This is a genomic window from Cupriavidus sp. 10L43_2 (genome assembly GCF_056395265.1).
In genome coordinates this window covers 461,534-516,656 of record NZ_JBFTJE010000002.1, presented here as the reverse complement: position 1 = coordinate 516,656, position 55,123 = coordinate 461,534, and the positions used below count along the sequence as shown (strand labels likewise).

General features: G+C 66.8%; 50 protein-coding genes and 1 tRNA gene. 30 read left to right on the top strand and 21 right to left on the bottom strand.

Going from position 1 to position 55,123, the window contains the following annotated elements:
- From AC1DEL_RS04675 to AC1DEL_RS04660, 4 genes are all read left to right on the top strand, one after another.
- The coding region (locus AC1DEL_RS04675) for a dihydrolipoyllysine-residue acetyltransferase (RefSeq protein WP_477159063.1) at window positions 1–1,024 on the top strand (1,024 nt) is incomplete at its 5' end.
- A gap of 72 nt (window positions 1,025–1,096) precedes the next feature.
- Window positions 1,097–1,756, top strand: coding sequence for an MFS transporter (locus AC1DEL_RS04670; protein WP_477125306.1), 660 nt, complete (start codon window positions 1,097–1,099; stop codon window positions 1,754–1,756).
- 39 nt (window positions 1,757–1,795) lie between these two features.
- The gene (lpdA, locus tag AC1DEL_RS04665; protein ID WP_477125305.1) at window positions 1,796–3,592 is read left to right on the top strand and encodes a dihydrolipoyl dehydrogenase; all 1,797 of its coding nucleotides are present in this window, start codon (window positions 1,796–1,798) and stop codon (window positions 3,590–3,592) included.
- A gap of 184 nt (window positions 3,593–3,776) precedes the next feature.
- On the top strand, window positions 3,777–4,589 hold the full coding sequence (locus AC1DEL_RS04660; RefSeq protein ID WP_477125304.1) for an SAM-dependent methyltransferase: 813 nt from the start codon (window positions 3,777–3,779) through the stop codon (window positions 4,587–4,589).
- A gap of 100 nt (window positions 4,590–4,689) precedes the next feature.
- Here the strand turns inward: AC1DEL_RS04660 and phaP1 are convergent, their stop codons facing one another.
- Window positions 4,690–5,268 carry a TIGR01841 family phasin PhaP1 gene (phaP1, locus tag AC1DEL_RS04655; RefSeq protein WP_092292853.1) on the bottom strand — a complete coding sequence of 193 codons (579 nt, stop codon included), beginning with the start codon at window positions 5,266–5,268 and terminating at the stop codon, window positions 4,690–4,692.
- A 443-nt stretch (window positions 5,269–5,711) separates the two neighbouring features.
- Between phaP1 and AC1DEL_RS04650 the strand changes: the two genes are divergently transcribed.
- From AC1DEL_RS04650 to pbpG, 4 genes are all read left to right on the top strand, one after another.
- On the top strand, window positions 5,712–6,647 hold the full coding sequence (locus AC1DEL_RS04650; protein ID WP_441591159.1) for a histone deacetylase family protein: 936 nt from the start codon (window positions 5,712–5,714) through the stop codon (window positions 6,645–6,647).
- 35 nt (window positions 6,648–6,682) lie between these two features.
- A complete protein-coding gene (locus AC1DEL_RS04645; RefSeq protein ID WP_092293313.1) occupies window positions 6,683–7,126 on the top strand; it encodes an acyl-CoA thioesterase in 444 nt (147 codons plus the stop codon).
- Between the two features lie 35 nt (window positions 7,127–7,161).
- The gene (locus AC1DEL_RS04640; RefSeq protein WP_477125303.1) at window positions 7,162–7,917 is read left to right on the top strand and encodes a nitroreductase; all 756 of its coding nucleotides are present in this window, start codon (window positions 7,162–7,164) and stop codon (window positions 7,915–7,917) included.
- Window positions 7,918–8,206: 289 nt separating this feature from the next.
- A complete protein-coding gene (pbpG, locus tag AC1DEL_RS04635; RefSeq protein WP_092292857.1) occupies window positions 8,207–9,397 on the top strand; it encodes a D-alanyl-D-alanine endopeptidase in 1,191 nt (396 codons plus the stop codon).
- Between the two features lie 97 nt (window positions 9,398–9,494).
- Here the strand turns inward: pbpG and AC1DEL_RS04630 are convergent, their stop codons facing one another.
- Window positions 9,495–10,283 carry an IclR family transcriptional regulator gene (locus AC1DEL_RS04630; RefSeq protein WP_092292859.1) on the bottom strand — a complete coding sequence of 263 codons (789 nt, stop codon included), beginning with the start codon at window positions 10,281–10,283 and terminating at the stop codon, window positions 9,495–9,497.
- A gap of 229 nt (window positions 10,284–10,512) precedes the next feature.
- Here AC1DEL_RS04630 and AC1DEL_RS04625 point away from each other — a divergent pair, with 229 nt between their 5' ends.
- The 3 genes from AC1DEL_RS04625 to AC1DEL_RS04615 are packed head-to-tail and all read left to right on the top strand — an operon-like array spanning window position 10,513 to window position 12,947.
- Window positions 10,513–11,238 (top strand): (Fe-S)-binding protein, encoded by a 726-nt coding sequence (locus AC1DEL_RS04625; protein WP_092292861.1) that lies wholly within the window; start codon window positions 10,513–10,515, stop codon window positions 11,236–11,238.
- 24 nt (window positions 11,239–11,262) lie between these two features.
- Window positions 11,263–12,675 (top strand): LutB/LldF family L-lactate oxidation iron-sulfur protein, encoded by a 1,413-nt coding sequence (locus AC1DEL_RS04620; RefSeq protein WP_477125302.1) that lies wholly within the window; start codon window positions 11,263–11,265, stop codon window positions 12,673–12,675.
- Complete coding sequence (locus AC1DEL_RS04615; protein WP_092292865.1) at window positions 12,672–12,947, top strand: hypothetical protein; 276 nt, start codon at window positions 12,672–12,674, stop codon at window positions 12,945–12,947. The genes AC1DEL_RS04620 and AC1DEL_RS04615 overlap by 4 nt, the downstream gene beginning before the upstream one ends.
- 67 nt (window positions 12,948–13,014) lie before the next feature.
- Here AC1DEL_RS04615 and AC1DEL_RS04610 read toward each other — a convergent pair whose 3' ends face one another.
- The 9 genes from AC1DEL_RS04610 to AC1DEL_RS04570 all read right to left on the bottom strand — a co-directional run bounded on the left by AC1DEL_RS04610 (window position 13,015) and on the right by AC1DEL_RS04570 (window position 20,543).
- Entirely contained in the window at window positions 13,015–13,809 is a 795-nt protein-coding gene (locus AC1DEL_RS04610; protein WP_441591157.1) for an ABC transporter ATP-binding protein, read from the bottom strand.
- Between the two features lies 1 nt (window position 13,810).
- Complete coding sequence (locus AC1DEL_RS04605) at window positions 13,811–14,707, bottom strand: ABC transporter permease (RefSeq protein WP_092292869.1); 897 nt, start codon at window positions 14,705–14,707, stop codon at window positions 13,811–13,813.
- 160 nt (window positions 14,708–14,867) lie between these two features.
- Window positions 14,868–15,851 (bottom strand): ABC transporter substrate-binding protein, encoded by a 984-nt coding sequence (locus AC1DEL_RS04600; RefSeq protein WP_092292871.1) that lies wholly within the window; start codon window positions 15,849–15,851, stop codon window positions 14,868–14,870.
- A gap of 189 nt (window positions 15,852–16,040) precedes the next feature.
- Entirely contained in the window at window positions 16,041–17,087 is a 1,047-nt protein-coding gene (locus AC1DEL_RS04595) for a quinone-dependent dihydroorotate dehydrogenase (RefSeq protein ID WP_441591156.1), read from the bottom strand.
- A 68-nt stretch (window positions 17,088–17,155) separates the two neighbouring features.
- The gene (locus tag AC1DEL_RS04590; protein ID WP_477125301.1) at window positions 17,156–17,959 is read right to left on the bottom strand and encodes an arginyltransferase; all 804 of its coding nucleotides are present in this window, start codon (window positions 17,957–17,959) and stop codon (window positions 17,156–17,158) included.
- A gap of 202 nt (window positions 17,960–18,161) precedes the next feature.
- Entirely contained in the window at window positions 18,162–18,674 is a 513-nt protein-coding gene (locus AC1DEL_RS04585; protein ID WP_092292878.1) for a MuF-C-terminal domain-containing protein, read from the bottom strand.
- A 73-nt stretch (window positions 18,675–18,747) separates the two neighbouring features.
- Window positions 18,748–19,485: a leucyl/phenylalanyl-tRNA--protein transferase gene (gene aat / locus AC1DEL_RS04580; RefSeq protein WP_092292880.1), complete on the bottom strand. Its 738-nt coding sequence runs from the start codon at window positions 19,483–19,485 to the stop codon at window positions 18,748–18,750.
- Between the two features lie 25 nt (window positions 19,486–19,510).
- Window positions 19,511–20,146: an NUDIX hydrolase gene (locus tag AC1DEL_RS04575; RefSeq protein ID WP_092292882.1), complete on the bottom strand. Its 636-nt coding sequence runs from the start codon at window positions 20,144–20,146 to the stop codon at window positions 19,511–19,513.
- 109 nt (window positions 20,147–20,255) lie between these two features.
- The gene (locus tag AC1DEL_RS04570; RefSeq protein ID WP_092445153.1) at window positions 20,256–20,543 is read right to left on the bottom strand and encodes a hypothetical protein; all 288 of its coding nucleotides are present in this window, start codon (window positions 20,541–20,543) and stop codon (window positions 20,256–20,258) included.
- Window positions 20,544–20,755: 212 nt separating this feature from the next.
- On the opposite strand from AC1DEL_RS04570, the gene AC1DEL_RS04565 reads away from it, so the two are divergent.
- On the top strand, window positions 20,756–22,387 hold the full coding sequence (locus AC1DEL_RS04565; RefSeq protein WP_477125300.1) for a hypothetical protein: 1,632 nt from the start codon (window positions 20,756–20,758) through the stop codon (window positions 22,385–22,387).
- An 86-nt stretch (window positions 22,388–22,473) separates the two neighbouring features.
- Here AC1DEL_RS04565 and AC1DEL_RS04560 read toward each other — a convergent pair.
- From AC1DEL_RS04560 to AC1DEL_RS04530, 7 genes are all read right to left on the bottom strand, one after another.
- Window positions 22,474–22,550: transfer RNA gene (locus tag AC1DEL_RS04560), tRNA-Met, on the bottom strand.
- A gap of 126 nt (window positions 22,551–22,676) precedes the next feature.
- Window positions 22,677–23,426, bottom strand: a complete 750-nt coding sequence (locus AC1DEL_RS04555) for an RES family NAD+ phosphorylase (RefSeq protein WP_177219879.1) — start codon at window positions 23,424–23,426, stop codon at window positions 22,677–22,679.
- The gene (locus AC1DEL_RS04550) at window positions 23,386–23,775 is read right to left on the bottom strand and encodes an MbcA/ParS/Xre antitoxin family protein (RefSeq protein WP_092292890.1); all 390 of its coding nucleotides are present in this window, start codon (window positions 23,773–23,775) and stop codon (window positions 23,386–23,388) included. The genes AC1DEL_RS04555 and AC1DEL_RS04550 overlap by 41 nt, the downstream gene beginning before the upstream one ends.
- A 78-nt stretch (window positions 23,776–23,853) precedes the next feature.
- Complete coding sequence (boxA, locus tag AC1DEL_RS04545; RefSeq protein ID WP_477125299.1) at window positions 23,854–25,122, bottom strand: benzoyl-CoA 2,3-epoxidase subunit BoxA; 1,269 nt, start codon at window positions 25,120–25,122, stop codon at window positions 23,854–23,856.
- A gap of 29 nt (window positions 25,123–25,151) precedes the next feature.
- Window positions 25,152–26,576 carry a benzoyl-CoA 2,3-epoxidase subunit BoxB gene (boxB, locus tag AC1DEL_RS04540; protein WP_092292894.1) on the bottom strand — a complete coding sequence of 475 codons (1,425 nt, stop codon included), beginning with the start codon at window positions 26,574–26,576 and terminating at the stop codon, window positions 25,152–25,154.
- Window positions 26,577–26,623: 47 nt separating this feature from the next.
- Complete coding sequence (gene boxC, locus AC1DEL_RS04535) at window positions 26,624–28,282, bottom strand: 2,3-epoxybenzoyl-CoA dihydrolase (protein WP_477125298.1); 1,659 nt, start codon at window positions 28,280–28,282, stop codon at window positions 26,624–26,626.
- Between the two features lie 108 nt (window positions 28,283–28,390).
- Window positions 28,391–29,347, bottom strand: a complete 957-nt coding sequence (locus AC1DEL_RS04530; RefSeq protein ID WP_441591151.1) for a helix-turn-helix transcriptional regulator — start codon at window positions 29,345–29,347, stop codon at window positions 28,391–28,393.
- A 245-nt stretch (window positions 29,348–29,592) separates the two neighbouring features.
- On the opposite strand from AC1DEL_RS04530, the gene AC1DEL_RS04525 reads away from it, so the two are divergent.
- The 9 genes from AC1DEL_RS04525 to AC1DEL_RS04485 all read left to right on the top strand — a co-directional run bounded on the left by AC1DEL_RS04525 (window position 29,593) and on the right by AC1DEL_RS04485 (window position 40,687).
- Complete coding sequence (locus tag AC1DEL_RS04525; protein ID WP_477125297.1) at window positions 29,593–31,194, top strand: benzoate-CoA ligase family protein; 1,602 nt, start codon at window positions 29,593–29,595, stop codon at window positions 31,192–31,194.
- Between the two features lie 9 nt (window positions 31,195–31,203).
- The gene (locus tag AC1DEL_RS04520) at window positions 31,204–32,031 is read left to right on the top strand and encodes an alpha/beta fold hydrolase (protein WP_092292902.1); all 828 of its coding nucleotides are present in this window, start codon (window positions 31,204–31,206) and stop codon (window positions 32,029–32,031) included.
- A gap of 24 nt (window positions 32,032–32,055) precedes the next feature.
- Window positions 32,056–33,270 carry an ABC transporter substrate-binding protein gene (locus AC1DEL_RS04515; RefSeq protein ID WP_092292904.1) on the top strand — a complete coding sequence of 405 codons (1,215 nt, stop codon included), beginning with the start codon at window positions 32,056–32,058 and terminating at the stop codon, window positions 33,268–33,270.
- Between the two features lie 42 nt (window positions 33,271–33,312).
- Window positions 33,313–34,179 carry a branched-chain amino acid ABC transporter permease gene (locus AC1DEL_RS04510; protein ID WP_092292907.1) on the top strand — a complete coding sequence of 289 codons (867 nt, stop codon included), beginning with the start codon at window positions 33,313–33,315 and terminating at the stop codon, window positions 34,177–34,179.
- Window positions 34,180–34,195: 16 nt separating this feature from the next.
- Window positions 34,196–35,272 carry a branched-chain amino acid ABC transporter permease gene (locus tag AC1DEL_RS04505; protein WP_454756956.1) on the top strand — a complete coding sequence of 359 codons (1,077 nt, stop codon included), beginning with the start codon at window positions 34,196–34,198 and terminating at the stop codon, window positions 35,270–35,272.
- Window positions 35,269–36,036 carry an ABC transporter ATP-binding protein gene (locus AC1DEL_RS04500; protein WP_477125296.1) on the top strand — a complete coding sequence of 256 codons (768 nt, stop codon included), beginning with the start codon at window positions 35,269–35,271 and terminating at the stop codon, window positions 36,034–36,036. The genes AC1DEL_RS04505 and AC1DEL_RS04500 overlap by 4 nt, the downstream gene beginning before the upstream one ends.
- Entirely contained in the window at window positions 36,033–36,755 is a 723-nt protein-coding gene (locus AC1DEL_RS04495; protein ID WP_441591149.1) for a branched-chain amino acid ABC transporter ATP-binding protein, read from the top strand. Before AC1DEL_RS04500 ends, AC1DEL_RS04495 begins: the two co-directional genes overlap by 4 nt.
- A 347-nt stretch (window positions 36,756–37,102) precedes the next feature.
- Window positions 37,103–39,001: a potassium transporter Kup gene (locus AC1DEL_RS04490; protein ID WP_092292915.1), complete on the top strand. Its 1,899-nt coding sequence runs from the start codon at window positions 37,103–37,105 to the stop codon at window positions 38,999–39,001.
- A 93-nt stretch (window positions 39,002–39,094) separates the two neighbouring features.
- Window positions 39,095–40,687: a hypothetical protein gene (locus tag AC1DEL_RS04485; RefSeq protein WP_441591148.1), complete on the top strand. Its 1,593-nt coding sequence runs from the start codon at window positions 39,095–39,097 to the stop codon at window positions 40,685–40,687.
- Between the two features lie 57 nt (window positions 40,688–40,744).
- On the opposite strand, the gene AC1DEL_RS04480 is transcribed toward AC1DEL_RS04485, so the two are convergent.
- Window positions 40,745–43,123 carry a Tex family protein gene (locus AC1DEL_RS04480; protein WP_092292919.1) on the bottom strand — a complete coding sequence of 793 codons (2,379 nt, stop codon included), beginning with the start codon at window positions 43,121–43,123 and terminating at the stop codon, window positions 40,745–40,747.
- Window positions 43,124–43,368: 245 nt separating this feature from the next.
- Here AC1DEL_RS04480 and AC1DEL_RS04475 point away from each other — a divergent pair, with 245 nt between their 5' ends.
- From AC1DEL_RS04475 to AC1DEL_RS04465, 3 genes are read left to right on the top strand one after another with little or no spacing between them, the layout of a single operon-like run.
- A complete protein-coding gene (locus AC1DEL_RS04475; RefSeq protein WP_092292921.1) occupies window positions 43,369–44,088 on the top strand; it encodes a hypothetical protein in 720 nt (239 codons plus the stop codon).
- Window positions 44,089–44,145: 57 nt separating this feature from the next.
- Window positions 44,146–44,349: a DUF465 domain-containing protein gene (locus tag AC1DEL_RS04470; RefSeq protein ID WP_092292923.1), complete on the top strand. Its 204-nt coding sequence runs from the start codon at window positions 44,146–44,148 to the stop codon at window positions 44,347–44,349.
- A 48-nt stretch (window positions 44,350–44,397) separates the two neighbouring features.
- Window positions 44,398–46,611: an ATP-dependent DNA helicase gene (locus tag AC1DEL_RS04465; protein ID WP_477125295.1), complete on the top strand. Its 2,214-nt coding sequence runs from the start codon at window positions 44,398–44,400 to the stop codon at window positions 46,609–46,611.
- Window positions 46,612–46,665: 54 nt separating this feature from the next.
- Here the strand turns inward: AC1DEL_RS04465 and AC1DEL_RS04460 are convergent, their stop codons facing one another.
- Window positions 46,666–47,496 carry an outer membrane protein assembly factor BamD gene (locus AC1DEL_RS04460; protein ID WP_092292926.1) on the bottom strand — a complete coding sequence of 277 codons (831 nt, stop codon included), beginning with the start codon at window positions 47,494–47,496 and terminating at the stop codon, window positions 46,666–46,668.
- A 17-nt stretch (window positions 47,497–47,513) separates the two neighbouring features.
- On the opposite strand from AC1DEL_RS04460, the gene AC1DEL_RS04455 reads away from it, so the two are divergent.
- On the top strand, window positions 47,514–48,740 hold the full coding sequence (locus AC1DEL_RS04455; RefSeq protein ID WP_477125294.1) for an RluA family pseudouridine synthase: 1,227 nt from the start codon (window positions 47,514–47,516) through the stop codon (window positions 48,738–48,740).
- Complete coding sequence (pgeF, locus tag AC1DEL_RS04450) at window positions 48,730–49,530, top strand: peptidoglycan editing factor PgeF (protein ID WP_477125310.1); 801 nt, start codon at window positions 48,730–48,732, stop codon at window positions 49,528–49,530. The genes AC1DEL_RS04455 and pgeF overlap by 11 nt, the downstream gene beginning before the upstream one ends.
- Here the strand turns inward: pgeF and AC1DEL_RS04445 are convergent.
- A complete protein-coding gene (locus AC1DEL_RS04445) occupies window positions 49,519–49,758 on the bottom strand; it encodes a hypothetical protein (protein WP_441591147.1) in 240 nt (79 codons plus the stop codon). The two genes, pgeF and AC1DEL_RS04445, sit on opposite strands and share 12 nt — an antisense overlap.
- A gap of 378 nt (window positions 49,759–50,136) precedes the next feature.
- Here AC1DEL_RS04445 and phaC point away from each other — a divergent pair, with 378 nt between their 5' ends.
- From phaC to phaR, 4 genes are all read left to right on the top strand, one after another.
- Entirely contained in the window at window positions 50,137–52,026 is a 1,890-nt protein-coding gene (phaC, locus tag AC1DEL_RS04440; RefSeq protein ID WP_477125293.1) for a class I poly(R)-hydroxyalkanoic acid synthase, read from the top strand.
- Between the two features lie 83 nt (window positions 52,027–52,109).
- Window positions 52,110–53,291, top strand: a complete 1,182-nt coding sequence (locus AC1DEL_RS04435; protein WP_092292934.1) for an acetyl-CoA C-acetyltransferase — start codon at window positions 52,110–52,112, stop codon at window positions 53,289–53,291.
- A gap of 138 nt (window positions 53,292–53,429) precedes the next feature.
- On the top strand, window positions 53,430–54,170 hold the full coding sequence (locus tag AC1DEL_RS04430) for a 3-ketoacyl-ACP reductase (RefSeq protein ID WP_092292936.1): 741 nt from the start codon (window positions 53,430–53,432) through the stop codon (window positions 54,168–54,170).
- Window positions 54,171–54,501: 331 nt separating this feature from the next.
- A complete protein-coding gene (phaR, locus tag AC1DEL_RS04425; protein WP_092292938.1) occupies window positions 54,502–55,053 on the top strand; it encodes a polyhydroxyalkanoate synthesis repressor PhaR in 552 nt (183 codons plus the stop codon).
- Window positions 55,054–55,123 lie beyond the last annotated feature (70 nt).

Sequence of the window (55,123 nt, the reverse complement as noted above, 5' to 3'; positions counted from 1 at the left end):
GGCTGCTGCTGCCCCGGCCCCGACGCCCGCCGCGGCTTCGGCGCCGGCTCCCGCCCCGGCCAGCTCGGCACCCGCCCCGGCCGCCCAGGGCGTGACCGGCAAGGCCGCCCACGCCAGCCCGTCCGTGCGCAAGTTCGCGCGTGAACTGGGCGTGGAAGTGTCGCGCGTGCCCGGTACCGGTCCGAAGGGCCGTATCACGCAGGAAGACGTGCAGGGCTTCGTCAAGGGCGTGATGAGCGGCTCGACCGCCGCGCCGGCCGCAGCGGCTGCCGCTGGTGGCTCGGGCGTCGGCCTGGACCTGCTGCCGTGGCCGAAGGTGGACTTCACGCGCTTTGGCGAAGTGGAGAACAAGCCGCTTTCGCGCATCAAGAAGATCTCGGGCGCCAACCTGCATCGCAACTGGGTCATGATCCCGCACGTCACGAACTGCGACGAAGCGGACATCACCGACCTCGAAGCCTTCCGCGTGCAGCTGAACAAGGAAAACGAGAAGTCGGGCGTCAAGGTGACCATGCTGGCCTTCATGATCAAGGCCACCGTGGCGGCGCTGAAGAAGTTCCCGAACTTCAATGCCTCGCTGGACGGCGACAACCTGGTGCTGAAGAAGTACTTCAACATCGGCTTCGCGGCGGACACCCCCAACGGCCTGGTCGTGCCGGTCATCAAGAACGCGGACCGCAAGGGCGTGCTCGAGATCAGCCAGGAAATGGGCGAACTCGCCAAGCTGGCGCGCGACGGCAAGCTGAAGCCGGACCAGATGCAGGGCGGCTGCTTCTCGATCTCGTCGCTGGGCGGCCTGGGCGGCACCTACTTCACGCCGATCATCAACGCGCCGGAAGTGGCCATCATGGGCGTGTGCAAGTCGTACATGAAGCCGGTCTGGGACGGCAAGCAGTTCGCGCCGCGCCTGACGCTGCCGCTGTCGCTGTCGTGGGACCACCGCGTCATCGACGGCGCCGAGGCGGCCCGCTTCAACACGTACTTCGCCCAGCTGCTGGCGGACTTCCGCCGGATTCTGCTGTAAGCACGGCCCACGCGCGCGCCGGCGGCCTCGGTTGCCGGCGCGCGGGCCTGTACGAACTGCAAGGGGCGAACCATGACGACATGCGTAGTCGTAAGGAAGGGCGCCGAGGTAGCCATTGCGGCAGACGCGCTGGTTACGTTCGGCGACACGCGGCTGTCGCGTGCCTACGAGCGCAACCAGAAGGTGTTCCCGGTGGGCGAGAGCTTCGTCGCGCTGGCCGGCACCACCGCGCACTTTCCGGTGATGCGGGCGCTGCTGACCGGCATGGGCGACGAATGCCGCCTGCTGACCCGCGACGATGTGTTCCGGACCTTCCTCAAGGTGCATGAAAAGCTCAAGACCGAGTACTTCATCAACACCAAGGAAGACGAGGACGATCCGTACGAGTCGTCGCAGATCGTCTGCCTGATCGCCAATCCGGGCGGCATCTTCGGCGTCTATTCCTACCGCGAGGTGTTCGCGTTCGACCGCTTCTGGGGCATTGGCTCGGGGCGCAACTATGCGCTCGGGGCGATGCACGCGGTCTACGACCGGCCCGGCATCGGCGCCGGGGAGATCGCGCGGATCGGCGTGGACGCAGGCGTGGAGTTCGACAAGAGTTCGGCAGGTCCCATCGACGTGCATACCGTGCGGCTGCAGGCGCAGCCGGCACCCGCGCCGGTACCGGATGGTTCAAACGGTGCGAACGGCGCGGATGGCGGGGCGGCAACCAACAACGACGGCGCGGCCTGAGCCCCAGGCGGGCAGGGCGCGCATCCCAGGAGGAAAAGCATGAGTGTGATCGAAGTCAAGGTGCCGGATATCGGCGATTTCGACGCGGTGGAAGTGATCGAAGTACTGGTCAAGGCCGGCGATACGGTCGAGGAAGAGCAGTCGCTGATCGTGCTGGAGTCCGACAAGGCCAGCATGGACGTGCCGTCGTCGTCGGCCGGCAAGATCGTGGACTTGAAGGTCAAGGTGGGCGACAAGGTGGCCAAGGGCACGGTGATCTGCACCGTGGAAGCCGGCGCCGCTGCTGCCGCTGCCCCGGCACCTGCCGCCGCTCCCGCACCGGCTGCTGCCCCCGCTGCCGCCGCTGCACCGAAGGCCGCTCCGGCCCCGGCGCCGGCCGCCGCCACGCATGCGGGCAGCGCCGACATCCAGTGCGACATGCTCGTGCTCGGCGCCGGCCCCGGCGGCTACTCGGCCGCGTTCCGCTCGGCGGACCTCGGCATGAACACCGTGCTGGTGGAGCGCTACGGCTCGCTCGGCGGCGTCTGCCTGAACGTGGGCTGCATCCCGTCGAAGGCGCTGCTGCACAACGTGGCCGTGATCGACGAAGCCAAGGCGCTGGCCGCGCACGGCATCCTGTTCGGCGAAGCCAAGATCGACCTGGACGGCCTGCGCCACTACAAGGAAACCGTGGTCGGCAAGCTGACCGGCGGCCTGGCCGGCATGGCCAAGGCCCGCAAGGTGCAGGTGGTGCGCGGCATCGGCACGTTCCTGGATCCGCATCACCTCGAAGTGCAGGAAACCGAAGGTGACGCCAAGGCCCCGACCGGCAAGAAGACGGTGATCCGCTTCGAGAAGGCGATCATTGCCGCCGGCAGCCAGGCTGTGAAGCTGCCGTTCGTGCCGGAGGACCCGCGCATTGTCGATTCGACTGGCGCGCTGGAACTGCCGGACATCCCCAACAAGATGCTGGTGATTGGCGGCGGCATCATCGGGCTGGAAATGGCCACGGTGTACAGCACGCTCGGCGCGCGCATCGACGTGGTGGAAATGCTCGACGGCCTGATGCAGGGCGCGGATCGCGACCTCGTCAAGGTCTGGGACAAGATGAACAAGCATCGCTTCGACAACGTGATGCTGAAGACCAAGACGGTGGGCGTGGAAGCCAAGCCGGATGGCATCTACGTGAAGTTCGAGGGCGAGGCCGCGCCGGCCGAACCGCAGCGCTACGACCTGGTGCTGGTGTCCGTCGGCCGTGTGCCGAACGGCAAGAAGATCGGCGCCGAGAAGGCTGGCGTGACGGTGACGGACCGCGGCTTTATCGAGGTCGATAACCAGCTCCGCACGAACGTGCCGCATATCTTCGCCATCGGCGACATCGTCGGCCAGCCGATGCTCGCCCACAAGGCGGTGCACGAGGCACACGTGGCTGCCGAAGCCGCGCATGGCGAGAAGGCGTACTTCGACGTCAAGCAGATCCCGTCGGTGGCCTACACCGATCCGGAAGTGGCCTGGGCCGGCCTGACCGAGGAGCAGTGCAAGGCGCAGGGCATCAAGTACGGTAAGGGCACGTTCCCGTGGGCCGCCTCGGGCCGCGCCATCGCCAATGGCCGCGACGAGGGCTTCACCAAGCTGATCTTCGACGAGGAAACGCACCGGATCATCGGCGGCGGTATCGTGGGCACCCATGCGGGCGACCTGATCAGCGAAGTGTGCCTGGCCATCGAGATGGGCGCCGACGCCGTGGATATCGGCAAGACGATCCACCCGCACCCGACGCTGGGCGAGTCGATCGGCATGGCTGCCGAGATCTACGAAGGCGTCTGCACGGACGTGCCGCCGCCGCGCAAGCGCTAAGCTTCAGCCGCAACGAGAAAACCCGCCGCGATGGCGGGTTTTCTTTTGGATCGAAATTTAGCAATTAACCGCCAGGAAGGACCGCCGACTGCCTGCCGCAAGCGGGTAGGGCCGGCAGCGGAGGGGTTGTCTATCCGGCATGGCGCTCCCGGGGCCGATCTCCTAGCATCGTTGGGTGAACACGATGCGGAAGACACACCTGCTTGCCGCCGCGCTGTGCCTGGTATTCCTGCCCGGCGCGGCCTGGGCGCAGTTCGACGAACCGGGCGCCAGGCCGACCATGGGCCAGTCGGGCAAGGACGTGATCTGGATTCCGACGCCCCAGCCGCTGGTGAACCAGATGCTCGACATGGCGAAGCTGACGCCCCAGGATCGGCTCGTCGATCTGGGTTCCGGCGATGGCCGCCTGGTCATTACCGCCGCCAAGCGAGGCGCCACCGCGCGTGGCATCGAATTCAACAACGAACTGGTCGAGCTGTCCCGACGCACCGCCCAGGCCGAAGGCGTGGCCAGTCGCGCCACCTTCGAGCGGGCGGACATCTTCAAGTCGGATTTTTCCGATGCCACGGTCGTCACGCTGTTCCTGCTGCCAAGCGTGAACCTGCGTCTCCGTCCCACGTTGCTGGGGATGCGGGCCGGCACGCGCATCGTCTCGAACTCGTTCGATATGGCGGACTGGCGGCCGGACGAGTACGTGCCGAGCGTCGAGGCCTGCCCGGGGCCGTGCGGCGTCTACCTGTGGCTGGTGCCGGCGAGGGTGGCGGGGATATGGGCGATGGGGAACAAGCTGCTGGTGCTGTCGCAGACGTTCCAGAAGCTGGAAGGCGTGATGCGCGAAGTCGAGCGGTCGACGCCGATCTGGGACGGCCGCCTGCGCGGCACGGAGATCGTCTTCACCATCGACGACGAGCGCTACGTCGGCCACGTGGATGGCCGCGAGATGCGGGGCACCATCGAGGGGGGCGAGCCGTGGCGCGCCACGTTCCTCAAACCATAGAGACGAAAAAAAACCCGGCCCCTCGTCAGAGGGGCCGGGTTCTTGCCAACCCGTCGCAGCGGCCGGAGCCGATGCGCGGGGCGGGCGAGGGCGCTACCGCTCAGGCGGTGGCAGCCGGCTTCTTGGCAGCCGTGCGGGCCGTGGCCGAGGCTTGCTGAGCAGCCTTGGTTGCGGCGGTGGCGGCAGCCTGGAAGTTGGTTTCGGCCATTTCCACGGCTTGCTTCGTGGCCTTCTGGACCGACTCGTACGCGTTGTTGGCGGCCGAGATGGCCGACTTCACGATGGCGACGGTCGATTCCGAACCGGCCGGGGCGTTCTTGGCGAAGTTCTCGACGAGCGCTTGCACGTTCTTCGTGCCTTCGGCCAGTTGGGCTTCGGCCACCTTGGTGAACTCGCTCTGCGTTTCCGAGGCGATTTCATACAGGTGACGCGAGTACGCCAGGGTCTTTTCGGCAACCGGCTGCACCAGCGAAGCCTGGATGGCCAGCAGTTCCTGGGCATCCTTGGCGGACAGGGCCTTCTTGGCGTTGTCGACGTTTTCGGCAAAGGTGGCCTTGACCACTTGCAGGTTCAGTTCGACAAGCTTTTCAACGCCTTCGAATGCTTTGGTGGTCAGACCGAACAGGGTTTCCAGATTGGCTTTTTGTGCGGCTGCAACTTGTTCCGGGGTCAGGATCATTGCTGGTCTCCAGTGGTGAACTTCAAGGTCAAGCAAAATAGAAATTAAGCCGCCCGAATGTCAAAGCCATGAACGCGATGTCCTGGCCAGCCCGAGCGATATATTGGTGTGCGGTCGAATCGGACCTCGTAAAAAGCTTTGATGCGCCGCAACAATTCCTATTCTAAGGGCAGAAAAAAGCCTGTCAAGCAGTTTTGCTGCACTGCAAAAGAAATAGCAGACATTGAGCAGACATATGCGTCGTAATGACCACGTATAGGGCGCCAGGCAAGGGTTTATCCCGATGCGGTCACCATGATGCAACGCGGGGAAGGTCTGCTGTTTGATACGTTTTCACGCAATGCGGAACGCGGTGCTACCATCGCAGACTGCCCGGTCGGTAAATGGTCACGCACCGTCACTTCCCGGGAATTTCCCGCCCGATCCTCGCCCGATCCGCCCCGATGCAAGCTTTTTACGCCGATCACTTCGTCCTGCCGCTGCCGCCCGGCCATCGCTTCCCGATGCGCAAGTACAGCATGCTGCGAGACGCCGTGGTGCGTGAGGTGCCGGGCCTGACCCTGCACGAGGCGCCCCGCGCCGACGACGCGGCGCTGGCACTGGCCCATACCGCCGACTACATCGCCGATGTCTCCTCCGGCCGGCTCGATGCCGCCCGTCAGCGCGAGATCGGCTTCCCGTGGTCGCACGAGATGGTGGAGCGATCGCGGCGCTCAGCCGGCGCGACGATGGCCGCCTGCCGCAGCGCGCTGACGGAGGGCATCGCGGTCAACCTCGCCGGCGGTACCCATCATGCCTATGCCGACAAGGGCGGCGGCTTCTGTGTGTTCAACGATGCCGCCATCGCCGCGCGCCAGATGCAGCGCGAAGGGCGCGTAAGCCGCGTGGCGGTGATCGACCTCGACGTGCATCAGGGCAACGGCACGGCGTCGATCCTGCGCGACGACCCGAGCGTGTTCACGCTGTCGCTCCATGGCGAGAAAAACTACCCGTTCCGGAAGGAGGCGAGCGACCTCGACGTCGGCCTGCCGGACGGCTGTGACGACGACACCTACGCGGCTGCGCTGGCTGGCGCGCTGGACACGCTCTACGCGCGCTTCGATCCCGAATTGCTGATTTACCTCGCCGGCGCCGATCCCCATGAGGGCGACCGCCTGGGCCGGCTGCGCCTGACCTTGGCCGGCCTGGCCCGGCGCGACACGCTCGTGTTCGAATCCGCGCTCGCGCGGCGCCTGCCGATGGCCGTGGCAATGGCCGGCGGCTACGGCAACCAGATCGAGGACACCGTGGCCGTGCACACCCAGACCGTGCGGCTGGCCGCGCGCCACCACCAGCGCTACGGCGCCGGGGCGACCGCCGCTGCGGCGGCAGCTTTTTGAGATCGCAACAAATCCCAACAACAACGCCGATGCCGATGAAGCCACAACCGGACACCCGCAGCGCCTACGCGCATTTCCAGCCGATCACCACGCGCTGGATGGACAACGATGTCTATGGCCACGTGAACAACGTTGTTTACTACAGTTATTTCGATACCGTCGTGAACACCTACCTGATCCGCGCGGGCGTGCTGGACATCGAGGCGGGAGAGACCATCGGGCTGGTAATCGAGACGCAATGCAACTATTTCTCGTCGCTGTCGTTCCCGGACACCGTCGTGGCCGGCCTGCGCGTGGCGCGGTTGGGCAACTCGAGCGTGCGCTACGAGGTGGGCCTGTTCTGCAACGACGATGAGGTGGCCGCTGCGCAGGGCCACTTCGTCCACGTCTATGTGGATCGCGCGACACGCCGCCCGGCAGCGCTACCGCCCGCATTGCGCCAGGCGCTGACGCCGCTGGTGCGGCCGAGCGCGGCGTGATCAATAAAACACAATAACCCGGAGACCTTCGAAGCATGTCCAACCATGGCGCTGCCCCCCGCGACACCCTTGAAGTCACCTCCGCCACCGGCGATACGTCCGTGACCGATTCCGCGGCGATCGTCGATCGCGCCATCACCACGCGCCGCTCGATCCGGGCGTTCCTGGATACGCCAGTACCGCGCGAGACCGTCGAGGACATCCTCGCCGTGGCCAGCCGCGCGCCGTCCGGCACCAACACCCAGCCGTGGCGGGTCTACGTGCTCGCGGGCGACGCCAAGGCGCGGCTCTGCGCCGATGTGCTGGCCGCCTATGACGACCCGGAGCGCGACACCAAGTACCGCGAGGAGTATCCGTACTATCCGCGCGAGTGGGTCAACCCGTACCTGGCGCGCCGCCGCAAGGTGGGCTGGGACCTGTACGGCCTGCTGGAGATCAGCCGGGAAGACAAGGCGCGCATGCACGAGCAGCACGCCCGCAACTTCCGTTTCTTCGATGCGCCGGTCGGCCTGATCTTCACGATCGACCGAATCATGGAGCAGGGCAGCTGGCTCGACTACGGCATGTTCCTGCAAAGCATCATGGTGGCTGCGCGCGCCCGCGGGCTAGACACCTGCCCCCAGGCGGCGTTCACGCAATTCCACGGCGTCCTGGCCAGCCAACTGCAGCTGACCGCGAACGAGATGGTGGTGTGCGGCATGTCGCTGGGCTACGCCGATCCGGAGGCGACGGCCAATCAATTGGTCACGGAGCGTGAACCGGTGAGCGGGTTCGCGCGTTTCCTCTCATGACTTCGCGCCGGATTGAGGTTTCCCCTGATGAGGTTTTCACAAAAGCCACCGATATTGATGTTAGGGAAACTGTTTCTTATCTAGGTGCGAAGCGTTGTGCGCAGTTGTCGACAAACAAGTGCAAACGACAATCGCTGGCGCGAGAAATGGCCAATACGGCACATTTCCCGTAATGTGGAATTGTTTGCGAATCGAACTTTAAAGAGCCTTCGTAAGTCTTTAATCTTGCTAACAATTTCTTTATTTCCTAAACTAGCGCCATTCCACCAAATGCCGCGCTGAACAGATCATGTTCCGGTCCCAATCCTTTATTTCCCGACTCTTCAGCATGCCCCTGACCGCCATCGCCACTTCGGCGCTGGTGTCGGTGTCCATGCTGGCCGCGCCGGTGACGTACGCAGCGACGAAGTCGACTGCGACGAAAACCTCGGCCAAAAAGCAGGTAACTGCTTCCAAATCCACTAAAAAGGTCGCAGCCGCGAGCGAGAAACCCTCGTCATCGCGGAAGGTGATCGTGCTGCGCCACGGCAAGAAGACCGTCGTGGCCAGTCGAGCGCAGCCGGTTCGCGCGGCCTTCGTGCCGTCGAAACCGACGCTCGCAGAGTCCATGGGCCTGCGCGATACGGAAGACGCGCTCGCGCTGCGTTCCTCCGTGGCGCTGGTGCTGGACCAGAACACGAACGAAGTCCTGTTCCAGAAAAATCCGACGGCGGTGCTGCCGATCGCCTCGATCACCAAGCTGATGACGGCGCTGGTGGTCATGGACTCGCACCTGCCGATGGACGAAGTGCTGACGGTGAGCGAGGAAGATCGCGACACCGAGAAGCACAGCAGCTCGCGCCTGCGCTTTGGCACGCAGCTGACCCGCCATGAAATGATGCTGCTGGCGCTGATGTCGTCGGAAAACCGTGCCGCTTCGGTGCTGGGCCGCAGCTACCCGGGCGGCCTGCCGGCGTTTGTGGGCGCGATGAACCGCAAGGCGCGCGAACTCGGCATGAACGACAGCCACTTCGTCGATTCGAGCGGCCTGTCGAGCAGCAATGTGTCGAGCGCGATGGACCTGGCCCGCCTGGTCAACGCCGCTTACCGCAACCCGACCATCCGCGAATTCTCGACCCAGACCGAGCATGAAGTGAACGTGCTGGGCCGTCCGCTCCATTACGTGAGCACCAACCGCCTCGTGCGCGGCGGCAACTGGGAGATCGGCCTGCAGAAGACCGGTTTCATCTCGGAAGCCGGCCAGTGCCTGGTGATGCAGGCCCGTGTGAACGATCGCAACGTGGTGATGGTGTTCCTGGACTCCGTGGGCAAGCTGTCGCGCTTTGCCGATGCCACGCGCGTGCGCACGTGGCTTGAGCACCAGCCGTCGGTGCAGGGTCCGCAACGGCCGTTCCCCAACTCCCCAAACCTTACGCAGGGTCCTAGCGCGCCGCACGCGGCGCACGCGATCCTGGCCTCGCAGCAGGCACGCGGCACCTGATTCAGGTAGCCGCCGCCAATTGAAAACGCGCCGCGGGGCAGCCCGTCGGCGCGTTTCTTTTTGGGCGATACGCGCGTGAGGCGCGCTCGTGGCGCGATCAGGCCGACACGGCGTCCGCCACGTAGCCCATGCCGCGCGAGATCTGCAGCGCGGTGTCCCTGAGGTTCTGCAGCCAGCTGTCCTGCAGGCGGTCTGCCGGCGCGGACAGCGACAGCCCGGCCACCAGCCGGCGCGAGTCGTCATAGATGCCGGCCGCGATGCAGCGCACGCCCAGCTCCAGTTCCTCGTTGTCGCGCGCATAGCCGTTGGTGCGCACCCAGCTCAGTTCGCGCTCCAGCTTGGCGATGTCCGTGATCGACGTGCCCGTATGCCCGGCCAGCCCAGTGCGCGTGGCATAGCTGCGCACGCGCCCGGCCTCGTCGGCAGCCAGGAACAGCTTGCCGACCGAGGTCAGGTGCAGCGGGGCGCGGCCGCCGATGGCGCGCACCACCTGCATGCCCGAGCGCTCGCTGTAGGCGCGCTCGATATAAACGATCTCATCGCCCTGACGCACCGACAGGTTCACGGTCTGCCCGGTGACGCGGTGCAGCGCGCGCATCGGTGCGAGTGCGGCATCACGCACAGAGAGCCGCGCCTTTACGAGATTCCCGAGTTCCAGCAAGCGCATGCCGAGCCGATAGCTGCCGGGGTCCGAGCGATCCACGAAACGGCACGCCACCATGTCATTGAGAATGCGGTGCGCCGTGGACGGATGCAGGCCGGTGGCCAGCGACAACTCCTTGAGACTGACGGGATCCGCGTGTTGGGCGAGCGCATCCAGCAACGTCATCATGCGTTCGATGACCTGGATCGAGGTCTTGCCGGGTGCCTTGTCTGCTTCTGCCATAGGAGGAAATGTTGCCGTGCGGCAAATTAAGCGTTTGCCTGATTCTATCTCGCATTGTGAAAATTTCAATAGGTGAAATGCAATTACCGAGATTCCCTTCCAGTGGTGGCGCCGCTTTCGCATGAGCGGCATTGCGCGCGGCGATGAACAAGTTTGCGGCGCGTGCTGCCCGCAGCGGCGCGGTGGGGGCGCATAATTGCGAGGTTTCGGGTCTGGATAAAAGGAAGCGATGCGAATCGGACTGTTCGCCACCTGTCTGGTGGACCTCATGCGCCCGGAGATCGGGTTTTCGGTGCTGAAGCTGCTGGAATCGGCGGGTTATGAGGTCATGGTGCCCGAGGCGCAGACCTGCTGCGGGCAGCCCGCGTACAACTCGGGCGAGCGCGCCGTCTCGCGCGATCTGGCCGAAAAATTCCTGCGTGAGTTCGAGATGTTCGACTACGTGGTGATCCCCTCCGGTTCCTGCGGCGGCATGGTCCGCGCGCACTACCAGGACCTGCTGCGCGACGACCCCGAACTCCACGGCCGTTACGAGCGCCTGCGCGAACGCGTCTACGAACTGACCGATTTCCTGGTCAACGTGGCCAAGATCGAGACCGTCGACTCGGCATTTTCCGGCCACGTCACCTATCACGACTCCTGCTCCGGTCTGCGCGAACTCGGCGTCAAGCAGCAGCCGCGCGCGCTGCTCGGCAAGCTGCCCGGCGTGCAGTTGACCGAGATGAAGGATTGCGAGGCCTGCTGCGGCTTCGGCGGCACGTTCTCGGTGAAATACGGCAATATCTCGACGGCCATCGTCGACGAGAAATGCGCCAACATCCAGGCCAGCGGCGCTGATGCCGTGGTGCTGGGCGACCTTGGCTGCATGCTCAATATCGAAGGCCGGCTGCGCCGGTCCGGCGATACGCGCACCCGCGTGCTGCACATCGCGCAGGTCCTGGCGGGCGACGCCTGATCGATCGAACCTCGGCAAAATACGATGCAAGTCCACAGCATGGAATTCAAGGCGCGGGCCGGGCAGAAGCTCGCCGACCAGCGCCTCCAGCAGAACCTCAAGAAACTGTCGACGAAGTTCGTGACCGCGCGGGCCGATGCGATCCGCGACATCGACTTCGACGCCACGCGCGCCGCGCTCAAGGAGCGCCGCAACCGCGCGCTGGAAAACCTCGACGTCTGGCTCGCCAAGTTTGAAGAAAACGCGACCAGGCGCGGCGCCACGGTGCTGTTCGCCGAGACCACTGCCGACGCAGCCCGTCTGGTGGCCGAAATCGCGCAGAAGCATGGTGTGAAGAAGGTCATCAAGAGCAAGTCGATGGTGACCGAGGAGATGCGCCTGAACCAGGTGCTGGGCGAGATGGGCGTGCAGAGCATCGAGACCGACCTGGGCGAGTACATCCTCCAGATCAACGATGCCGAGCCGCCGTCGCACATCATCGCGCCCGTGATCCACAAGGACAAGGACGAGATTGCCGACCTGTTCGCCAAGGTGCACCACAAGCCGCGCCTGACCGACATCCCGCAGATGACCCGCGAAGCGCGCGAGGTGCTGCGCCCCGAGTTCCTGTCCGCCGACATGGGCGTGACGGGGGGTAACTTCATCATCGCCGAGACGGGCTCGGTGGCCGTGGTGACCAACGAGGGCAACGAGGGCATGTGCACGGTCATGCCGCGCGTGCACGTGGCCGTTACCGGCATCGAGAAGGTGCTGCCGACGCTGGAGGACCTGGCCACGGTGATGCGGCTGCTGCCGCGCTCGGCCACCGGGCAGGCGATCTCCAACTACTTTTCGCTGCTGACGGGCCCGCGCGCCGAGGGCGAGCGCGACGGCCCCGAGCATATGTACTTCGTGATCGTCGATGGCGGCCGGAGTGGCCTGATCGGCGGCGAATTCCAGGAGATGCTGCGCTGCATCCGCTGCGGCGCCTGCATGAACCACTGCCCGGTGTACCAGAAGATCGGCGGCCATGCCTATGGCTGGGTCTACCCGGGACCGATGGGCAGCGTGCTGACGCCAAGTTATGTCGGCCTCGCCAATGCCATCGATCTGCCGCAGGCCGCCACACTTTGCGGCGAGTGCAACAGAGTGTGTCCCGCCTCGATCCCGCTGTCCGACCTGCTGCGCAAGCTGCGCGAGAAGCAGATGGAACGCGGCCTGCGCCCGTGGCAGGAGCGCCTGTCGCTGCAGGTCTGGGGCTATGTGGCGCGCCGCCCGGCGCTCTACGCCTTCGCCACGCGCATGGGCGCGCGTCTGCTGGCGCGGATGGGGGGCCGGAATCGGCTGATTGCCAGCCTGCCGATGGCGGGCAAGGGCTGGACCGACTCGCGTGACATGCCCGCGCCGAGCGGCCGGACCTTCCGCGAGTTGTACAAGGAGAGGAGGGCGCGCGCATGAGTACGCACCAGGACAACCAGCGCGCGCTGAACGCGATGCGCGAGGCTTTGGCCAGCCATGTGGCCGGCACCATGCCGGTGGCGGACCTCGTCGGCGCATGGCGCGCGGCGGCCACGTCGCTGACGCTGCCGCCGGTATTCGGTCAGGCGATGGAGGAGTTGCTGCGCCGCCTGGAGATGTCGGCGGTGTTCGCGCAGGATAGCTGCTCGTTCTCGAGCACGGCCGTCACGGACCAGCTCAAACGCTGGCTGGACAAGGCCGAGGCGTCGTAAGCGTCGTAAGCGTCGTAAACGACAACGGCCGGGGAGCGCCCCCGGCCGTTATTCCATCCCGTTCGACTTAGCTCAGCAGCAGCGCGTCGTCATCCAGCTGCTCGTGCCGGGTCTGCTCGAACATCCGCAGCAGGTCGGGCACGTCGAGGCCCTTGCGTTGGTCGCCCGACACATCGAGCACCACCTGCCCCTGGTGCAGCATCACCGTGCGATCGCCGTAGTCCAGCGCCTGGCGCATCGAGTGCGTCACCATCATCGTCGTCAGCTTGCTTTCCGAGACGATGCGCGCGGTCAGTTCCAGCACGAAGGCGGCGGTTTTCGGGTCCAGCGCGGCCGTGTGCTCGTCGAGCAGCAGGATGCGCGACGGCTGGAGCGACGCCATCAGCAGGCTCACCGCCTGCCGCTGGCCGCCGGACAGCAGGCCGATCCGGTCCGTCAGACGATTCTCCAGCCCGAGGTTCAGCAGCCGCAGCTTGTCGCGGAACAGCTCGCGCGACGCCTTGTTCAGCGCCGGGCGGAAGCTGCGCCGCGAGCCGCGCGCCATGGCCAGCGCCATGTTTTCCTCGATGGTCAGCGCCTCGCAGGTGCCGGCCATCGGGTCCTGGAACACGCGGGCCACCAGATGGGCGCGGTCCCAGGCGGGCTGCCGGGTCACGTCGATGTCGTCGATGGTGATGCGGCCGCTATCCACCATCTGGTCGCCGCTGACGGCGTTCAGGAAGGTGGACTTGCCGGCGCCGTTGGAGCCGATCACGGCCACGAACTGGCCGCTCGGGATCTCCAGGTTCAGGCCGCGCAGCGCGCGGTTCTCGATCGGCGTGCCGGGGTTGAAGGTCAGCTTCAGGTCTTGTGCGCGCAACATCTCAGGCACCTCCGTTCTTGCGGCCAAACAGCTTCTTGCGCGTCGCCGGTAGCACCAGCGCCAGCGTCACCAGCGCCGCCGTCACCAGATTCAGATCCTGCGCCTTGAGGCCAATGAACTCCGTGTTCAGCGCCAGCGCGATGAAGAATCGGTACAGGATGGCGCCCAGCACCACGGCCAGCGTCACATAGACCAGACGCCGCGCCGGCAGGATGGTCTCGCCGATGATCACGGCGGCCAGGCCGATCACGATGGTGCCGATGCCCATCGAGATGTCGGACCCGCCCTGGGTTTGCGCGAACAGCGCGCCGGCCAGCGCCACCAGCCCGTTGGAGAGCGCCATGCCGGCCAGCGTGGCACGGCCCGTAGGCACGCCCTGCGACCGCGCCATGCGCGGATTGGCACCGGTGGCGCGCATCGCCAGGCCCAGTTGCGATGAGAAGAACCAGTCCAGGCCGACCTTCGCCACGATCACCACCACCAGCAGCACCAGCGGGCGCAGCAGGTAGTCGGGCAGCCACTCGGGCTGGAGCACCGTGAACAGGGTCGGCTCGGTAATCAGCGGCACATTCGGGCGACCCATGATGCGCAGGTTGACCGAGTACAGCGCGATCATCATCAGGATACTGGCCAGCAGGTCCATGATCTTGAGCCGTACGTTGAGCCAGCCGGTGATCCAGCCGGCCACCGCGCCGGCCGCGATGGCGGCGAGCGTGGCCAGGAAGGGGTCCTGGCCGGCGGAGATCAGCGTGGCCGCCACGGCGCCGCCGAGCGGAAAGCTGCCATCGACGGTGAGATCGGGGAAGTTGAGGATGCGGAACGAGATCAGCACCCCGAGGGCCACGAGGCTGAAGATCAGGCCGATCTCCAGGGCGCCCATAAGGGAAAAGAGGGACATGGGGAAATCCTGTTGCGGGGGACCGGCCGGGCTGTCGCGCGGCGGGTAGGCGGCGCGTGCGCTGCGGTCCGGAGGCCCCGGCCGGCCGGATAGGCCGGGCCGGGGCCGGAGAGCGTCAGGCCGCGCAACCCCTCGGGGGCGGCGCGGCCCGTTGCGGGTCTTACTTGATGACGGTCTTGGCTTCCTTGACCAGTTCCGGCGCCAGCGTCACGCCTTGCTTGGCGGCGGCGCTGGTGTTCACGAACAGTTCGAGGTTGTCCGAGGTCTGCGAGGCAATCGCGCCGGGCTTCTCGCCCTTCAGGATGCGCACGACGACCTTGCCGGTCTGGTGGCCCAGGTCGCTGTAGTTGATGCCCAGCGCGGCCACGGCGCCACGCTTCACGCTGTCCGTGTCAGCGGCCACCAGCGGAATCTTCGACTCGTTGGCCACCTTCACCAGCGCCTCGTAGGCCGAGACCACGTTGTTGTCGGTGTTCGTATAGATCACATCGACCTTGCCGATCAGGCTCTTGGCAGCCGGGCCGATGTCCACGGTACGCGGCGCGGCGGCTTCCTTGAGCGTCAGGCCCTGCTTGGCCAGCAGTTCCTTCAGTTCCTTGACCACCACCACCGAGTTGGCTTCACCGGGGTTGTAGACCATGCCGACGGTCTTGACCTTGGGCACCACGCGCTGGATCAGGGCCACCTGCTTGTCCAGCGGCAGCTTGTCCGAGACCCCGGTCACGTTGGTGCCAGTAGCGCCCCAGCCCTTGACCAGCTGGGCGGCCACGGGATCCGTCACGCCCGAATACACCACCGGCACCGTCTTGGTGGCGGCCACCACGGCCTGTGCGGACGGCGTGGCGATGGCGACGATCGCGTTCGGCTGGTCGCCGACGAACTTCCGGGCGATCTGCGCGGCCGTGCCGGTGTTGCCCTGCGCGCTCTGGTATTCCCACTTCAGGTTCTTGTCGGCGTCGTAGCCGGCAGCCTTCAGTTCGGCGCGCACGCCGTCGCGAATGGCGTCGAGTGCCGGGTGATCGACAATCGACAGCACTTTCACGGTCTGGGCCTGCACGGCGCCGCCGTACAGCACGGACAGGGCGACCACGCCGCCGAGAATCGTTTGGGTGGATGCCTTGAGGCGCGACTGAAGACGCTGCATGTAATTGTTCTCCCCCGAGGGTTCGGTACTTTGGAAGCCTGCGAGGATACCATTTTCGGGGCTCTCGCGGCTCCCTTTTAGTGCACCGGTCGGCCATATCCTGCTGTTAAACGCCTCGGGGGACAAGGCGTGCCGCAAATTATTGCGCCAGAAAGCCGATTATCGAGAATGTGTTGCGGTGCAGCATCCTCAGCCGGCAACGGGGTGGCGCAACGCGGCGGCACAGTCACGCACCAGAGAGGGGCCGCGATAGATCAGGCCGCTGTAGACCTGGACCAACTGCGCGCCGGCATCGATCTTCGCGCGCGCGTCGGCGCCGCTGAAGATGCCACCCACGCCGACGATCGGCAGGGCATCGCCCACCACGGCGCGCAGGGCGCGCACCACGCGGGTGGAGGATTCGAAGACCGGACGTCCCGAGAGGCCGCCCGCTTCCTCGGCATGGGGCAGGCCCTGGACCGCCTCGCGCGAAATCGTGGTGTTGGTGGCAATCACCCCGTCGATGCCGTGCCGCACGAGCGCATCGCCGATATTGCCGATCTGGTCGTCGTCGAGGTCCGGGGCAATCTTCAGGGCCAACGGCACGTAGCGCTTGTGCTGCTCGGCCAGGCGCTGCTGGGCGGTCTTCAGCGTGGAGAGCAGGCTGTCCAGCTCGCTGGCGCCCTGCAACTGGCGCAGGTTCTTGGTATTCGGCGACGAGATGTTCACCGTCACATAGCTCGCGTGCGGATAGACGCGCTCGAGGCAGTAGAGGTAGTCGTCAGCCGCGCGCTCGATCGGCGTATCGGCGTTCTTGCCGATATTGAGACCCAGCACGCCACCCTCGGCCTTCCAGCGCGACGCCTGGACGTTGGCCACGAAGGCATCCACGCCGCCATTGTTGAAGCCCATGCGGTTGATCAGCGCATCGGCCTGCGGCAGCCGGAACATGCGCGGACGCGGGTTGCCGGGCTGCGCGCGCGGCGTGACCGTGCCCACCTCGATAAAACCGAAGCCGAACGCGGCAAGGCCGTCGATGTACGCGCCATCCTTGTCGAGACCGGCCGCCAGCCCCACGGGGTTCGGGAAGCGCACGCCCATGACGGTGCGCGGATCGGCGGCGATGGTGTTGCCAAGGCAGCCGGCCAGGCCCATGCGCTGCGCGCGCATGAGGTTGTTCAGCGTGAAATGGTGGGCATCCTCCGCATCCATGGAGAACAGGGCGGGGCGAAACAGGGGATAGAGCGCGTTGAGCACGGGGAGGGGGCGCGGCCGGGGCCGGCGCGAAGTCGGTACCAGGGCGGCATTGTAGCGTGCGGCAGGCGCTACTCCTGGGCGGGCCCCGGTTGGGGTGGGGCGGCTGACGTGGTGACGGGCGCGGTGGCCTCGTCGTCGAACGGATGCCACTGGTTGCCCGTGAGCACCTGGAGCGGCCGGAAGCGCGCCTTGTAGGCCATCTTGCGGCTGTCGGCGATCCAGTAACCCAGGTAGAGGTGCGGCAGGCCCAGCTCGCGGGTCTGGTTGATCTGCCAGAGGATGTTGTAGGTGCCGTAGCTCGCGCCGACGGCCATCGGGTCATAGAAGGTGTAGACCGACGACAGGCCGTCATCGAGCACATCGATCATGCTGACCATGCGCAGGCGGCCCGCCTCGGGCGAGCCCGGCGGTTCGCGGAACTCCACCAGCCGCGAGTTCACGCGGCTTTGCAGCAGGAACTGCTCGTACTGGTCCCGGCTGTCCTGATCCATGCCGCCGCCTGCGTGGCGCATCGACTGATAGAGCAAATACAGCGCGTAATGCTCCTCGACGTAGGTCAGCGGCGCCACCAGCGCCTGCAGGTTCTCGTGCTGGCGCCAGGCGCGGCGCTGGCTGCGGTCCGGACCGAACTGGTCCACCAGCACGCGGCACGGCGTGCAGGCGCGGCATTCGTCGCAATAGGGGCGATAGGTGAAGATGCCGCTGCGGCGGAAGCCGGCGCGCACCAGCCGGGAGTAGACATCGGCATTGATCAGGTGCGCGGGCGTGGCCACCTGCGAGCGCGCCATGCGGCCATCGAGATAGCTGCAAGCGTAGGGCGCCGTTGCGTAAAACTGCAACGCGGAGAGCGGAAGTTCCTTCAGCTTGCTCATGGCTCGCTCATGACAAAAAGACGGAGGCGGCGGACACCGCGTGGCAGCATCCTGTCTGGCAGTCTATCAGAGCAAGCCGGGCGGCGTGTGCAACGCGGTGCAGATCCGCTGGCGTTGCAATGATGGGGCGAAGGTCATATACTGGCCAGACCGCTTGAGAGGCGTCCCACTTATGGCAATCAGAGCCGGACAGTCGTGTCTCTCAGGCGGTTTTTCTTTTGTGCGCCACCGTCATGGTGGGCATGTCGCCACGTTCGCTGGCCCCCTCCCAAAGCAGTAGCCCCTTCGCGCGCCACACGCGCTCGAAATCCCTGTCTTCCTTCGCATAGATGCTCGCGAGCTCGTTGCAACGGGCGCGGCCGATTTGCTTGTCCGCATGCAGGATGGCAACGAGCGGGCCCAGATGAATGGTGTCGAAGGACAGCACTACCGCGTTCACATCATGCGGACGGGTGTGTGACCTGAAGATCGCCTTGGGTGCCAGCAGGGTGCCATATATCCCTTCCAGAAATCGCCGCGGCACGTTGTGCCGGAACAGCATTTTCTCGACATTGGCGACCTTCACGGCCAGCGGAAGGTCCGGGAAGCCAAGCTCCAGATAGCGGCGCGGCGTGTTGCCGAGCCGGATGGCGAGCCCCATTACCGTGTTGGCCTTGTCGGTCAGCAGCGTGGCACAGGTGGTCTTGAGAACGAGATCGTAATTGGGGTCTTTCATCCGGCAGGTGAACGGCAAGACACGCGAAGTAGCGAGTGTCTGCCCACCTGCCTTCAGGCGGATTTGCGCTGCGTCAAATAGCTGGCGCCCAGCGCGCCAGTACCGACTTGTCAAACTGCCACGGCGCGATGTCGGGCTGGGCGGTGGCGGCCCGGACGTGGGCGACGAAGTCCGCGCGCGGGATCGGGCTGGCGCCGAGGGAGGCCAGGTGGTCAGTTTCCTGCTGGCAGTCGATCATCGTCACGCCGTGCTGGTCGAGGAAGGCACAGAGTGCGGCCAGGGCGATCTTGGAGGCGTCCGTGCGCTGCGCGAACATCGACTCGCCATAGAACATGCGGCCCAGCGCCACGCCGTAGAGGCCGCCCACGCGCTCGCCCTGGTACCAGCTTTCCACGGAGTGGGCGCGGCCGGCGCGGTGCAGGGCGCCGTAGGCGTTGACGATGTCGTCGGTGATCCACGTGCCGAACTGGCCGTCGCGCGCGGTCATGGCGCAGGTGCGCATCACGGCGATGAAATCGTCGTCAACGCGGATTTCCCAGTCCGGGTCACGCAGGGTACGGCGCAGCGTCTTGCGCAGGGTGGCCGAGACCTTGAGCGCCTGCGGAGCCAGCACCATGCGCGGGTCGGTGCTCCACCAGAGCACCGGCTGTCCTTCGGAATACCAGGGGAAGATGCCTTGCCGGTAGGCCAGCAGCAGCCGCTGCGGCGAGAGTTCGCGACTGGCGGCGAGCAGGCCGGGCGCATCGCTGGCCGGGCCGAGCGCCCGCTCGACAGGCGGAAACGGGTCCTGTGGGTCCAGCCAGGTGATCATGGGGCGGGCAGGGCGTTGCCCGCGTTCAGGGGGTAACGGGCGGTGTGGCGGGCGACGTGGCCGGTGACACCTCGGTCGCTGGCAGCGGCGTGGCACGGCTGGTCAGCGGCCGCATCGGCTTGTCGATGTCCAGGCTGTGCAGCCGGAAGCTGCCATCGGCGATCCGGCCCGCCGCGCGGTCGGCGAAGAAGCAGCGCAGCGTGTGGATGACGGTGGGGAAGGCCAGGTCGTCCCAGGGCACATCGGCTTCATCGACCAGCTTGACCTCGAGGCTTTCCTCGCCCGGGGCGATGTCCAGGTCCTGCAGCGTCGCCAGGTAGAACAGATGCACCTGGTGCACGTGCGGCACGTTGAGAATCGAGAACAGTTCGCCCACTTCCACGCGGGCGCCGGCTTCCTCGAGGGTCTCGCGCGAGGCGGCCTGGGCCGTGGTCTCGGCAATCTCCATGAAGCCGGCCGGCAGCGTCCAGAACCCGTAGCGGGGCTCGATGGCGCGCTTGCAGATCAGGATCTTGTCTTCCCAGACGGGGATCGTGCCCACGACGTTGCGGGGATTGACATAGTGGATGGTGCCGCAGCCGTCGCATACGCTGCGCGGGCGATTGTCGCCTTCGGGTACGCGCAGGACAACCGCATGACCACAGTTCGAGCAGAATTTCATGAGGGGCGTCCGGGAGGAATGGCGCCAAGTGTATCACCGCGCCGCCCGGCCGCTGCGGGCGCGATGTGCGCTCCTGGGGCGCACATCGCGCTGCCTCGGAGGGAGGTGGCTACTTGCGCTGAGTTGCCTTCGCGCCCCCCGTCGCGCCCGGGCTGGCGGTCGGCACCCAGTCCTCGGGGCGGTCTGGCGGCACGATGTCCGCCTTGCCCTTCCTGGGGTCCGGCAGGTTGACCGGCGCGGGCCGGTCGTTGCGGTGGCCCTTGGCGCCGTGTGCCGGCTTCTGGGCCGCCGGCTTGGCCGAGGTTTCGGCGAGGGCCGCGCCGCCCGCCAGCGTGGCACAGGCCGCCGTGCAAGCCGCCGCCCAGATCGCCATCGATTTCGCGCTACGCATGGTCATGTTGGGTTCTCCTTCCGTTGCGTGTGAGAAGCACCCTACGGACCTCGGGCGTCCGCCGCCATGGATTGACCTGGCGATGTGATGCAAGGTGCATCCTCGGCGCCATGAACATGATCGACATCAAGTCTGTGGCGATTACGCCCCCTGCGACCTCGCCTGAACGGACCGCGATGCCTACCATCGGCCGCTCCTTTCCAACGCGGAGCAGAAAGATGAGAACAAGACACGTGGTGCGGTTGAGCGCAACCGCCCTGGCCCTGGCCATGTTCGTGGGGACGAGCATCCCCGCCATGGCCGTGACGGCGGCGAAGGAGAATGCCGCCACCCGCAGCAAGCCCCGGCCCAATCCCTTCCTCGCTGCAGAGGCGTACGCGGTGACTCATTTCGACCCCGCTCAGACCGATGTGATGCCTTACGCGCTCCCGCGCGGCACCTTCCATGTCGATCTGCGCAAGGCCCCACGCGTGCAGGCCGGGCCGATCAGCATCATGACCCTGGCCACGCCGTCGCCGCGCTATATGTGGGCGGCCTCGTCGGGCGGGGTTTCCTATGTGGATGTCAGCGATGGCGGCTGGCGCGAGGTGGCCAGGCTGCCCGATCCAGACGCGAGGCCGCTGCCCGCCGGCCTGCTCGACAAGATCCTCGCCGAACCGCTGGACGATGTCGCGCGCGTGGAGAAGGCGGTCAAGACCGACCTGGCGCTCGACCGCAAACGGATCAGCGCCAATATCTATGTGGTGTCCGGCAAGGATGGCGTGCTGTATGCGACCAATCGCTCCGCGGTCCGCGCCTATGGACTGGTCGATCCGAAGCGCCCGGAAGCGGGCATCAAGCTATTGCGGACGATCGATCTCAAGGATCGCCTGACGGCGGTGGAGAATGCCGGCGGCGTGATGCTGAACATGACATATGACGGCCATCTGGTGGTGGGCGCCGCGCAGTCCATCCGCGTGCTCGACCGCGACTTCAAGCCCGTCGGCGATGCGTTCCAGTTCCCGGAAGGCGAGATCGTCTCCAACGCGATGGCGGTCGACGAGAAGAACGGCATCTATATCGCCTCCGACAAGGTGATGCGCAAGCTTGTGTGGACCGGGAAGACGCTCTCCCGCGATGCCGCGCACGGCGCCTGGGAATCGGCCTATGACTCGGGCCAGACGCCGATGCCCAGCGTGAAGTTCGGCACCGGCACGGGCTCCACGCCGACCCTGATGGGCTTCGGCGACGATGCGGACAAGCTGGTGGTCATCACCGACGGCTCTGACCGCATGAAGCTGGTGGCCTTCTGGCGCGACGAGATCCCGGCCGGCTTCACGCAGCGGCCCGGCACGAAGTCGAACCGCATCGCCGATCAGATTCAGGTCACCTGCGGGCTGCCCGCCAGCACGCCCTACGTCCAGTCCGAGCAATCGGTGGTGGCGCTGGGCTATGGCGCGTTCGTCGTGAACAACATCCGGCCGAAGGGTGTGGCGGATCGACTGGTCGATGTGCTTGCGGGCGGCCCGGCGCTGACGCCGGCGGCGGGCGCGGAGCGCTTCGAGTGGGATACGAAGACCAAGGCGTGGCGCTCGGTGTGGACGCGCAACGATGTGGTGTCCACGAGCATGGTGCCGACCGTGAGCGGTCCGTCGCGGATCGTGTTCGTGAACGGCTATACCAAGGCGGACGGCTGGGAAGTGACTGGCATGGACTGGGAAACCGGCAAGACAGTCCATCGCTCGATCTTCGGTCAGGACAATCTGGGTAACGGCGCCTATGCACTGATCCAGTCCTTGCCGAATGGCGACCTGCTGTTCAACAGCATCGGCGGCCCGACGCGTGTGAAGTACCAAGCGACCGCCAAGTAAGAGCGGCGGCCGGAAAACAAAAAACCCGCCTGATTGGGCGGGTTTTCTTGTTGCAGCGTGTTCTGCTGCGTATTCGTTCCGGCGGTTGGTTGCGGGGGCAGGATTTGAACCTGCGACCTTCGGGTTATGAGCCCGACGAGCTGCCAGACTGCTCCACCCCGCGTCCGTCGAAGAGCTGAGAGTATATGACAACCGTTTGCGCAATGCAACACCTTTGCCTCTCGCTTCTGATGAGTGCCGTGCAACCGGCACCCATCTTTCCGTTAGAGCACGCGAAGGGGTCCGTGGTTCAGGTCGATTTCGGGGTTTCGGTTGTGCGCTGCCACAGCGTCGCTTCGAACTCGAAGCTGTCGCGCTGCTGCAGGTCGTCGCGTTGCCAGATCACGCGGTCGGGGCGCACGGTCAGCATCCACGTGGTGGTGGCGAGCGGGTTCGGCTGGTCGAACGCGCGTGGCGTCAGCACCGCTGCGCACGGGCCGCGCTCGGGGTCGCGCACGGAGGTGTAGCGGATCAGGCCCAGCCCGGCTTCTCGCGCCAGACGGCCGAAGTCCTGGCAGGGCGCGTGGTCGTCGGGATCGGTCCAGCGCGGGTCATCGTGGAACGGGGCGGCGTCCAGCGCCACGCCGTCGGTCTTCACGCTGACCTGGAACAGCGTCTGCGCGCGGGCGTCGATGCGGGGCAGCGCGGGGCTGTCGAGCAGAAAGCGCCAGCGCCAGTAGCCCAGTTCGGCACAGGCTGTGCGAATGGCGTCGGCGCCATAGAACACGCCCGGGTCCTGTCCGCCGCGAAAGCGCGAGCCCCAGGGCGAGGGGGGATAGCGGAAGGGCGTGAAGATCAGATAGTGGAGGTGGCGCGCGTCGGGGGGTACTGCGGGTTTGCCGGCGTCGAGCACGGCTTCGAGCACGGCCTGTTCCTCGAGGCTGTCCACCAGGGGCATGGTCGAGACCACATGCTGGGCCTCCACCGCCCGCCACAGTTTGAGCGCGAACGGCTTGCGCTCAGATGCGACCGCGGGTGGCGTCCAGGTAGTGAACGACACGTACGAGCCCTTCAGTCGTGCGAATCAGCTCGAGCGGCTTGCCGCCAAGCGAGAGGTTGTCATGGGTGAGCCACAGCCGCGCCTGCTCGTCGTGGCCGAGGATGGCATCGAGCGAGCGGAACAGGCGCACGAACAGCACGCCGAACTCCCACTCCTTGCGGTGCGCATCGAGCACATAGCCGCCGGACGCCATGCGCGAGACCGACGCCGTGCTGATGCCCAGCACGCTGGCCACGATGGCCTGGCTGATGCCAAGAAAGCCGGCCGCGCGCATCACGGCCTTGGTGAGCGTGGCGCCGGGGTTCACGCCGCCGGCGGGCTCGGTGTCCGGAATCTGATGAGATTGCATCGCCTTTGCTCCTTTCTTGGGAAACATTATAGGCGGTGTATTTCAGAAGGAAAGGCCGTGACATAGGCTGTGGAGTGCCTAATACGTCTCAATGTGGAGCCGTCCCTCCGCGCGCAGCGTGGCCTCCAGGTCCGTCCAGGACTGGCCCGCCGCCGCGCAGACCTCGCCGAAGGCGGCCAGCACGCCTTCCTCCATCCCCTTCAGGCCGCAGATGTACACATGGCCATGGGGGTCGGCAAGCAGCGCGGCCACCTGCGGGCTGGCTTCGCGGATCGCATCCTGCACATAGCGGCGCGGCATCTCGGCATCGCGCGAGAAGGCGAAGTGAATGTCGAGGAAGTCCTTGGGCAGCTTCAGCAGCGGGCCGAAATAGGGCAGTTCACGCTGGTTGCGCGCGCCGAAGAACAGCAGGCGGCGCCCATCGAAACTCGCCATATTGCGACGCATCCGCTCGGTCATCGCCCGCATCGGTGCGGAGCCGGTGCCCGTGCAGATCATCATCACGCTGGCCTCGCGATGGTTGGGCATCAGGAAAGTACTACCGAAGGGGCCGACGACCTGCACCGTGTCGCCCTTGGCCAGGTCGCACAGGAAGTTCGACGCCACGCCGCGTACCGGCTGCCCGTCGTGGTCCTGGTCCACGCGCTTCACGGTCAGCGCGAGGTTGTTGTAGCCGGGGCGCTCGCCGTCGCGCGGGCTGGCCACCGAGTACATGCGGATGTAGTGCGGCTTGCCCGACGCATCGGTGCCGGGCGGCACGATGCCGATGGCCTGCCCCTCCAGCACCGGGAAGAACTGGTTGCCGAAGTCGAGCACGATGTGATGGATGTCGCTCGACGCCTCTTCGGCCGTCAGCCGATAGTTGCCGGCCACCGTGGCCGACACCGGCGCGCGCACACCGTGCAGGTTGATATAGGGATGCGCGGCCGACCATGGCGCCTTGGGCGAGGTATGCCGGCTGGTCTCCACGGCCTGCACGTCGGTGGCGGGCGCCTTGCCAGTGCCGGCGGCGGCCTGGGCCAGGGCCTCGGCGGCCGTGGCGGTGGCGGACGTCGCCGCGTCGATCTCGGCCTCGGGCAGCGGCACCTCGGCTGGCAGCTCGTCCCAGAGCAGTTGGGCGTCGATCGGATAGGCCTCGCCGCGCAGCATCGTGCGCCAGTTGTCGATGGCGCCCGTGGGGCAGGGCGACAGGCACGCGTTGCAGCCGTTGCAAACCTCGGCCTTGACCACGTAGTTGCGGTCGTCGTGGGTGATGGCGTCGATCGGGCAGGTGTCTTCGCAGGTGTTGCAGCGAATGCAGATTTCCGGATCGATCAGGTGCTGCTTGATGATGTCGGGGGCGCCCATGTCGGCCTCTTATCCAGTGATTCAGCGATCTAGTTGAAACGGACGTATTCGAAATCCACCGGCTGGCGGTTCACGCCCACCGCCGGCGGGGCGATCCAGTTGGCGTAGCGGCCCGGCTCCACCACGCGGCCCATCAGCGAGGCCACGAAGGCGCGGTCCGCGTCGGTGGCCAGCCAGGTGTCCGCGTTGGCCTGCCAGGCGGCTTCGCTCAGCACCTCGCCGGTCGGCGAGACATGCACATTGGCGAAGGTGCCGATCTTGCGGTTGAACGCCTTGTGCGGCACGGTCAGCCGGAACGGAATGCCGGCCTTCTCGATCACCTTGTTCCAGCGCGCCACGCCGCCGACCGAATCCTTGATGTAGTCGTCGCGCAGCACCTCGTTCAGGGCGTTGAGCATCGGCACCTCGCGCTCGGCCAGCTTGCCGTCGCGCACGTCGAGGATCCGGTACACGTCGCCCTTGAGCACGTGGTCGTCGCCGCGCTTGCCTTCCTCGAAGCGGCCCTTCAGCCCGGCGCTGTAGAAGGTGGCCGCGTTGGAGGACTGGTCGGCGCCGAACAGGTCGATCGTCACGCTGTAGTGGAAGTTCAGGTAGCGCTGGATGGTCTCCAGGTCGATCACGCCGGCGGCGCGCACGTCGGCCGGGTCCTGGATGTCGCGCTCGCGCATGACCTCGCAGGTACGCTGGATCACGCGCGAGACGCCGCTTTCGCCCACGAACATGTGATGGGCTTCCTCGGTCAGCATGAAGCGCGTGGTGCGCGCCAGCGGGTCGAAGCCGGACTCGGCCAGCGCGCAGAGCTGGAATTTGCCGTCGCGGTCCGTGAAATAGGTGAACATGAAGAAGGCGAGCCAGTCCGGCGTGCGCTCGTTGAAGGCGCCCAGGATGCGCGGATTGTCCTCGTCGCCCGAGCGGCGGCCCAGCAGCGCCTCGGCTTCCTCGCGGCCGTCGCGGCCGAAGTGGCGGTGCAGCAGGTAGACCATCGCCCAGAGGTGGCGGCCTTCCTCCACATTGACCTGGAACAGGTTGCGCAGGTCATAGAGCGACGGCGCGGTCAGGCCCAGGTGGCGCTGCTGCTCCACGGACGCCGGCTCGGTATCGCCCTGCGTGACGATGATGCGGCGCAGATTGGCGCGGTGTTCGCCCGGCACTTCCTGCCACGCGGCCTGCCCCTTGTGCTCGCCGAAGTGGATCTTGCGCTCGGCGTCCGCCGGTTGCAGGAAGATGCCCCAGCGGTAGTCGGGCATCTTCACATGGTCGAAGTGAGCCCAGCCGGACGGGTCCACCGAGACCGCCGTGCGCAGGTAGACATCGTAATTGTGCGAGCCATCGGGGCCCATGTCGCGCCACCAGTCGAGGAAGGCGGGCTGCCAGTGCTCCAGCGCGCGCTGCAGGGCGCGGTCATCGGAGAGGTTCACGTTGTTCGGAATCTTCTGGCTGTAGTCGATGCTCATGGCCGGGGTCTCCTTGGGTCTGGTTGTCGTTCGGTCGAAGGGGGCGGTCAGACCCGGTCCCAGTCGAAGCGTGCCTTGTTGCCGGTGCCGAATACCTTGAGCGCGCCTTGCTCGCCCACGGCGTTGGGTCGATTGAAGATCCAGTTCTGCCAGGCGGTGAGCCGGCCGAAGATGCGTGTTTCCATGGTCTCGCGCGGGCCGAAGCGCAGGTTGGCTTCCAGGCCGGTGAGGGCGTCGGGGGAGAGGCTCGCGCGTTCCTCCAGCGCGATGCGGATCTCGTCTTCCCAGTCGATGTCGTCCGGCGCGGCCGTCACCAGCCCCAGCGCCTCGGCCTGCGCGCCGTCCAGCGGCTGGCCGACTTGAGCGCTCACGGCCTCGATGGCGGCGGTGTCTTCATAGAAGCGCGCGGCGAGCCGCGAGAGGCCGTTCGGCATCGGATATCGCCCGAAATTGGCGTCATGGGCGACCAGGCGCGGGGCGGTGTCGGGATCATCCGGCAGTTGGAGCATGTAGCTGCGGTCGGCGGCCAGCGCCAGTTCGAGCAGCGTGCCGGCGAAGCAGGAGGTCGGCTCGATCAGCGCGAACAGGCTGCGCGACGAGACGTCCAGCCGCGCCAGCGTCCGGCGCAGCATGCCGATGGTCTCGCGCACGAACCAGTGGCTGGCGTGGGCCTCCATCAGCGTATCGGCGGCCAGCACCTCGGCCGCATCGCCCTCGGTCTTGAGGATCCACATGCCGATGTCGAGATGATTGGTGCGCAGCGTGAGGATGGCGTCATCGAGTTCGCGCGCCATCTTGAGCGGCCACCACTGGGCGCCGGCGGCCAGGATGGCGTCGAGGTCGCGCGGCTGGTCGGCGGCGGGTGCCGAGACCGTCAGCGTGGTGCGGCGCGCCGTGGTGTCGATTTCCACGCGCACGGTGTCGTAGCGGTAGCCATCGGCGTTGTCTTGTCGGTCGAGGGGCGTCAGCGTCACGCCCTTGGCGTCGGCGGGGCGGTCGCTCAGGGCGGCCAGCGCCTGCGCCCGCTCGCGCACGTGTTCGGCGAAGCGCGCGGGTTTGACGACATCGTCCACCAGCTTCCAGTCCTTGGCGCGCTGGCCGCGCACGCCCTCGGTGGTCAGGCAAAAGATGTCGGCGTGGTCGCGGCGCACGCGGCGCTTGTCGGTCACGCGCGTCAGGCCGCCGGTGCCGGGCAGCACGCCCAGCAGCGGCACTTCGGGCAGGCTGACCGCGGAGGAGCGGTCATCCACCAGCAGGATTTCGTCGCAGGCCAGCGCCAGTTCGTACCCGCCGCCGGCCGTGGTGCCGTTGCAGGCGGCGATGAACTTGATGCCGGAATGGCGGCTGGCATCCTCGATGCCGTTGCGCGTCTCGTTGGTGAACTTGCAGAAGTTCACCTTCCAGGCGTGGCTGGACTTGCCGAGCATGAAGATATTGGCGCCCGAGCAGAAAATGCGGTCGCGGGCGCTGGTCAGCACCACGGTGCGCACTTCGGGATGCTCGAAGCGGATGCGCTGCAGGGCGTCGTGCAGTTCGATATCGACGCCAAGATCGTAGGAATTCAGCTTCAGCGCGTAGCCGGGCCGCAGGCCACCTTCCTCGTCCACGTTCATGGACAGTGTGGCGACGGGACCGTCGAAGGTCAGCAGCCAGTGGCGATACTGGGACGGATGGCGCGCAAACGTAACGGGGGCCGGGACCGACATGGGGCGTGTCTCCTTGATGCACTATAGTGCCTTCATCTTTGAGATGAAATATAGTGCATCGACGGAAGCGATGCAAGGCCCGATGCAGACCGGCTGGCTTGTCGACGTTCAGCCGATAGCGGGCATCTGCGCGCGCAGGGCCTGAAGTGAGCTGTTGGCGTCCTGGCCGCTGGTGTCGATCGACACATCGGCGCGCGAGTAGAGCGGCGTGCGCGCCTGGAGGATGCGGCGCAGGTCGGTCATGGCCTCGCGGTTGCCTTCCATCGGCCGCATATCGCCCTGCGCCACCACGCGCGCCATATGTTCCTCGGGCGAGGTGCGCACCCAGACCGTGTAGCAGCGCGCCAGCAGCAGGTTGAAGGTGGCCGGCTCGGAGACCAGGCTGCCCGGCGTAGCCAGCACCATCGTGTCGTGCTCGCGCAGCACACGCTCCAGCGCGCGCATTTCGTAGCGACGGTAGGCGGCCTGGCCGTAGAGCGAGTGGATTTCGGAGAGGCTCGCGCCGGCTTCCTGCTCGATCGCTGTGTTCAGTTCGACGAAGGGGATGCCCTCGGCGGCTGCCAGCGCCCGGCCCAGCGTGGATTTGCCGGCGCCGCGCAGGCCGATCAACGCGATGCGGCGATGCCGCGCATCGCGCGATTCCGCCGGGGACAAGGCGTGGCGGGCCGCTTCGCGCACGCGGGCGAGGTCGCCGGCAGGCAGTTGCGCCAGCCATTGCACGAGCTGCGAGAACTCGGCGGCGCGCTGGCTGCCGGGCTGCTCCGCGCCGCCCGCCGGATCGGCGTGGCCATCCACCTCAGCCAGCACCACGGGCAGCGGCACGTCCAGCGCGCCGGCCACGTGGCGCAGCAGCAGTACCGAGGCGTTGCCGGTGCCGGTTTCCAGATTGGCGAGGTAGCGTTCGGACACCCCCGCGCCACGCGCGAGGTCCTTGCGGGACATGCCGCGCGCCGCGCGCAGCGAGCGGATGCGCTCCCCGAGGTGCGTCAGATAGGGATCGCGCTCCGCGGCCCGGTTGTCGGCATTCGCTTCGGCATTCAGTGACGGTTCGGGGTCGCGACGCATGGGAAAAAGTTCGGGATGAGGCCAGCCAGGGCGGCATTATACGTGCGACAAAGTGCCGGTCGGCGGGTGCTGCATACTGTTATATAGTGCATACCCTCGCTTGCATAATAGTCGATGTGAAATAAAATGCATCGACATCGGCGGCAAAGACTGCCGGTCACGAGACAGCCAGAACAAGACCATCGCTGTAGCCGATCCCGCCGCACCCGTCGAGCCATCGCCGGGGCGGCCAGAGGAGTGGAGACATGACGCCCCCGACCCCCAGCGCCGCGACGGTCGTCGCCGCGCTGCCCGCCCGTTACAACGCGGCCGATGACCTGTTGTCGCGCCACCTCGCCGCTGGCCGTGGCGCCAAGGTGGCCTATATCGACGATACCGGCCCGACCACCTTTGCCGAACTCGACGCGCGCTGCCGCCGCTTTGCCGGCGCGCTGCGCCAGGCGGGCTTCCGGCGCGAGGAGCGCGTGCTGCTCTGCGCGCTCGACACCATCGATTTCCCGACTGTGTTCCTCGGCTGCCTGCTGGCCGGCGTGGTGCCGGTGGCGGTGAACACGCTGCTGACCGTGGACGACTACGCCTACATGCTCGACCACAGCGGCGCGCGGGCGGTGGTGGTGTCCGCGCCGCTGCTCGGCACGATGCAGGCGGCCATCGACAAGGCGGGCATCCACGTCGATGTGATCGTTGCTGCACCTTATGTCGAGAGCACCGGCTTGCCGACCGTGGCCGCCATGCTGGATAGCGCGCCGCCGCTGACGGAAGCCCTCGCCACCGGCCCGGACGACATGGCGTTCTGGCTCTATTCCTCCGGCTCCACGGGCCGCCCGAAGGGCACGGTGCACACGCACGGCAACCTGTTCCACACCGCCGACCTCTACGCGCGGCAGGTGCTCGGCCTGCGCGAGGACGACGTGGTCTTCTCGGCCGCCAAGCTGTTCTTCGCCTACGGGCTGGGCAATGCGCTGACGTTTCCGCTGTCGGTGGGCGCCACGACCGTGCTGATGGCCGAGCGGCCGACGCCGCAGGCGGTGTTCCAGCGGCTGACCACGCACCGTCCCACGGTCTTCTGCGGCGTGCCGACGCTGTTCGCGGGCCTGCTCGCCGCGCCGGACCTGCCGCCGCGCGATGCCGTGGCGCTGCGCGTCTGCACCTCCGCCGGGGAGGCGCTGCCGCGTGACATCGGCGACCGCTTCCTGGCCCACTTCGGCTGCGACATCCTCGACGGCATCGGCTCCACCGAGATGCTCCACATCTTCCTGTCGAACCAGCCCGGCAGGGTCCGCTACGGCACCACCGGCCTGCCGGTGCCCGGCTACGAACTGAAGCTGCTCGACGAGCGCGGCGAGCCCTGCGCGGCGGGCGAAATCGGCGACCTCTATATAAAAGGGCCCTCGGCGGCGCTGATGTACTGGTGCAATCGCGAAAAGAGCCGCGACACCTTCGTCGGCGCTTGGACCCGCAGCGGCGACAAGTACCTGCGCGATGAAGCGGGCTACTACACCTACGCCGGCCGCAGCGACGACATGCTCAAGGTCGGCGGCATCTACGTCTCGCCGTTCGAGGTGGAGGCGGCGCTGGCCCAGCATCCGGCCGTGCTGGAAGCCGCCGTGATCGGCGTGGCCGATGCCGCCGAGCTGGTCAAGCCGAAGGCGTTCGTGGTGATGCGCCCCGGCCACCAGTGGCACGACGGCATGGCGGCCGAGCTGCAGGCCTTCGTCAAGTCGCGGCTGGCGCCCTACAAATATCCGCGCCAGATCGAGTGCGTGGACGAGTTGCCCAAGACCGCCACGGGCAAGATCCAGCGATTCCGGCTGCGCCAGCGCGAAGACGCCGCGCGGCACGCCTGAGGGGCTGCCATGGAGACTACCGTGGACACCGCGCTGGTCAAGGTGCCGTTCGACGGCCGCACACTCGACATCGAATACCAGTGGATAGCCGCGCGCCGGAAGCATCGGCCGCTCGTGGTCTTCCTGCATGAGGGCCTCGGCTCAGTCAGCATGTGGCGCGATTTTCCGCGCAAGCTGTGCGAGGCGGGCGATTTTCGCGGGCTGGTTTTCTCGCGCTACGGCTACGGCCGTTCCACACCGCGCCCGCCGGAGGAGCAGTGGGGCGTGGATTTCATGCACCGCCAGGCGCGCGAGGCGCTGCCGGCCCTGTTCGATGCCCTGGAGATCGGCCCCGGACGCCGCCACGGCAAGCCCTGGCTGCTGGGCCACAGCGACGGCGGCTCCATCGCCCTGATCCACGCGGCCAGCTTCCCGGACGATGTGGATGGCCTGACCGTGCTCGCCCCCCACATCATGGTGGAAGACATTTCGGTGCACAGCATCGCCGCCACACGCGAGACCTACCTCCACACCGACCTGCGCGCCCGGCTGGCGCGCCACCACGCCCACGTGGATTCCGCCTTCTGGGGCTGGAACGATATCTGGCTCAACGCTGATTTCCGCCACTGGGACCTGCGCCCGATGCTCGACCATATCCGCTGCCCGGTGCTGGCCGTGCAGGGCGAGGACGACGAGTACGGGACCATGGCGCAGATCGAGGGTATCCATCGATATGCCCCGCAGACCGTGCTGCTTAAACTCGCGCGCTGTGGACACTCGCCCCATCGCGACCAGGCGGGGGCGTTGACGGCGGCCTCGGCGGCGTTTATAACGGCACATACTTCAACCTTAAAATAATTCGACCCCGGGGAGGAAGCACCCATGCAACGCACCGCATTGCGCAGGCCGCTGTTTACATCGCTCGTCACCTCGATTTCCGCCACGCTGCTGGTCGCCGGGGGCAGCGCGCTGGCGCAGTCAGCCCAGCCGGCACAGCCGGCCCCGGGCGGCAAGATCAAGGTGGGCTTCATGCTCCCGTACACCGGCACCTACGCGGCGCTGGGCTCGGCCATCGAGAACGGGTTCCGCATGTACGTGCAGCAGCAGGGCGGCAAGCTGGGCGGGCGCGACATCGAATATTTCAAGGTGGATGACGAATCGGACCCGGCCAAGGCCCCCGAAAACGCCACCAAGCTGATCAAGCGGGATCAGGTCGACGTGGTGGTGGGCACGGTGCATTCGGGCGTGCAGATGGGCATCGTCAAGGTGGCCAAGGAAAACAACACGCTGCTGATCATTCCGAACGCCGGCGCCGACGAGGCCACCGGGCCGCTGTGCGGGGCCAATATCTTCCGCTCCTCGTTCTCGAACTGGCAGCCCGGCTACGCCATGGGGCAGGTGCTGGCCGAGCGCGGCATGAAGAAGGTGGTGACGCTGACGTGGAAGTACGCGGCGGGCGAGCAGTCCGTGAAGGGCTTCAAGGAAGCCTTCGAGGCCAAGGGCGGCAAGGTCGTGAAGGAGTTGAGCCTGCCGTTCCCGAACGTGGAGTTCCAGGCGCTGATCACCGAGGTGGCCTCGCTCAAGCCGGACGCCGTGTTCGTGTTCTTCGCCGGCGGGGGCGCGGTCAAGTTCGTCAAGGACTGGCAGGCGGCCGGGCTCAAGGACAAGATTCCGCTGTACGGCTCCGGCTTCCTGACCGATGGCACGCTGGAGGCCCAGGGCACGGCGGCACAGGGGCTGGAAACCACGCTGCACTATGCCGATGGCCTGACCAACGCCCGCGACAAGACCTTCCGCACCGACTACGCCAAGACCTACAAGCTCCAGCCGGATGTGTACGCGGTGCAGGGCTACGACGCCGCGCAGCTGCTGGCCGCCGGCGCCAATGCCGTGAAGGGCGATATGTCGCGCAAGCCGGACGTCATCAAGGCCATGGAAGCCGCCAAGGTCGACAGCCCGCGCGGCGTGTTCACGCTCTCCAAGGCCCACAACCCGGTGCAGGACTTCTACCTGCGCAAGGTGGACGGCCGCGAGAACAAGGTCAGCGGCGTGGCGGTGAAGGCCCTGGCCGACCCGGCACGCGGCTGCCGCCTGTAAGGCGCCGGCGCACCGCCGGCGTGAATCGAGACTGGCCCCAGCATGGACATCGTTTCCTTCCTCATCCAGTGCCTGAACAGCGTGCAGTACGGGCTGCTGCTGTTCCTGGTCGCCAGCGGGCTGACGCTGATCTTCGGCATCATGGGCGTGATCAACCTCGCCCATGGCAGCTTCTACATGCTGGGCGCCTACCTGGCGTTCACGCTGGCCAGTCTCACCGGCAACCTGTTTATCGCGCTGCCGCTCGGCATCGTGCTGGCCGTGGCGTTCGGCTACGTGCTCGAATGGGCGTTCTTCAGCTACCTCTACCAGCGCGACCACCTGCAGCAGGTGCTGATGACCTACGGCCTGATCCTCGTGTTCGAGGAGCTGCGCAGCATCCTGGTAGGCGATGACGTGCACGGCGTGACGATTCCCGGCCTGCTCGACGGCGCGCTGCCGATCGGCAACGACATGACCTATCCGGTCTACCGGCTGTTCATCTCGGCCGTCTGCCTGCTGGTGGCGGGGGCGATGTACTGGGTCATCCGCCGCACCCGGCTGGGCATGATGATCCGCGCCGGGGCCACCAACCGCGAGATGGTGCAGTCGCTCGGCATCAACGTGAACGTGCTGTACCGGCTGGTGTTTGCGCTGGGCGTGGCGCTGGCGGTGCTGGCGGGGATGATTGCCGCGCCGGTGTCGTCGGTCTACCCGGGCATGGGCGGGCAGGTGCTGATTGTCTGCTTCGTGGTGGTGGTGATTGGCGGGATCGGGTCGGTCAAGGGGGCGCTCGTGGCCTCGCTGCTGCTCGGCTTCGTCGATACCTTCGGCAAGGTGTTCTGGCAGGACGCCGCCGGCGTGCTGATCTACGTCTTGATGGCCTTGATCCTGCTGTGGAAGCCCCAGGGGCTGTTCCGGGCCGGCTGACCGGCGTGCTCCATCGATGAAACCGACTCTCTCCGCTCCCCCGCTGCAAGACGTGCGCCGGCCGCCCTGGCTGGCGGCGCTGGGCTGGCTCGTGGCGCTGGCCGTGCTGGCCGTGGCACCGCTGCTGCTGACCGCCGACAGCCACAAGTTCTATATCGAGCTGCTGAGCAAGGTGATGATCATGGCGATCTTCGCGCTCTCGCTCCAGCTGCTGATTGGCTACACCGGGCTGGTGAGCCTGGGCCATGCCGCCTACTTCGCCGTGGCGGCCTATGCCACGGCCATGCTCGCGCCCGAGGGCGGGGCCGGCAACGGCTGGCTGCTGCTGCTGGGCGCGCTGGGCGCTGCGGGGGCGCTGGCGCTGGTGGTGGGGGCGCTGGTGCTGCGTACGCGCGGCGTGTACTTCATCATGGTTACGCTGGCCTTCGCCCAGATGGTCTATTTCGTGTTCCACGATACGAAGATCGCCGGCGGCAGCGATGGCACCTATATCTACTTCCGGCCCGAATTCAGCCTGCTGCGGGACCGGCCGCTGACCGTCAACGACCCGGTGAACTTCTACTGGCTGGTGCTGGTGGCGCTGGTGCTGACGGTGGTGGCGCTGGCGGTGCTGCTGCGCTCGCGCTTCGGCCACGCGCTGGTCGGCATCCGTCATAACGAGCAGCGCATGCGGGCGGCCGGCTATGCCACCTATCGCTACCAGCTCGGCGCGTTCGTGGCCGGTGGCGTGTTCGCGGGGCTGGCGGGCTATCTCTACGCCATCCAGTTCGGCTTCGTGAACCCGGAAATCGCCTCGTGGCACCAGTCGGGCAATGCCATGCTGATGGTGATCCTGGGCGGCGTGGGCAGCCTGGCCGGCGCGGTGCTGGGCGCGTTCTCGTTCGTGCTGCTGGCCGAATGGTTCAGCACGCTGACCAAGCACTGGCAACTGCTGATGGGCGGCTTCATCATCGTGGCCGTGGCGTTGCTGCCGCGCGGGCTGGTCAGCGTGCCGGCGGTGCTGCGCCAGCGTTCGCCGCGCCGGCGCGGCAATGGTGGGGCGGCAGGCGAGGCCGCTGCTGACAGCCACGCGCGCAGCCGGGAGGCCGTATGACGGAAGCCATCCCCGTGTTGCAGGCCGAAGGGCTGACGCGCCGCTTCGGCGGGCTGACCGCCGTGGACAGCGTGAACCTGACGCTGCGCCTGCACGAGATCCACGCGGTCATCGGCACCAACGGCGCCGGCAAATCCACCCTGATCAACATGCTGTCCGGCGAACTGCCGCCGTCCACCGGCCGCCTGCGGCTGCAGGGCGAGGACGTGACCGGCTGGAGCCAGCCCCGGCTGGCGCGGCAGGGCATCGGCCGCAGCTACCAGCGCAACAACATCTTCCTGCCGCTGACCGTGCGCGAGAACTGCCGGCTGGCGGCGCAATCGCGCGCGCAGCGGGCCTGGCGGCTGTGGGAGCCGGCGCAGGCCTGCCGCACCAGCCGCGCGCTGGCCGACGAAGCCATGGAGCGCGCCGGCCTGGCCGCGCACGCCGGGCGTCTCGCCAGCGAACTCGCCCACGGCCAGAAGCGCCAGCTCGAAGTGGCGATGTGCCTGGCCACGCAGCCCGTGGCGCTGCTGCTGGACGAGCCGCTGGCCGGCATGGGCGCCGAAGAATCCGCGCGGATGCTGGACCTGCTGCGCGGCCTGCGCGACGGCCACGCGATCCTGCTGGTCGAGCACGATATGGAGGCGGTCTTCGCCGTAGCCGACCGCATCACGGTGATGGTCGACGGCGCGGTCATCGCCACCGGCGATCCGGCCGCGATCCGGGCCAACGAGGCGGTGCAGCTGGCCTACCTCGGGGAAGAAGAAGGGGCCCACGCATGAGCGCGGCATCGCCGGACATCATCGACGCCATCGGCGTGAACGCCTGGTACGGCTCCAGCCATGTGCTGCGCGGGGTGGACTTCCACGTCGGCGCAGGCGAGACCGTGGGCCTGCTGGGCCGCAACGGCATGGGCAAGAGCACGCTGCTGCGGACCCTGCTGGGCCATGTGCGCCAGCGGGAGGGCGATATCCGCGTGGCGGGCCGGGATGTGTCCCGCGCCCAGCCGCACGAGGTGGCGCGGCTCGGCATCGCCTACGTCCCCGAAGGGCGTGGCATTTTTCCGAATCTGTCGGTCCGGGAAAATTTGTTGATGGCGGCGCGGGCGGGTTGCCATGGCCGCAAGGACTGGGACGAGGCGCGCGTGCTGGACCTGTTCCCCCGGCTCAAGGAGCGGCTGTCCCATGGCGGGCAGCAGTTGTCGGGCGGGGAGCAGCAGATGCTGTCCATCGGCAGGGCGCTGATGACCAACCCGGACTGTCTGGTGCTCGACGAAGCCACCGAGGGTCTGGCGCCGAAAATCGTGCGGGAGATCTGGCACGTGATCGAGACGGTGCGGGCCACCGGCATCGCCTCGGTGGTGGTGGACCGCAACTACCGCGCCGTGCTGGCCCATGCGGACCGCGTGGTGGTGCTGGAGAAGGGGCAGGTGGTACTGGCCGGCCCCGCCGCCGATCTGGCCGCCGCGCCGGCTGCGCTCGACCGCTACCTCGGCGTTTGAACCGTCCTGCATCAAGTAACGTATCGATCTCTTTTGTGGTCGTGCCGCAACGGTGGTGCGCGGTGCGGCGCACCCTTCGGGGGCCAATCCGCCCGAATCCGCCTTGACCCGCCGCCGCTTCTTTCCCATCCTTGATCGGTCACCGAGCCCGCGATGGGCATCTTCCACAGTGGTCGTATTAGTTCACTTCATCTAGAATGCGCCCGTTTGTGCAATGCAATAGAGGCCACTAAGCCCCCGAGCGGCCGGAGCCGCTTGCGTGAGAGAACCCGTGCCCAGAACGTCACATTGTCTGGGGTGCCATCCATGGCCGGGGAGGCGCAAGCCGGTCCACCAGACCCAAATCCATGACTCAATCCGCAACCAGTCACTATTTCGTCGAGAGTCCGAGTACCCGGGCCCTCGTCATCGCCGCTATCGGCGTCGTCTTCGGCGACATCGGCACCAGCCCGCTCTACGCCCTCAAGGAGTGCTTCAGCAAGGAGCACGGCATTCCGTTCACGCCGGACGCCGCGCTAGGCATCATCTCGCTGCTGTTCTGGGCGATGATCATCGTGGTGTCGCTGAAGTACGTGGTCTTCGTGATGCGTGCGGACAACGATGGCGAAGGCGGCGTGCTGGCGCTGATGGCGCTGGTGCTACGCACCGCCACGCCGCGCTCGCGCAAGGCCCGCATGCTGATGATGATGGGCATCTTCGGCGCGTGCATGTTCTACGGGGATGCGGTCATCACGCCGGCCATCTCGGTGCTCTCGGCGGTGGAGGGCCTGGAGATCGCCGCGCCGCAGCTATCGCACTTCGTGATCCCGATCACGCTGGTGATCCTGACCATCCTGTTCCTGATCCAGCGGCACGGCACCGCCACCGTGGGCAAGTTCTTCGGCCCGATCATGACGATCTGGTTCATCACGCTCGGCGCGCTGGGTATCTACAACCTGATCCAGGCGCCCGGCATCCTGGCGGCGGTGAACCCGCTCTATGGCGTCAATTTCCTGATCGACCACTCGCTGCAGGCGTTCATCGTGCTGGGCGCGGTGTTCCTGGTGCTGACCGGGGCGGAGGCGCTCTACGTGGATATGGGCCACTTCGGCGCGCGGCCGATCCGCATCGGCTGGTTCATCCTGGTCATGCCGTGCCTGATGCTGAACTACTTCGGCCAGGGCGCGATGCTGCTCCAGAACCCGGCCGCCGCCGTCAACCCGTTCTACCTGATGGTGCCGGAGCCGCTGCTGATTCCGATGGTGCTGCTCTCGACCTGCGCCACCGTGATTGCCTCGCAGGCGGTGATCTCCGGCGCGTTCTCGCTGACCAGCCAGGCGATCCAGCTCGGCTTCGTGCCGCGCATGCGCATCCGCTACACCTCGGCGGCCGAGATCGGCCAGATCTACCTGCCGGTGATCAACTGGATCCTGCTGGTGCTGGTGATTGCCGTGGTGATCTCGTTCAAGAAATCGGAAAACCTGGCCGCGGCCTACGGCATTGCCGTGACCACGACGATGCTGATCACCTCGTTCCTGGCCGCCTTCATGATGCGCAGCGTCTGGAAGTGGAACCCGGTGCTGGTGGCCCTGCTGGCCGGTGGCTTCCTGCTGGTGGACCTGACCTTCTTCGCGGCCAACCTGCTCAAGGTGGCCGAGGGCGGCTGGTTCCCGCTGCTGATGGGCAGCGTGGCGTTTTTCCTGCTGATGACGTGGTACAGCGGCCGCAAGCTGCTGCGCGCGCGCAGCCTGGAGGACGGCATTCCGCTGGAGCCGTTCATCGCCGGCCTGCTGGCGCACCCGCCGCACCGCGTGGAGGGCACGGCCGTGTTCCTGACCGGCAATACCGAGTCGGTGCCGGTGTCCCTGCTGCACAACCTCAAGCACAACCGGGTGCTGCACGAGCGCGTGGTGTTCCTGAGCTTTGTCACGCGGGACATCCCGTTCGTGGATGACGACCATCGCCTGACCTGCAAGGATCTCGGCGGCGGCGTGTTCATCCTCAAGTCCGAATACGGCTTCAAGGAGACCCCGGACGTGCAGCGCGTGCTGGACCTCGCGCAGCGCAAGCTGGGCATGTCCTTCGAGCTGATGGAGACGTCGTTCTTCATCGCCCGCGAGTCGGTCATTCCGTCCAAACTGCCGGGTATGTCGATGTGGCGGGAAAGTCTCTTCGCGTGGATGCATCAGAACGGCGCCAAGCCGTCTGACTTCTTCTCGATCCCGGCGAACCGGGTGGTGGAGTTGGGGACCAAGGTCGAAATCTGACCGCTCCGGGGCGGCGCTTCGCCTATACATGAGAACCCGGCCAGCGGAGTAGGGCCCGCTGGCCGGGTTTCTTTTTGCCCCCGGGAGCCTCTCATGTTCAGATTCTGCACGGTACGCAGCTGGCGCCGGATGGCGGTCGCCATCGGCCTGATGACGGGCGTCGGCCAGTTCGCCAGCGCGGGCACGCCAGTGCCCAACCCCTTCCTGGCCGCCCCCACCTACGCCATCACCCATTTCGATTCGTCCCAGAGCGACACCTTCCCCTATGCGGTGACCGGCGGCTCGCGCACCGTGGCGCCACCGCCGCCGTTGCAGCTTTCCCAGGCGACGAACGGGCCGGTCAACATCATGACCTTCGCGTCGACATCGCCCAACTACATGTGGGGCGTGTCGCCGACGGGCGTGACCTATATCTCGGTGGCCAACGACGCCTTCACGCCCGTGGCGCGGGCGCTCCTGCCGGGCGCGACGGCCACGTTGCAGACCACCTTGCTCGGCCTGCTGACCAATCCGATCGGCACCATCGCCCAGGCCCAGGCCATCGTGGCGCAGTTGCTGCCCACCGGCGGCATTCCTAGCGCCTACGGCGTGGTGGACAACAACAACGTCCTCTATATCAATAGCGGCAACCAGATCCTGGCCCTCGCGCTGAACGTGCCGGCCGTGCCCCTGCTGGGGATCAGCGTGGTGCGGTCGCTGAACGCCACCACCTTCCTCCAGCCCGGCGAGAACCTGGCCGGCGTGGTGATGACCTATGACGGCAAGCTGGTGGTGCTGGGCACGCGGTCCGTGTCGATTGTCGACCGGTCGTTCACGGGGCCGGTGCATACGGTCACGCTCGGCGCGGACGAGAGCGTCAGCAATTCCGCCGCCGTCGACGAGAACAATGGGATTTATGTCGTTTCCGACAAGATCTTGAGAAAACTCGTCTGGACCGGCAGCGCGCTGTCCCAGAACGCGGCGGACGGCGCGTGGAGCAGCGCCTATCCCAGCGGCGACACCTTCCCGACCATCTTCGGCTCAGGCTCGGGCAGCACGCCGACCCTGATGGGCTTCGGCACCGATCCCGACAAACTCGTGGTCATCACCGACGGCCTCACACGCATGAGCCTGCTGGCGTTCTGGCGCGACCAGATTCCCGCCGGCTTCACCAACCGCCTGGCGGGGCAGATCCAGGTGAATTGCGGCTTGCCGGCCGGGTACGCCATCCAGACCGACCAGTCGGTCGCGGTGAACGGTTATGGCGCCTTCGTCGTCAACAACGTGTCTGCGGCGGACGGCAGTACCGGAAGCGGGACGAGTGCGATTGTGGATGGACTGATCCGGGGGCCGCTGCTGCCGTCGCCGATTGGCGTCGAGCGCTTCGCGTGGAACCCGCTGACCCATGCGTGGGCCTCGAGCTGGGCGCGCAGCGACATTTCGTCGAACTCGATGGTGCCCGCCATCAGCGCGGGCTCGAACCTCGTGTTCACGAACGGCTACTACCAGAACGGCTGGGGATGGGTGGTGACGGGGCTGGACTGGAATACCGGCGCCACCGTGCACCAGACCATCCTCGGAACCGGGATCTGGGGCAACGGCTTCTACGCGGTGATGCAGTTCCTGCCGGATGGCGACCTGCTGTTCAACAGCATCATCGGACCCACGCGGGTCCAGCAGCCCAGCGGGATCATCAATCCGCTGTGAGGGGGTGGGGTGGGGCGGGGCGGCCGGCCCGGTGTGTGGGGTGGCCGCCCGGGTGGATCAGCGCTTGAGCTTGGCGAAGGCTGCCGCCATGGCGCCGGCCACTTCGGGTTCGCGCTTGCCGCCGCCGAACCCCTTGCCGCCACCACCGCCACCGCCATGGCCACCGTGGCGCTGGCCGCCGCGGTGATCGCTCCGTTCGCCACCGGCGCGGGGCGCGGCCTGGCCCGGCTCGTCGTCCATACGCATGGTCAGGCCGATGCGGTTGCGCTTGACGTCCACCTCCATCACCTTGACCTTGACGATCTGGCCGGCCTTGACCACCTCGTGCGCGTCTTTCACGAATTTGGTGGAAAGCGCCGAGATGTGGACCAGCCCATCCTGGTGCACGCCGATGTCCACGAAGGCGCCGAAGGCGGCCACGTTGGTCACCACGCCTTCGAGCACCATGCCCGGCTGGAGGTGCTTGATGTCCTCCACGCCGTCCTGGAACGTCGCGGTCTTGAACTCGGGACGCGGGTCGCGGCCCGGCTTCTCGAGTTCGGTCAGGATGTCGCGCACCGTCGGCAGGCCGAAGGTCTCGTCGGTGAACTGCTGGGCGGTCACGCCGCGCAGCGCGTCGCGGTTGCCCATCACGTCGGGCAGGCCCTTCTTGATGTGATCCAGAATGCGCTGCACCACCGGATACGCCTCCGGGTGGACCGACGAGCGGTCCAGCGGGTTGTCGCCCGTGTTGATGCGCAGGAAGCCGGCGGCCTGCTCGAACGTCTTGTCGCCCAGGCGCGGCACCTTCTTGAGCGCATCGCGGTTCGGGAACGCGCCGTTGGCATCGCGGAATTCGACGATATTGCGCGCCAGCACCGTGTTCAGGCCCGACACGCGGGCCAGCAGCGGGGCCGAGGCGGTGTTCACGTCCACGCCCACGGCGTTCACGCAGTCTTCCACCACGGCGTCCAGCGCGCGTGCCAGCTCGCGCTGGTTCACATCGTGCTGGTACTGGCCCACGCCAATCGACTTCGGATCGATCTTCACGAGTTCGGCCAGCGGGTCCTGCAGGCGGCGGGCGATCGACACCGCGCCGCGCAGCGACACGTCAAGCTCCGGGAATTCCTTGGCGGCCAGCTCGGAAGCTGAGTAGACCGAGGCGCCGGCCTCGCTGACCACGATCTTGGTCAGCTTCAGTTCCGGGGCGCGCTTCATCAGGTCCTGCACCAGCTTGTCGGTCTCGCGGCTGGCCGTGCCGTTGCCGATGGAGGCCAGCGCCACGTTGTGCTGTTTCGCTAGGCGGGCCAGCGTGGCCAGCGAGCCTTCCCAGTCGCGGCGGGGCTCGTGCGGGTAGATCGTGGCGGTGTCCAGCAGCTTGCCGGTATGGTCGACCACGGCGATCTTGCAGCCGGTGCGGATGCCCGGGTCGATGCCCATCACCGACTTCGGGCCGGCCGGCGCGGCCAGCAGCAGCTCATGCAGATTGCGGCCGAAGATCTTGATGGCCTCGTTCTCGGCGGTTTCGCGGAGCTGCGTCAGCAGTTCGGTCTCGATATGCGGCTGTACCTTCACGCGCCAGCACCAGCGGCACACGTCGCCCAGCCACTTGTCGGCCGGACGGTTCCGGTTCTCGATGCCCACATGGCGCGCGATCATGCCTTCGCACGGGTGCGGCACCATCGCGTCCTGTTCCTCGCCCAGGCCCAGCTTCACCATCAGCACGCCCGCGTTGCGGCCGCGGAACAGCGCCAGCGCCCGGTGCGACGGCACGGTGCGGATGGTCTCGCTATAGGCGTAGTAATCGCGGAATTTCTCCTCCTCGGCGCCTTCCTTGCCTTCCATCACCGTGGAGGCGACCACGCCGTGGTTCCACAGGTGCTCGCGCAGCTTGCCTAGCAATTCAGCGGTTTCGCCGAACTGTTCGGAGAGGATGTCGCGCGCGCCGTCCAGCGCGGCCTTGACGTCGGGCACGCCGCCGTCGGCGGTGGGGTTGCCGTTGACGAACTTGGCGGCTTCGGCCTGCGGGTCCAGCGTGGGGTCGGCCAGCAGCGCCTGGGCCAGCGGCTCCAGGCCGCATTCGCGGGCGATCTGGGCGCGCGTGCGGCGCTTGGGCTTGTACGGCAGGTACAGGTCTTCCAGCGTCTGCTTGGTGTCGGCGGCCTCGATGGCGGCGCGCAACGCGTCGGTCATCTTGCCCTGTTCCTCGATCGACGCCAGGATCGTCGCGCGGCGGTCCTCCATGTCGCGCAGGTACAGCAGGCGCTCCTCGAGGTTACGCAGCTGCGTATCGTCCAGGTTGTCAGTCACTTCCTTGCGGTAGCGGGCGATGAACGGCACGGTGGCGCCTTCGTCCAGCAGCGCGACGGCTGCCGCCACCTGGCGCGGTTGCACGGACAGTTCTGCCGCGATGAGCGACACAATCTTTTGCGAGACGGAAGCAGGCAAGTTGGACATCGGGAAACTAGTCGGTCGAAAGCGGGGCATTTTGCCACAAGCGCACGGTGCTGCCGGTGACGGGAAGACGGCTTTTCACGTGCCTGTTCCGCGACACCGCGCCCGGGCGGGCCACCCAACCCCGCGCCAGCCCCGTGCCAGCCTCCCCCGGACCCCACCCCGGGCCCACCCCGGCCCCGGATCGGACACATGTTGCAACGTTTGCCGGTGGGGCTGACAAGGCCCCCGGATGCTAGAATTCGGCCATGATCGTCAAGCCCCGTTCGGCCGCCGTGGCCCATCTCGTCTCCACCCCCGTCCTTGCCGCAATGTGCGCCGCCCTGTTGCTGGCCGCACCGGCTCTGGCGCAGACCAAGAATCCGCCCCCGCGCGACTTCGAGGCCGAGCGCAAGGCGATTGGCGACTCCCGCGCGTGGACCAATTACCGCTTTGCGGAGGCCGAGCGCGCCTGCTACGGCAAGTTCCTCGTGAACAGCTGCATCGACAAGGCCAAGGACGTGCAGCGCGATGAACTCCACGTGCTGCGCGCCAAGGAGCTGGAAGTGGGCGACGCCGAACGTGCCTGGAAGGCCGCCGAGCGCGACCGCGAACAGGCGCTGCGCCAGGCCGAGTACGAGGCCGGCCAGCCGGGCCGCGCCGCCAACGAGGCCGCCAGCCGTGCCTCCTACGACCGCAAGCAGCAGGAACAGGCGCTGCGCGACGCCCAGCAGGGCGCCGACGCGCCCCAGCGCGCCGCCAACGCCGAAAAGTACAACCAGAAGCAGTCCGACTTCGACGCCAAGATGAACGAGGCGAAGCAGAAGGGCGCCGACCAGGCCCGCCAGCGACAGGAAAACACGCGGGCGTACCAGCAGAAGCAGGCGGACGCCGCCCAGCGCCAGAAGGACCTGGACGAGCGCCGCGCCAATGCCGAGGAAAAGAAAAAGCAGGGCCAGGGTTCTACCCCGAGCCCGTTCGGGTTCTGACCGGCGTGACAGCCCAGGCTGTCGGCGCAGGCCGGACGATCCACGGGGAGCCGCTACATGGATGAGAATCTCAACACACTGGCGCGGCAGATCATCGAACTGCAAATCGAGCATCGCGATCTCGATTTCCTGATCGATCACCTGTCCGAGGACGCCGCCCACGACGAACTGCAGCTGCGCCGGCTCAAGAAGCGCCGGCTCAAGCTCAAGGACGCCATCACGCTGTTGCAGCTTCAGCTCGAGCCGGACGTACCGGCCTGAATTCCCGCAGGCGCCCCCCGCGCGCCACGCCTTTGCAGAAAACTCATTTTGTCTGAACCGACCGACGACGCGCTTCCCGAATCCGCCGAAACGCCATCCCCTGAAGCGCTGCCGCAGGACGACCACACCTCGCTGAACGAGGCGGTGGCCGCCGCATCGGCCAACCAGGCGGCTACGCAGGCGGCGCAGCTGGCGACGATCTTCGCCGATACCGGCACGCTGGCCACCGGCATTCCCGGCTACCGGCCGCGCGCGTCGCAGCAGAAGATGGCCGAGGCCGTGGCGGGTGCCATCGCCCAGAACGACTCGGTGATCGTCGAGGCGGGCACGGGCACAGGCAAGACTTTCGCCTACCTCGTCCCGGCCATGCTGTGGGGCGGCAAGGTGATCCTGTCCACGGGCACCAAGAACCTCCAGGACCAGCTGTACCTGCGCGACATTCCCACGGTGCGCAAGGCGTTGAACGTGCCGATCTCGGTCTCGCTGCTCAAGGGGCGCGCCAACTACCTGTGCCACTACCACCTCGAGCGCGCGCAGGCCAACGGCCGGCTGGCGTCGAAGCAGGACGCGGCGTGGCTGCGGGATATCGCCCGCTTCGCCAAGACCACGACCTCGGGCGACAAGGCCGAACTGGCTGCCGTGCCCGAAAACGCGCCGGTCTGGCAACTCGTGACCTCCACGCGCGACAATTGCCTGGGCAGCGAGTGCCCACAGTACAAGGAATGCTTCGTGATGCGCGCCCGCAAGGAGGCGCAGCAGGCCGACGTGGTGGTGGTGAACCATCACCTGTTCTTTGCCGATGTGGTGCTGCGCGACACCGGCATGGCCGAATTGCTACCCGCCGCCAACACGGTGATCTTCGACGAAGCCCACCAGTTGCCGGAAACCGCGACGCTGTTCTTCGGCGAGACGCTCTCCACCAGCCAGTTGCTGGAACTGGCGCGCGATACCGTGGCGGAAGGGCTCTCCCATGCACGCGATGCCGTGGACTGGGTGGCGCTGGGCGGCCCGCTGGAGCGAGCGGCGCGTGACCTGCGGCTGGCCTTCGGCAGAGACAATTTGCGGCTGGCGCTGGGCCAGATCGAATCCGATCCGCGCACGCGCGAGCCGTTCTTCGAGACCCTCGACGCGCTGGACAGTGCGCTGTCCGATTTCGTCGAAGCACTAGAGAGCCAGGCCGAACGCGCGGAGTCGCTCGAACAATGCCACCGCCGGGCGGTGGAACTGGCCCAGCGGCTGGCCGCCTGGCGCGACGACCGAGTGGCGCCCGCTCCGGCCCCGGCTGCGCCGGCGGAAGATGAGGGCGATGGCGGGAGCGAAAGCACGCCGCCGCCCGCGCCGGTGTCCCTGGGCCCGGAAACCGTGCGCTGGGTCGAGGTGTTCTCGCATACCGTGCAACTGCATCGCACGCCGCTGTCCATCGCGCCGATCTTCACGCGCCAGCGCGAGGGCCAACCGCGCGCCTGGGTCTTTACCTCGGCCACGCTGTCCGTGAAGGGCAACTTCACCCACTACGCGGCCCAGCTCGGGCTGGACAAGGAGCGGTCGCTGACGCTGCCGAGCCCGTTCGACTACGCGAAGCAGGGCCTGCTCTACGTGCCGCGCAACATGCCGGCGCCGCAGTCGCCCCAGTTCACCGAAGCGGTGGTCCACGAGGCCCTGCCGCTGATCGAGGCCGCGGGCGGCCGCACCTTCCTGCTCTGTACCACGCTGCGCGCGGTGCAGAAGGCATCGGACATGCTGTACGAGCTGTTTGCCGAGCGCGGGCTCAACCTGCCGCTGCTGGTGCAGGGGCAGGCGAGCCGGACCGAACTGCTGGATCGCTTCCGGCAACTCGGCAACGCGGTGCTGGTCGGCAGCCAGAGCTTCTGGGAGGGGGTGGATGTACGCGGCGAGGCGCTGTCGCTGGTCATCATCGACAAGCTGCCGTTCGCCCCGCCCGACGACCCGGTGCTGGCCGCCCGGATGGAGGTCCTGCAGAAGAAGGGCCTGAGCCCGTTTGCCGTGCACCAGTTGCCGCACGCGGTTATCACGCTGAAGCAGGGTGCGGGGCGGCTGATCCGTTCCGAGTCCGACCGGGGCGTGCTGGCGATCTGCGATACCCGGCTCGTGGAGAAGCCCTACGGCCGCCAGATCTGGCAGAGCCTGCCGCCGTTCACGCGCACGCGGGAGGCGGACACCGTCATCCGCTTCCTGGAGGGTCTGCGCAAGACCGAGCCGGCGCCGGCGGACGAGCCGGCAGACGAGCCAGCGGACGAATAAGCGCCAAAAAAAAGCCCGACGATTCGTCGGGCTTTTTTTACCTGCGGGCGAGGCTCAGAACACTTCCCACCAGGACTTGTCTTTCCGGCGCGAGCCGTACTTGACGAAGTCGCTGTTCGGATAGTTGCGCTCCATCACGCGGGCCGCGTCGTCGCGCAGATCCTTCATGCCGAGCGAATCGTACGAGCGGACCATGATGTACAGCGCTTCCTCGTTGGCCGGCGCGCCATCGTAGTCCTTCAGCGCCTGCTGGGCCCGGTTCACGGCCGCCAGGTAGGCGCCACGGCGATAGTAATAGCGGGCGGCATGCACTTCATGCTGGGCCAGCGCGTTGACGATGTACTGCATCCGCAGCGTCGCGTCCGGCGCGTACTTGCTGTCCGGGTAGCGCGTGATCAGGATCTGGAAAGCGTCGTAGGCGGCACGCGCGGCCTTGGGATCGCGCTCGCTCAGGTCCTGGCCGGAGAAGCGGCCCAGCCAGCCAAGGTTGTCGTTGAAGTTGATCAGGCCCTTGAGGTAGTAGGCGTAATCGATGTTGGGATGGCTCGGGTGGAGCTGGATGAAGCGGTCGACGGCGGCCAGCGCGGCGGCGGTCTCGCCATCCTTGTAGTTGGCGAACGCGGTGTCGATCTGCGCCTGCTGGGCGTAGCGGCCGAACGGGTAGCGGCCTTCCAGCTTTTCATAGAGCTTGACGGCACGTGTATAGTCGCCGCCATCCAGCGCATCCTTGGCTTCCGAATATAATTTGTTCGCCGACCAGCCGGCCGTTTCGTCGGGTTGGTCGCCAAGCAGGCCGCATGCAGACAGCATGAGGCAGCCGCCTGCGAGCAAAATCGCTCCAACTCTCGCGCGCCAGTTCGCGCGTTTCATGCTCTGCAATTGCATTGGGCAACCTGTTCCGGATGAAAAATAGCGTCAAGCATTATAGCCCAAGCCCTAAGGCCGAAAACGGTCCGGCGAACGATTCCCCGGCGGATGTCGATTCCCCGCTGGACACCGATGATTTCAACGACGATCTCGGCGATGTCAGCGAAGACGGCGGCGCGGTGATGACCACGCCGGCCACCGCGCCGGACCAGCCGCCTTTGTACCTTGAAGTGGATAGTGCTGCACATGGCGAGCGGTTGGACAAGCTGCTCGCGCGGCATTTCAGCGAATTCTCCCGTAGCCGCATCCAGCAATGGATCGAGGAAGGCGCCGTGCGGGTGGATGGCGAGCCGAGCCGCGCCAAGGCATCGGTCCAGATGGGCCAGCAGATCGAGATCCAGCCGCAGGTCGCGCCCGAGTCGCTCGCCTTCACGGCCGAGGACGTGCCGCTGGACGTGGTCTTCGAGGACGCCACGCTACTCGTCATCAACAAGCAGGCCGGGCTGGTCGTGCATCCGGCCGCCGGCAACTGGAGCGGCACGGTGCTAAACGGCCTGCTGCACCGCGACCCGGCCGCGGGGCGGCTGCCGCGCGCCGGCATCGTGCATCGGCTGGACAAGGAAACCTCGGGCCTGATGGTCGTCGCCCGTACGCTTACCGCGCAGACCGACCTCGTGCGCCAGTTGGCCGCCCGGACCGTCAAGCGCACCTACCTCGCGCTGGTCTGGGGCGAGACGCCGGACGAGGGCACCATCGACGCCCCCATCGCCCGTGACCCGCGCGAGCGCACGCGCATGGCCATCGTCCATACGAATAGCGGCAAGCCGTCGCGTACGCACTTCAAGACGCTGGGCACGGTGCCGCTGGGCCGCGGCAAGGTGTCGATGGTGATGTGCCAGCTCGAAACCGGCCGCACGCACCAGATTCGCGTGCATTTCGAGTCGATCGGCCATCCGCTCGTGGGCGACCCGGTCTACCACAAGGCCACCAAGCGCGGCCAGCGCCCGGCCATCCGCGTGACGCTGCCGGTGCCGTTCGCGCGCCAGGCGCTGCATGCGTGCAAGCTGGGACTGGTGCATCCGGAGAGCGGGCGCAAGGTGTCGTGGGAGGTTGAGCCGCCCGAGGACATGCTGGACCTGATCGAGGCGCTCGACTTTGAAGGCTACGCCGCGCAGCCGGTCGAGGACGACGATGACGACTTCGACGACGATGACGACCATGACGTCGAGATCATCTACGTAAGGGATGACGATGACGCTTGAGCGGCAACCCGGCTGGATCGTGCCGGACTGGCCGGCGCCGGCCCGCGTGCGGGCGCTGTCCACGACCCGGCAGGGTGGCGTGAGCGTCGGCCCCTACGGGCTGGCCGATGGCAGCCCGGGCGGGCTCAATCTCGGTACGCATGTGGGGGACGACCCGTCCGCCGTGGCGGAGAACCGTGCCCGGCTGGCGGCGCATCTGCCTGCCATGCCGCGCTGGCTCGAGCAGGTGCATGGCTGCGCCGTGGCGACCGCCGACGGGGTGGAAGACGGGGAGGGCGGTGTGCCGCGTGCCGACGCCAGCATCGCCACCACTCCCGGCCACGTCTGCGCGATCATGACGGCGGACTGCCTGCCGGTGTTGCTGTGCGATGCGGCGGGTACGGTGGTCGGTGCCGCCCATGCCGGCTGGCGCGGGCTCTGCGACGGCGTGATCGAGGCCACCCTGGCGCGCATGGCCGCGCAGGCCGGCCCCGGTTCGGAATGGCTGGCGTGGCTGGGCCCGGCCATCGGCCCATCGGCATTCGAAGTGGGCGCCGAGGTTCGGGAAGCGTTCCTGGCCCAGGCCCGCGAAGCGGAGCGGCCGGCCGTCGAGGCGGCGTTCCGCCCCGGCGCGCCGGGCAAGTACTGGGCCGATCTGTACGCGCTGGCGCGTACGCGGCTGGCGCGCGCCGGCTGCACGCGGGTCTACGGCGGCGATGCCTGCACCGTGGCCGACGCCGCGCGCTTCTACTCCTACCGCCGCGACCGCACCACGGGTCGCATGGCCACGCTGGTCTGGCTAGCGGCCTGACCCTTCCGTTTCCTCGACGGGCTTCGGCCCGGCTTGCCCGGCCGCCTGTTCGGCCGCCTCGCGCGCCTGGCGCCTGCGCCGCCGGCCGGGCGTTCCCATGATGTAGATGATGATCGATACCGGCGCCACGCCGTAGCACAGGAACGTGGCGACCCCGGCCACGAGGTTCGTCTCGGTAATCGACATCATCAGGGCCACGTAGATCCAGCCGATTGCGACGATATACATCAGGCGTTCATCTCTATCTGTTAAAAGTACGGTGGCGTCACGTGGCAGCCGGAAATGGTCCTCGGACTGCCCGCGAACCCGCGTCAGGCTTACCGTCCGGTAGGTCGGGGATGCGTTTCCCGCACGCGCGTTCGCAATGCGGAATTCCGCATTGACAGCGTCTACATTGCAAGGCAACAATGCCTTCAAATGTATCGGAACCGAGGAAGTTCTCCAGGGTTTCGCCGGCAAGCATAGCGTATGACCTGGCGCCGCCAATGCGGCGTCCCGGTCTGGGTGACCAGATCATCCAGAGGCGCAACCCGGAATCGGGGCGGGTCGGGAGACAGTTACCCCGAGCCCGTCTACCCATCACGACGGCAGAGAGACGAATACATCATGGCGACCGGCAAAGGTGCGGCAGCTTCCAGCGCGGAAGACAAGTCCCAACCGTTTCAGTTTGCGCCGGGGCCATTCGATCCAGCTGCATGGCTGGAATGGTCCCGTCAGTGGGCTCCTGAAATCAACGGCAAGCTGCCGCCCGGTTTTCCGTCAGGCATGCCGAACGGCGTGCCCGGCGCGTTCCCGGGCTTTCCCGGCGGCGATGCATTTGCCAAGGCGTTCCAGGGTGCATTCCAGGGCCCGGCAGGCGCCGGCCTGAAGATCCCGCCGAGGTTGCTGGCTCAGATCCAGGAACGCTACCTGAAAGACTTCTCCGAACTCTGGCGTGAAATGGGCGCGGCTGCCGTGCCGAACGGCGCAGCCGGTGGCAACAGCAACGGGGATGCCGAGGCCGCCAGTCAGCGGCTGTCCGATCGCCGCTTCGCCAGCGCGGCCTGGCGCAACAACGCGCCGTACCGCTACGCCGCCGCGTTTTACCTGCTGACCGCCCGCACGATGACCGAGCTGGCCGACGCCGTGGAGGCCGACGCCAAGACCCGCCAGCGCATCCGCTTCGCGGTGTCGCAGTGGGTGGACGCGATGTCGCCCGCCAACTTCCTCGCCACCAACCCGGACGCCCAGCAGCGCCTGATCGAATCGGGCGGCGAATCGCTGCGCACCGGCATGCGCAACATGCTCGGGGACCTGACCCGGGGCAAGATCTCCCAGACCGACGACACCGCCTTCGAGGTGGGCCGCAACGTGGCCGTGACCGAGGGCGCGGTGGTCTATGAGAACGAATATTTCCAGCTGCTCCAGTACAAGCCGCTGACCGACAAGGTCCACGCCCGGCCGCTGCTGCTGGTGCCGCCGTGCATCAACAAGTTCTACATCCTCGACCTGCAGCCCGAAAGCTCGCTGGTCCGCTACGTGGTGGAGCAGGGCCACACGGTCTTCCTGGTGTCGTGGCGCAACCCCGATGCGTCGATGGCCGAGCGCACCTGGGACGACTACATCGAGCACGCGGCCATCCGCGCGATCGAGGTGGCACGGGACATCAGCGGGCAGGACAAGATCAACGTGCTCGGCTTCTGCGTGGGCGGTACCATCGTCGCCACGGCATTGGCCGTGCTGGCCGCGCGCGGCGAGCGCCCGGTGGCCAGCCTGACGCTGCTGACCGCGCTGCTCGACTTCACCGACACCGGCATCCTGGACGTATTCGTCGACGAACCGCACGTGCAACTGCGCGAGGCCACCATCGGCGGCGCTGCCGGGGCCCCGTGCGCGCTGCTGCGCGGCGTGGAGCTGGCCAACACGTTCTCGTTCCTGCGGCCGAACGATCTGGTCTGGAACTACGTGGTCGACAACTACCTCAAGGGCAACACGCCGGTACCGTTCGACCTGCTGTTCTGGAACGGTGATGCGACCAACCTGCCCGGCCCGTGGTACTGCTGGTACCTGCGCCATATGTATCTGCAGGACGAACTGAAGGTGCCCGGCAAGCTGAGCGTCTGCAACGCGCCGCTGGACCTGGGCGATATCGACGTGCCGACCTATATCTATGGCTCGCGCGAGGACCACATCGTGCCGTGGACGTCTGCCTTCGCTTCCACCGGCCTGCTGAAGAACAAGCTGCGCTTCGTGCTTGGCGCGTCCGGCCATATCGCCGGCGTGATCAACCCGCCGGCCAAGAAGAAGCGCAGCCACTGGATCAACGAGGCGCTGCCCGGCTCGGCCCAGGAATGGCTGGCCGGCGCCGAGGAAAAGCCCGGCAGCTGGTGGCCGGACTGGATGGCGTGGCTCGGCAAGCAGGCCGGCGCCAAGCGCGCCGCGCCGGCCGACTATGGCAACGCCCATTACCGGGCCATCGAACCCGCACCGGGCCGCTACGTCAAGCAGCGCGCCTGAACGTTTTCCGCCGGGGCCGGTTCCGTGGGACCGGCCCGGGGTTTCGTACCGATTGGCTTCACGCTATCTCGAAAGGACTTCAAATGACCGACATCGTCATCGTTTCCGCAGCCCGCACCGCAGTTGGCAAGTTTGGCGGCTCGCTGGCCAAGATCCCGGCACCGGAGCTGGGCGCCCTCGTCATCAAGGCCGCGCTCGAGCGCGCCGGCGTGAAGCCGGACCAGGTGAGCGAAGTCATCATGGGCCAGGTGCTGACGGCTGCCGCCGGCCAGAACCCGGCGCGCCAGGCCTCGCGCAAGGCCGGCCTGCCGGACATGGTGCCGGCCATGACCATCAACAAGGTGTGCGGCTCCGGCCTGAAGGCCGTGATGCTGGCCGCCAACGCCATCATCGCCGGCGAGGCGGAGATCGTCGTGGCCGGCGGCATGGAAAACATGAGCGCCGCGCCGCACGTGCTACCGGGCTCGCGCGACGGCTTCCGCATGGGCGATACCAAGCTGGTCGACTCGATGATCGTCGACGGCCTGTGGGACGTGTACAACCAGTACCACATGGGCATCACGGCCGAGAACGTCGCCAAGGAGTACGGCATCACGCGCGAGGCGCAGGACGAGTTCGCCGTGGGCTCCCAGAACAAGGCCGAGGCCGCCCAGAAGGCCGGCCGGTTCGACGAGGAAATCGTGCCGGTGCTGATTCCGCAGCGAAAGGGTGACCCGGTGGCGTTCAAGACCGACGAATTCGTGCGCCAGGGCGCCACGCTGGACAGCCTGTCCGGCCTGAAGCCCGCCTTCGACAAGGCCGGCACGGTGACCGCCGCCAACGCCTCTGGCCTCAACGACGGCGCCGCCGCCGTGGTGGTGATGTCGGCCGCCAAGGCCAAGGAGCTGGGCCTGACCCCGCTGGCCACCATCAAGGCCTACGCCAACGCCGGCGTGGACCCGGCCGTGATGGGCATGGGCCCGGTGCCGGCCAGCAAGCGCTGCCTGTCGCGCGCCGGCTGGGAAGTCAAGGACCTGGACCTGATGGAAATCAACGAAGCCTTCGCCGCGCAGGCGCTGGCCGTGCACCAGCAGATGGGCTGGGACCAGTCGAAGATCAACGTCAACGGCGGCGCCATCGCCATCGGCCATCCGATCGGCGCGTCCGGCTGCCGCATCCTGGTGACGCTGCTGCACGAAATGAAGCGCCGCGACGCCAAGAAGGGCCTGGCCTCGCTGTGCATCGGCGGCGGCATGGGCGTGGCACTGGCCGTGGAACGGAACTAAGTCAGACCGATCTGGCCGAAAACGAGTATTTGAGTTGCACTGAGGGGTAGCCGGCGGCAGGAGACATGGTTTTGGCCGTCGGCGTCTATAACAGAGATCGGTGCCCTTGCATCGATCAGCGAGCCAACAGGAGTGGATATGACTCAGCGCATTGCATATGTGACCGGCGGCATGGGCGGCATCGGAACCGCCATTTGCCAGCGCCTGGCCCGTGACGGCTACAAGGTGGTGGCGGGCTGCGGCCCGAATTCGCCGCGCCGCGAGAAGTGGCTCGAACAGCAGCGCGCGCTCGGCTTCGAGTTCGTGGCGTCCGAGGGCAACGTGGCCGACTGGGATTCGACCAGGACCGCCTTCGACAAGGTCAAGGCCGATGTCGGCGAGGTGGACGTGCTGGTCAACAATGCCGGCATCACCCGCGACGTGGTGTTCCGCAAGATGACGCGTGCCGACTGGGACGCGGTGATCGACACCAACCTGACGTCGCTGTTCAACGTGACCAAGCAGGTCATCGACGGCATGGCGGACCGCGGCTGGGGCCGCATCGTCAATATCTCGTCGGTGAACGGGCAGAAGGGCCAGTTCGGTCAGACCAACTACTCGACGGCCAAGGCCGGCCTGCACGGCTTCACCATGGCGCTGGCGCAGGAAGTGGCCACCAAGGGCGTGACGGTCAACACGGTGTCGCCGGGCTATATCGCCACGGACATGGTCAAGTCCATCCGCCAGGATGTGCTGGACAAGATCGTGGCGACGATTCCGGTCAAGCGCCTGGGTCTGCCGGAGGAAATCGCGTCGATCTGCGCGTGGCTGGCTTCGGACGAATCGGGCTTCTCCACGGGCGCCGACTTCTCGCTCAACGGCGGCCTGCACATGGGCTGACCGACCGCTGGCTGCGCGGCGCGCCGCCGGCCTGCTGCGGCGCACCGAGCGCGCTGCAGCAGGCCGGAAGCGTGCCACGGCGCACCTCGGAAAACGGGCCGCCTGGCTGCCAGGACGGCCCGTTTTGCATACGATGCTGCGGGTTTTCCTTAATCGGGGTGGCTTTTCTTAGTGCTTTCTTGAGCATAGAATCAGGTCAGCGGCGCCCCCGGCACCAAACTAGAGCGCGGCGCGGGCGCCCCCAATTGCGCAGTGCATCGCATGCGGTGCAGCAGCGCGCAGCAGCAGATGCGCACCCCCTGCATCAGCGACGACAAAGGATAGAGCACCGATGGCCACGACCAAAAAAGGCGCAGAGCGACTGATCAAGAAATACCCGAATCGCCGGCTCTACGACACGCAGACCAGCACCTACATTACGCTCGCGGACGTCAAGCAGCTGGTCATGGATTCCGAGGAATTCAAGGTCGTGGACGCCAAGTCCGGCGATGAACTGACGCGCAGCATCCTGCTGCAGATCATCCTGGAAGAGGAAACCGGCGGCGTGCCGATGTTCTCGAGCCCCATGCTGTCGCAGATCATCCGCTTCTACGGCCATGCCATGCAGGGCATGATGGGCACCTACCTGGAAAAGAACATCCAGGCGTTCATCGACATCCAGAACAAGCTGGCCGAGAACTCGAAGGGCCTCTACTCGGGCGAAGCGTTCAGCCCGGACATGTGGTCGCAGTTCATGAACATGCAGGGCCCGATGATGCAAGGGATGATGAGCAACTACATCGAGCAGAGCAAGAATCTGTTCGTGCAGATGCAGGAACAGATGCAGAGCCAGGCCAAGAACATGTTCGGCACGTTCCCGTTCAACCAGCAGGAAAAGAAGTAAGCCACCGCGAGACACCTGAGCCGGCACCGTCGGCCATCCGGATTCCCCCCATCGCCGCGCGCGCCTGGAA

Coding starts and splice junctions, on each gene's coding strand:
- AC1DEL_RS04670 (WP_477125306.1), top strand. CDS start 1,097: ATGACGACATGCGTAGTCGTAAGGAAGGGCGCCGAGGTAGCCATTGCG.
- lpdA (WP_477125305.1), top strand. CDS start 1,796: ATGAGTGTGATCGAAGTCAAGGTGCCGGATATCGGCGATTTCGACGCG.
- AC1DEL_RS04660 (WP_477125304.1), top strand. CDS start 3,777: ATGCGGAAGACACACCTGCTTGCCGCCGCGCTGTGCCTGGTATTCCTG.
- phaP1 (WP_092292853.1), bottom strand. CDS start 5,268: ATGATCCTGACCCCGGAACAAGTTGCAGCCGCACAAAAAGCCAATCTG.
- AC1DEL_RS04650 (WP_441591159.1), top strand. CDS start 5,712: ATGCAAGCTTTTTACGCCGATCACTTCGTCCTGCCGCTGCCGCCCGGC.
- AC1DEL_RS04645 (WP_092293313.1), top strand. CDS start 6,683: ATGAAGCCACAACCGGACACCCGCAGCGCCTACGCGCATTTCCAGCCG.
- AC1DEL_RS04640 (WP_477125303.1), top strand. CDS start 7,162: ATGTCCAACCATGGCGCTGCCCCCCGCGACACCCTTGAAGTCACCTCC.
- pbpG (WP_092292857.1), top strand. CDS start 8,207: ATGTTCCGGTCCCAATCCTTTATTTCCCGACTCTTCAGCATGCCCCTG.
- AC1DEL_RS04630 (WP_092292859.1), bottom strand. CDS start 10,283: ATGGCAGAAGCAGACAAGGCACCCGGCAAGACCTCGATCCAGGTCATC.
- AC1DEL_RS04625 (WP_092292861.1), top strand. CDS start 10,513: ATGCGAATCGGACTGTTCGCCACCTGTCTGGTGGACCTCATGCGCCCG.
- AC1DEL_RS04620 (WP_477125302.1), top strand. CDS start 11,263: ATGCAAGTCCACAGCATGGAATTCAAGGCGCGGGCCGGGCAGAAGCTC.
- AC1DEL_RS04615 (WP_092292865.1), top strand. CDS start 12,672: ATGAGTACGCACCAGGACAACCAGCGCGCGCTGAACGCGATGCGCGAG.
- AC1DEL_RS04610 (WP_441591157.1), bottom strand. CDS start 13,809: ATGTTGCGCGCACAAGACCTGAAGCTGACCTTCAACCCCGGCACGCCG.
- AC1DEL_RS04605 (WP_092292869.1), bottom strand. CDS start 14,707: ATGTCCCTCTTTTCCCTTATGGGCGCCCTGGAGATCGGCCTGATCTTC.
- AC1DEL_RS04600 (WP_092292871.1), bottom strand. CDS start 15,851: ATGCAGCGTCTTCAGTCGCGCCTCAAGGCATCCACCCAAACGATTCTC.
- AC1DEL_RS04590 (WP_477125301.1), bottom strand. CDS start 17,959: ATGAGCAAGCTGAAGGAACTTCCGCTCTCCGCGTTGCAGTTTTACGCA.
- AC1DEL_RS04585 (WP_092292878.1), bottom strand. CDS start 18,674: ATGAAAGACCCCAATTACGATCTCGTTCTCAAGACCACCTGTGCCACG.
- aat (WP_092292880.1), bottom strand. CDS start 19,485: ATGATCACCTGGCTGGACCCACAGGACCCGTTTCCGCCTGTCGAGCGG.
- AC1DEL_RS04575 (WP_092292882.1), bottom strand. CDS start 20,146: ATGAAATTCTGCTCGAACTGTGGTCATGCGGTTGTCCTGCGCGTACCC.
- AC1DEL_RS04570 (WP_092445153.1), bottom strand. CDS start 20,543: ATGACCATGCGTAGCGCGAAATCGATGGCGATCTGGGCGGCGGCTTGC.
- AC1DEL_RS04565 (WP_477125300.1), top strand. CDS start 20,756: ATGAGAACAAGACACGTGGTGCGGTTGAGCGCAACCGCCCTGGCCCTG.
- AC1DEL_RS04550 (WP_092292890.1), bottom strand. CDS start 23,775: ATGCAATCTCATCAGATTCCGGACACCGAGCCCGCCGGCGGCGTGAAC.
- boxA (WP_477125299.1), bottom strand. CDS start 25,122: ATGGGCGCCCCCGACATCATCAAGCAGCACCTGATCGATCCGGAAATC.
- boxB (WP_092292894.1), bottom strand. CDS start 26,576: ATGAGCATCGACTACAGCCAGAAGATTCCGAACAACGTGAACCTCTCC.
- boxC (WP_477125298.1), bottom strand. CDS start 28,282: ATGTCGGTCCCGGCCCCCGTTACGTTTGCGCGCCATCCGTCCCAGTAT.
- AC1DEL_RS04530 (WP_441591151.1), bottom strand. CDS start 29,347: ATGCGTCGCGACCCCGAACCGTCACTGAATGCCGAAGCGAATGCCGAC.
- AC1DEL_RS04525 (WP_477125297.1), top strand. CDS start 29,593: ATGACGCCCCCGACCCCCAGCGCCGCGACGGTCGTCGCCGCGCTGCCC.
- AC1DEL_RS04520 (WP_092292902.1), top strand. CDS start 31,204: ATGGAGACTACCGTGGACACCGCGCTGGTCAAGGTGCCGTTCGACGGC.
- AC1DEL_RS04515 (WP_092292904.1), top strand. CDS start 32,056: ATGCAACGCACCGCATTGCGCAGGCCGCTGTTTACATCGCTCGTCACC.
- AC1DEL_RS04510 (WP_092292907.1), top strand. CDS start 33,313: ATGGACATCGTTTCCTTCCTCATCCAGTGCCTGAACAGCGTGCAGTAC.
- AC1DEL_RS04505 (WP_454756956.1), top strand. CDS start 34,196: ATGAAACCGACTCTCTCCGCTCCCCCGCTGCAAGACGTGCGCCGGCCG.
- AC1DEL_RS04500 (WP_477125296.1), top strand. CDS start 35,269: ATGACGGAAGCCATCCCCGTGTTGCAGGCCGAAGGGCTGACGCGCCGC.
- AC1DEL_RS04495 (WP_441591149.1), top strand. CDS start 36,033: ATGAGCGCGGCATCGCCGGACATCATCGACGCCATCGGCGTGAACGCC.
- AC1DEL_RS04490 (WP_092292915.1), top strand. CDS start 37,103: ATGACTCAATCCGCAACCAGTCACTATTTCGTCGAGAGTCCGAGTACC.
- AC1DEL_RS04485 (WP_441591148.1), top strand. CDS start 39,095: ATGTTCAGATTCTGCACGGTACGCAGCTGGCGCCGGATGGCGGTCGCC.
- AC1DEL_RS04480 (WP_092292919.1), bottom strand. CDS start 43,123: ATGTCCAACTTGCCTGCTTCCGTCTCGCAAAAGATTGTGTCGCTCATC.
- AC1DEL_RS04475 (WP_092292921.1), top strand. CDS start 43,369: ATGATCGTCAAGCCCCGTTCGGCCGCCGTGGCCCATCTCGTCTCCACC.
- AC1DEL_RS04470 (WP_092292923.1), top strand. CDS start 44,146: ATGGATGAGAATCTCAACACACTGGCGCGGCAGATCATCGAACTGCAA.
- AC1DEL_RS04460 (WP_092292926.1), bottom strand. CDS start 47,496: ATGCAATTGCAGAGCATGAAACGCGCGAACTGGCGCGCGAGAGTTGGA.
- AC1DEL_RS04455 (WP_477125294.1), top strand. CDS start 47,514: ATGAAAAATAGCGTCAAGCATTATAGCCCAAGCCCTAAGGCCGAAAAC.
- pgeF (WP_477125310.1), top strand. CDS start 48,730: ATGACGCTTGAGCGGCAACCCGGCTGGATCGTGCCGGACTGGCCGGCG.
- AC1DEL_RS04445 (WP_441591147.1), bottom strand. CDS start 49,758: ATGTATATCGTCGCAATCGGCTGGATCTACGTGGCCCTGATGATGTCG.
- phaC (WP_477125293.1), top strand. CDS start 50,137: ATGGCGACCGGCAAAGGTGCGGCAGCTTCCAGCGCGGAAGACAAGTCC.
- AC1DEL_RS04435 (WP_092292934.1), top strand. CDS start 52,110: ATGACCGACATCGTCATCGTTTCCGCAGCCCGCACCGCAGTTGGCAAG.
- AC1DEL_RS04430 (WP_092292936.1), top strand. CDS start 53,430: ATGACTCAGCGCATTGCATATGTGACCGGCGGCATGGGCGGCATCGGA.
- phaR (WP_092292938.1), top strand. CDS start 54,502: ATGGCCACGACCAAAAAAGGCGCAGAGCGACTGATCAAGAAATACCCG.